A 40,501-nucleotide genomic window follows, 5' to 3' on the forward strand; every position below is an offset into this window, starting at 1 on the left:
ATGGGAGCTCTTTGGGTTTTTCTTTCGCGTTGGTGATTTCTTCCGAGACGCTCATTTTGCCTTCGGGCAGGGCCATCAAAATCATCGTCATTCCCGATTCGGTTTTAATCCGATGATAGGTTCGATACGAAGCATCACCAAAAAGTTTTTGAATGTCCGTCACTTTTTGATTGAGAAGATGGGAGAGACGGTCTTGCATAGAAACCCAAACAAAATTTAAAATTTAAAAATCAAAATGAAAAATGACAATTTCAAATTCAAAATTTTTAAATTTTGGTTTGTCATTTTGATTTTTGCATTTTGAATTTTGATTTTTTTCCTCCTATGGGGTTACTGTAAACTGTACATCGGCGTTGCTCGTCAACTCAAAAACGGTGACAAAGATACCACCGGCGCCGGCCGTGGCTCCGGATGGTACGGTGAATGTGATGGATTCAACAGCACCATTTGTGGGTGGATTCAAAAGTGCCCAACTAACCGCCTGAGTGGCGGCATTACCCACGCTGACAATATTGGCGGGGGCATTGATAGAAAATCCGATTCCGGAAATAGTAATGGCGTCTCCCGCTTTACCGCTGGTGGGTGCGACTGAAATGACAATGGGAGAAACGCCGGAAACAACGGAAGAGTCTGTGGAAAGACCGGCAGGTGAGTCCGCGCCACCACAACCACTTAAAAAAGGAACAATCAGAAAAATTCCCAACAAAACTCTCTTCATAATATCGGGGTGAACGACTCGCCACTTCGTGCCTCCTTCCCCCCGTACCCCTTTCATTCGCACCGGCAAAGCCGGATGCTCATTCACATAAGGAGGCGACCATAAAGAAAACTCAGATAGGTGTAAAGAAAGTAGCGGCTACATTCTGGTCAATTTTTAAATAGACTTTCGATTTATATTCGAATATAAAAAGGACATTCCCTATGTTAACCAAACGTCAAAAAGAAGTATTTGATTTTATTCAGAAATTTATCAGAAAACACGACTATCCCCCAAGTTTGGAAGAAGTGGCCGGTCATTTGGGTCTCTCGGCCGTTTCCACCATTCACTATCATATTGGAGAACTCGTGAAGAAGGGTCTCTTGGAAAAAGAGTGGAATGCCAATCGCTCTTTGCGCGTGGTGGGACATACAGGCACTTTGGCGGTGGTGGTTCCTCTGTTGGGAGTCATCGCCGCAGGCAAACCCATTGAAGCGGTGGAACAAGAAGAGACAATTGAACTTCCTCCCTCTCTGATGGGACGCAAAGATACCTACGTGTTGCGGGTGCGAGGGAATTCCATGATCGAAGAACATATTCGCGATGGCGATTATGTCGTGGTGGAAAAACGCAACAGCGCCAACGATGGAGAAACGGTGGTCGCCCTTCTTAATAACAGTGAAGTCACATTAAAGAAGTTTTATCGCGAAAAAAAAGGGATGATCCGCCTCCAACCGGCCAACCCCAACATGTCCCCCATTTATTGCCATGAAGAAGAATGTTTGGTGCAAGGCGTCGTGGTCGCAATTTTAAGGAAATTCAGATGAAAAACTTCTCTCCTTTCCAGTGCGAAAAAAAATTAAACATTCGCCCGCGCGCGGTAGCAGGAACCAAACCCGGCGAACATCTTTTTTTGCATGTTGATTTGGATGCCTTTTTTGCTTCTGTCGAACAGATTAAAAATCCGCGGTTGAAAGGGAAACCGGTTGTTGTCGGTGGCCGGAGTTCCAAACGGGGCGTTGCTGTGGCCGCTTCTTATGAAGCGAAACGTTGCGGTGTTACAACCGGTATGCCGTGGATGCAGGCAAAACAAAAATGCCCCAACGCCGTTTTTTTGCCGGCCGATTTTAGCGCCTACGCCGATTATTCCCGTCGCGTCCAAAATATTTTGGAGAAAATGGTTCCCATTGTGGCGCAGGCTTCCATTGATGAAGCCTATCTTGATTTGATTGATTGCCATCATCTCTACAAAACGCCGAGACAAGCGGCGGAAAAAATTCACGGCACGATCAAAAAAGAAACGGGTCTGAATGTTTCCATCGGTATTGCCTCTTCCCAGTCGGTGGCAAAGATGGCCTCCAAATTGGCAAAACCCTGTGGCATGATGGAAGTCCCGAAAGGCGCGGAGGTTTTTTTCCTCTCTCCCTTGCCCGTGGAGACAATGCCCGGCATCGGTCCCCAAATCGGAAATCGCCTGCGTCAGATGGGAATTTTTACACTGGGTCAACTGGCGGCCATGTCCCCGCAAATTCTCAGAGCGTCGTTTGGTATTTACGGACCTTATCTAAGGGCTAAAGCCCGAGGCGAAGATACTTGGAAACTTGAAGTGACTGAAGTGATCAAATCGCTCGGAAAAGAAAAAACTTTGGAGAAAAACACGAAGGATGGGTCTCTCCTTGAAAAAGAATTGTTGGTTTTGACGGCGGAAGTAGGACACGGGCTTCGCGCGCAGAATCTCTACGCCCGTTCTGTCGCCGTGAAGGTTCGTTACGCCGATTTCACCAGTGAATCCGCTTCCAAACAATTTGCCGAAGCCACCTGCTTCGACCGCATTCTATTTGAAGTGGCCAGAAATTTACTCAAACCTTTGATCGAAGGGAAACAGTCCATTCGCCTTATCGGTATCTCTGCACAAAATTTGGTCACCAAAACACCCCAGATGGATTTATTTAATTCCCAAACCAACGAACGTTGGGAACGCTTTTACAAAAGTGTCGATTGTGTTAGGCAATTGACCAGAAAGTAGCGGCTACATTCTGGTAAGCGCATTAAATGGTGAACCAAAATATAGCCGCTACTTTCTGGTATATGTTACAAGAAAAAATAAGAAACTTTCCGAAAAGTTGCGGCGTTTATTGGATGAAAGATGCCGCGGGTCATGTTTTGTATGTGGGGAAGGCAAAAAATCTTCGAAGCCGCGTTAAGTCTTATTTTAAGAAGGAATCAAAATCCCGTTTTCAGATCGATTTTTTGATGCGTCGCACAGCGGACATTGAATTTCTCGTCACCGACAATGAAAAAGAAGCCCTGCTTCTGGAAAATACGCTGATCAAAAAGCACAAACCCCGTTACAATTTTCTTCTCAAAGATGATAAAAGTTACGCGAGTCTCAAATTAACCCATCACCCTTTTCCCGCCCTGTTTATCACGCGGGATGTTGTCAAAGATGGCTCTCTTTATTTCGGTCCGTATTCTTCCGCGGGAGCTTTGCGTCAGACGGTTGATTGGTTGACCAAACATTTTCAACTCCGCACCTGTTCCGATCATGAATTTGCCAACCGTTCCCGACCCTGTTTGGAATTTCATATCGGACGTTGTACGGCCCCCTGTGTTGGAAAAGTATCCGCGGAAAAATATGCTTCACAAGTTGAAGAGACAAAACTTTTTTTAAGCGGTCAGAAAAAGGAACTCATTCAAAAATTGAAAAACAGAATGCTCCATGCGTCGGAAGGTCTTCGGTATGAAGAGGCGGCGCATATTCGTGATCTCATCGCTCACGCCAAAGAAACTTTGGAAAAGCAAAAGGTGGTGCATCACGGAGGGAAAAATTACGATTGTCTCGGATTCGCCACCACAAAAAAAGAATCCATCATTTGTATTCTCGTGGTGCGCGGCGGAACGCTCATAGATCGCCTTCGATTTGATTTGCCCCTGACCCCAACACTGTCTCCAATCCTCTCGCAATTTATTTTGCAATATTACGGTGCACTGCTCGATCTCCCTTCCCAAATCCTTCTGCCATGTAAACTGGAAGACCTTGCGAGTCTCGAAGAAATTCTGGAAGAAAAATCGGGACACGCTGTTTCTTTATCAATTCCGCGTCGTGGAGAAGCCGCCAAAATGACGGCTATGGCGATGCAAAATGCAAAACATTGGGCCGAATCAAAAATCAAAACGGAAGAGACGGTGATTGAGCGCCTGCAAGTTAAACTTTCTTTGCAACAAGTACCCCACATTATTGAATGCGTCGATATTTCGAATTTGCAGGGCGAACACGCGGTTGGTTCACTGGTTTGTTTCGCCGACGGCAAACCTTTTAAGAACCGTTATCGCAAATTCAAAATTCAGATCAACGAAGGTCCCAACGATTATGCCATGATGTATGAAGTTCTTTTGAGACGATTTCGGCGCGCCCTCGAATGGCCTGCACCGGATTTGTTACTCGTTGATGGCGGCAAAGGGCAACTCCAGATTGCTCTGAAAGCCTTGGCGGATTTAGGTCTGCATCAACAGGCCGTGGTAGCGATTGCAAAAGCAAAAGGGGAAGAGAAGACTGACAAGATTTTTATTCCCGGGCAAAAAAATCCGATTTCTTTTCATTCCAATGCACCGGAACTTCTTTATCTCATGCGCATCCGCGACGAAGCCCACCGTTTCGGAATTACCTATCATCGCTCCCTCCGCTCGAAAGCAATGTTCGCCACTTCTTCAAAAAATCCAAAAATTTGACGCTTTAATGATAATTTAGGTTTAAAAACACCCACCCCAGAGGCTTTCGCAGTCTTTCCGTCAAAAAAATAAAAAAATTAGCATAATAATTTCAATGAGTTAGAGTTTTTTATCGTTGAGAGGGTCACTTGGTATGTCTCTTGCAGAAATAGTCCTCAGGAGGGCCCAATGATAAAAGAAATCTCATCGATCAGCAGGTTGATTTTGGAAAGAGCGGCTACCGAAGGAACGCGGCTCTCCGAACATAAAAAGACAACCATATTAAGTTGCGGCGGTATGTATCTGGCGCGCTCCAGTCACATTCCTCCAATTATTTATCACGTTTTGAATTTGGCGAACGAAAAAGAGCCGATCAAAATTTATGTGGGTCGACGCGGGCCGGTGAATCAATTGCACCGGGCGCTGGTAAAAGAAGGCTTGAATTAAAAATTCCTTCCTCTCCTTATACTACAGTCAATTAACTTTTAGTATGTCATCCCCGCGAAAGCGGGGACCCAGAAAAGCTTATAAACACATGGATTCCTGCCTTCGCAGGAATGACAGATATCCCAATGAAAAGTTAATTTGCTATAGGGTGGCGTTATTTGGGTGACGCCGCCTATTCGCTCGCGCCGGCAAAGCCGGACGCTCGCTAAAGTTGGGGAGAGTGCCCAAAAACAACTCCCCCCAACACCCCCCATGGCCTGTTTATTTCCAGTTTTTTAGAATTAGATCGAAAGGGGGGGTGGCGATTCCTTTTTCGGTGATGATGGCGGCGACAAATTCGTGCGGAGTGCGGTCAAAGACCGGGTTGAAAACTTTGCTGTGGGATGGGGCAATTTGTTGATCTCTAATGTGAGTGACTTCAGTGATGTCTCTTTCTTCAATCGGAATTTCGAAGGCATCTTTTTTGGTGATGTCGATGGTTGACAACGGAGCGGCAACATAGAAGGGAATGTTGTGTTGTTTTGCGAGGACGGCCACGGAGTAGGTTCCTATTTTGTTGACGACATCGCCGTTGGCGGCAATCCGGTCGGCTCCCACAATCACGCAATCGATTTTTTTTTGTTGCATGACCGTTGCGGCGACATTGTCACAAATGATCGTGACATCGACGCCATGTTTCTGCAGTTCCCATGCGGTTAGTCTCGCTCCTTGAAGTGCGGGTCTTGTTTCATCGGAATAAACCCGAATTCTTTTTCCCTCTTCCTCGGCGGCGTAAATTACTCCGAGGGCGGTTCCAAAATCGGCGGTGGCGAGGGCTCCGGCATTGCAATGGGTAAGTACCGTCATCCCGTCTTTCAACAATTGTGCTCCATGCCTGCCCATGGTCCGGTTTGATTCGATATCTTCATAATAAATTTTGAGAGCTTCGTCTTTTAAACGTTTCTGAAGTTTTGCGATGGGGAGGTCTTTATTTTCCAGTGTGACTTTTTTCATCCGGTCAAGTGCCCAGAAAAGATTGACTGCGGTGGGACGCGTTTGAGCCAGTCGATTGATGATGTTTTCAATTCTTTTATAAAAATCATTAAAACTTTTGGAGGCGAGACCCAAAGATCCCAGTGCAACGCCAAACGCGGCGGTAACGCCGATTGCCGGAGCGCCGCGAATCACCATCGTTTCAATCGCGCGGGCAACACCCATGTAATCTTCATAGGTATTGTAAACCTCTTCCGCCGGCAAAAGCCGCTGATCCAGCATCACCACCTTGTCATTTTTCCATTCTATAGTTTTAAAATTATACATTGGGAGGTTCCTTCTCTAGAGCATATCTCATAAATTATTTTGCATGTTTGTCATTCTGAGCCCTTCGCTTTGTCATTCTGAGCGAAGCGAAGAATCTGCTCGGGCTCAGGGTAAACTCCGCGAAGAATCCATTTTGTTATCAAGTAGAGCCTTCACGGAGTTTACACTGAGTGAAGCGAATGTGTTCAGGATGACATCCATTTGTGAAATATGCTCTATTCAATCCAGCTTTTTTTTCAATAATTCATTTACCATTTTCGGATTTGCTTTTCCCTGCATTTCTTTCATTACGGCACCGACAAAAAACCCGAAAACATTGGTTTTACCTGATTTGTAGCGGGTCACATTTTCTTTTTCTCTGGCGAGAATTTTGTCAATGCACGCTTCGATGGGAGAGGTATCGCTAATTTGTTGCAAACCTTTGGCCGCCACAATTTTATCGGGATCTTCTCCGCTATCCATCATTTCCATAAAAATAGTTTTGGCGATGGCCCCGCTAATTGTTCCCTGATCGATCAGTTCCACCATCCGGGCCAATTGTTTGGGTTGAAGGCGAATCTGACTGATATCCTGTTCTCGCTGTTTTAGTTCGCGCAACAATTCCGCCATAATCCAGTTGCTCAATTTTTTGGGTGCATTGTAACAGGAGACGCACTCTTCAAAATAATTTGCCAGCGCTTTTTCAGCAGTCAAGACATTGGAATCATATTCCGGAATTTTGTATTGATCGACAAAACGTTTTGCTTTGGCGGTTGGCAATTCAGGAAGATCTGATTTAATTTTTTCGATCCAGAGTTGATCAACCACGAGCGGCAAAAGATCGGGGTCCGGAAAATAACGGTAGTCATGAGCCTCTTCTTTACTGCGGAGGGATTCGGTCTTTTGTTTTTCCTGATGCCAGAGTCTTGTTTCCTGCAACACTTTGCCGCCACTCTCCAACACTTCGGTCTGGCGTTTGATTTCGTAGTGAATGGCGTTTCCCAAAAATTTGAAGGAATTAAGATTTTTAATTTCGGCCCTTGTCCCTAATTCTTTTGTCCCTTTGGGTTTGATTGAAATGTTGGCGTCACAGCGCAGACTTCCTTCCTGCATATTGCCGTCGCAAATTTCCAGATAGACCAAAATGTTGCGTAATTTTTTCAAATATTCCGTCGCTTCGGTGGCAGAAAAAATATCAGGACCGCTCACAATTTCGATCAGTGGAGTACTGCAACGGTTGAGATCAACATGACTGACCTTGGGGCTACCCAAGTCATGCACCAATTTGCCGGCATCTTCTTCAATATGAATTCTTTGAATGGGAATGCGTTTTGTCTTGCCGTCAGTTTGAATATCCAGATAACCGTTTAGGCAAATTGGTTTTTCGTATTGGGAGATTTGGTAACCTTTGGGGAGATCGGGATAAAAATAATTTTTTCTCGCAAAAATACTTTTCTCCTGAATGGTGCAATTAAATCCCAAACCCGCCTTGATTGCCATCGTAACCGCCGTTTTATTTAAAACGGGAAGTGTTCCGGGTTGGCCCGTGCAAACGGGGCAAACATGGGTGTTGGGAGGGGAACCAAATTGCGTGGAACAGGCGCAAAAGAGTTTACTCTTTGTTAACAATTGCGCGTGAACTTCCAAACCGATGACGACGTCGTATTTCATAAGAAGCAAGAAGCAAGAAGCAGAGAGGCAGAGAAGCAGAGATTAAAAAATCTGCCACTTTTGGGCTAAGCTTGATAGCATTGCCCCTATTTCTGCATATTTCCCCGTTAATTTAGTGTATTTGTCCTCTTCAATATAATTAAACTTCATTCCAAATTCCAACCATATCTTCATTTCTTCACAGGAACCGAGGCAATCAACAAGATGGCGTTTGAATATTTTTTCGTGTCTTCTTTTAGCCCATCCTTCTGCCAAATTTGCAGGAATGGAACGAGAGGCCCTTCGCATTTGATCAACGAGAGAATAGCGTTCTTCTTCCGGGAATGTTGTCGTGATTTGATAGATTTCCAAGGCTAGATGAAATGATTGTTGATAGACATTGAGATCACGATAAGTCTTGATCGGTTTTTTTTCAAATTTTGTCACCTCTCTGCCTCTCTGTTTCTCTGCCTCTTCTCTGCTTCTCTGCATCTTTGCCTCTCTGCATCCCTGCCTCTCCGCCTCTCTGTCTCTCATAAAGAAGGTTCCCTCAAGTGCCAGTCGGTTGCTTGTTCATAGGCAAACCCAAATTGCAAAAGGCATGCCTCATCCAGATGTTTGCCAATCAATTGCATGCCGATAGGAAGACCCGCGTTGGAAAAACCGCAGGGAAGCGACAATGCCGGCAGTCCCGCCAGATTCGCGGGGATTGTGAAAATATCCGAAAGATACATTTTTAAGGGATCATCGGTTCTTTCTTTTAAGCGAAAAGCGGGAGTGGGTGCCGTGGGAGTTATGATGGCATCCACTTTTTGAAAAGCATTTAGAAAATCGTTTTTGATGCAGGTGCGTACTTTTTGCGCTTTTAAATAATAGGCGTCGTAATAACCGGTTGATAAAACATAAGTGCCGATGACAATTCTCAGTGTGACTTCCGCTCCAAAACCCTGCGTGCGCGATTTTTCGTAAAGATCGAGAAGGTCTTCGGGATCTTTGGCGCGCCTGCCATAGCGTACCCCATCGTAACGCGCGAGGTTGGCGCTCGCCTCGGCCGGCGCAATAATATAATAGGTGGGAACCGCATAGCGCGTGTGGGGGAGGCTAATCTCTTGAACCTCCGCGCCCAATTCCTCAAATTTTTTGGCGGCAAGTCGAACGGCATCGGCCACTTCAGAATCAATGCCGTCGATAAAATATTCTTTGGGGATTCCCAGTTTCAATCCTTTGATCGATTTTCCCAAATTTTTTGTGTAATCGGGAACCGGCTCGTTCAGAGATGTTGAATCTTTTGCGTCGAAACCGGAAACAGCATTCATCATCAACGCAGAGTCGGTGATATCTTTGGTCATGGGTCCCGCCTGATCCAGCGAGGAAGCAAACGCGATGATGCCATAGCGCGTGATTCTGCCGTAGGTCGGTTTGAGTCCCACAATATTGCAGAGACTGGCGGGTTGACGAATCGAACCACCGGTGTCGGTTCCCATCGTGGCCGCGCAAAGATCAGCCGCTGTGGCGGCCGCGGAACCGCCGCTGGAACCGCCCGGGATATATTCCAAATTCCACGGATTGTTGACGGGACCGAAGGAGGAGAACTCATTGGAAGAGCCCATCGCAAATTCATCCATATTCAATTTTCCAAGCAACACGGCACCCGCGTTTTTAAAAGCTTTGGAGGTGCTTCCATCAAAAGGGGGAATATAATTTTCAAGAATTTTGGAGGCGCAAGTTGTTTTGATTCCTTCGGTGATAAAAATATCTTTCAGAGCGATGGGGATACCATCGAGGGAACTGAGAATTTTTCCGTTGGTGCGTCTGGCGTCGGATTCTTTGGCTTGTTTCAAGGCCGCTTCTTCGCACAGGGTGATGTAACAATTAAGTTGGGAATTAAATTTGTGAATTCTTTTGAAATAGTTCTGCGTCAACTCAAGGGATGAAATTTCTTTTTTTGCCAATTTTTCGGAAAGCTCTTTAAGCTTCATCGATCACCTGCGGGACTTCAAAAAGATTATGATCATGTACCGGAGCGATATCAATTATTTTTTCCGGTTTCTCAAATTTTTGAACCTGATCTTCGCGAAAAGCATTCACAGTAAAGGTTGCGTGGGAGGTGGGTTCCATTTTGGTTGTGTCAATTTCTTTGAGTATTTCGATATATTCCAGAATATGTTCCGCTTTTTTTGTAAAACGATTGAGCTCTTCTTCCGGAAACTTGAGTCTCGCCAGATGCGCCATTTTTTCGATGGTTTTTTTCATTTTATATCGGGGGGAACGACTCGCCACTTCGTGGCTCCTTCCCCCCGCACCCCTTTCGCTCGGACCGGCAAAGCCGGATCCTCACTCACAATCATTTATATTCAAAAATGGACAAAAGCCGCGTGAGGACATTGTTGTCCTGTCCGCAAAGAGTTTCAAAGGCCTCTTTATTCAAAAAAACTCCGTCACAGTGAAAACATTTGTTGATGGAAATTCCCTTGAAAACGATTGTATCGAGTTCAAAACCGCAGTTGGCGCACCGCATCTGGTGCGTCTCTTTCAAGGTTTCAATTTCTTTTGTTTTTAATTCGGAGCGCTTTTTTTCGGCCAACTTTCGTTTCTTTTCGGCCTCCAATTTTGCAAAATATTCTTCTTCCGCTTCGTGAGGTTTTTGAATCATGCGACGCCCATAACATACGCCCCAAAAGATGACAAGATTAAGGTGCCGCAAAGGCTATTTTTGGAGGCCGCCGGCAAGGGCTTGATACAGCGACAGTTCGGCTTCGACACCGTCTTGATCTTTGCGGGGGAAGGTGCGCGGGTCGATTTGTCCGATGGGTTTGCCGTATACCGCTTCCAATTTCAGACGGAGTTTTTCAGCAATGGCAGGGACATATTGCGCCAGCCAATCCGGCAAAGGACCTTGCGATTTTACTAAAAGCTTCACGGCTTGTGCGCGTGTTGAAAAAGAGTAACGGAAATCTTTTGCACCGCCGGCATTAATCACATAATCAGCCCAGTGAGCTAAGGCCTGTTCTACCTCTTCAATCGAATCAAACGGGGCATAATTGGCTTTCGCTAAGGCTGAAGTTATATGGAGCACTAATTTTTCTTCCGTTGCTGGGAAAAGTTCATCAGCCCTTTTTAAGATATAGCTTATTTCGGATTTATTAAATTCTCCTTCTCCTCCCTCAGGAAAATTGATTTTAAGAAATGTTTCTGAGGTAACAATTATTTTGAATTGTGTCAGAAATTCAGCAGTCGATTTTTGAAACCAGCCAGGATCGATAATTTTTAGGACATTTTTGATGCCCCCGGCATTTTTAATCTCTTTGTTGAGCCAATCCAGATGGTCGAAATCAATTTCATTTCTATCGATATCTGTAGCATCGGGATGTTTGCGCAAAATAGACACCAGTGTGGTTTCTCCGCTTAAAAGATCCAATAATTTTTCAAAAGATTGCATAACGGAAGAGCTGAGATATTCTGTAGAGGGAGTCGATTCTTCGACAGGATTTCGAGATTTGGGATCAAAACCGACTTTTGCATCCAAATAAGTTTCCGAAGCAAGCCATGGTATTTTTTCCAGACTTCGGTTTGCGTTAAACACCGTTCTCTCAATGAGATGCTTTCCGGAATCTTGTCGTTCGCAATCAGCAAAAACTCCAACCTGACTGTCTGTGCAAAATGTTATGCCTTCTTCATATTTTGGGAGTTGTTTAAAATTAAAATAACCCCATTGGATGGCGTACAAGTCATAAGGAAGAGGTTTTGTTTCGGGTTGATTGATATAACTTCCCAGCAAGATGCGGGGAATAAAACCGCCGTAATCCATGACAGAAGAAAAAATTGGTTCTAGTTTGTCTGGCAATTTGCCCGATGATAAGTATTCGCGAATAATTTTTTCTTCAGTGTCTCCATCCCAAACATTATACAAACTGCCTGCAAAGTTGTGTCTAAGCCCCAATGTGTGTCCCACTTCATGTGAAATGACCCTTCTTAAAATATCTTTGGTCATAGTTTGAAGGCGCTCATCTGGAAGTTTTTCCAGAACATCCCGATATTGATAAAGCTCACCTGCAATATCCGAAAACTGAAGCTGGCAGAGGGGGGTCTCTTCGAAAAAATTTGCAGAAGTTTTTGGTGAGATAATCTTTGGGGCAATCTTTCTTTCAAATTTTGGAAGATTATGCAAAAGCACCGGCGTTGTCCAACCGCTTGCAATGAAAATCTGGGCATGCAAAATTTCGCCTGTACGTGGATCCATTTGTGCATCGGCGATGCCGCCGTCATAGTGATCTGTGTGCCATTGGATAATGTTATGTTCAAAATCGGGGGCGGTCATTCCTTCGGGTGCATCGGCAACTTGCAGAACTTCTTTCCCAAAAACTTTGTTCCAATACAAAACGCCTTCGCGGACTGTGTCTCGATATTCTTTGGGAATGGCGCTGGAAAGATAATAAATCACAGGTTTCGAAATGTCGAAACGGGTAATATATGTAAATGGAGTTCCAAAACTTTCTTCCACAATTGGGTTCGATTCAAAATAACCAAGATAGTTGAACCCTGGCGAATCAACGGGAATGTAATTCGAATTTTGCTTGTAGGGGCTAATATAATAAGTCATTTCAAAGGGAAGTAACGCGTCTAAATATCTTGCCGCAACGGTTTGTACAATGGTCATTGCACTAGCTCCAATTTTGGTGTCTCGGAGGTAGGAACTGTCTATGGAAAAAACAAAATTGGGTTCGATCGATTTTCCGTAGTCAGAAGAATACCAGTCACTATTAAGCAGAAGATTTTTCATCCCCTCATTAAAGTCGAAGGTAATAGATGTCTTTTCATTTTTTTTGATGGGGAAAGAAGCGAGCAGAAGGTGAGCAGGAATTTCTTTGCCGGGTTGATGACCTTGGGTGACATCCAGCATCAAAAGAGTGTTTTCTTGTTCCTGAAAACTGACAATATGACTTTTTGCATTTCGTGATTTTGGATTTTCAATTTGTGTGCCGTAATATTGCTGTTCCGCGAGAGATCCCTGCAATAAAAATTCCTGTCCCAAAGCGGACTTCTGAATCGTGATTAAATTACTCTTGGTTCCATCTTCCGAAGTGGGAACTCCGAAATAAGTGGAGATGGGTGTGGAGGTTGATGGATTGATTTCGTTGTTCCCCTTTTTGGAAGAACTGCCGCCGGAACAATGACTCAACAACAGAATTGCAAAGCCAAGGGATAATGCGCGAAGAGTCCGTGACATAAAATTCCTCCTTTTATTAAGTTCGCCTTAGTTATCGTCGGAACTTCAATTTAGTTGCTTAAAAAGTGCAAAAAAGTTAATTTTTTTCGCGATGACGGTCCTATTCATGACAGCACCCATTTTGACCCTTACGTTTGTCGCCATTTTTGGACTCTGTGTTGGGAGTTTTTTGAATGTGGTGATTTGCAGGCTTCCTCAGGAAAAATCGATTGTAAAGCCCCGCTCTTATTGCCCCCAATGTCAGCACCCGATTGCGTGGTATGAAAACATTCCCCTGCTCAGTTTTTTACTCCTGCGAGGAAAATGCCGCCACTGTCATAAAGCCATTTCATTTCAGTATGTTATCGTTGAGCTCCTTAGCGGCATTTTATCGGTCATGACTTTCCTTTATTTTCAAAATTGGCTTCTTTATTTCGCTTGGTTTTGTCTTTTTATAGCTCCTTTGCTTGCCATCATTTTTATCGACTTGGCCCACCGAATTATTCCCGATGCGATTTCTTTGCCCGGAATTGGGGCCGGCATTTTGGTCCACTATTTGGACAACTCCCCACTGTTCGGCAAACAGGCCCTTATGGAATCTGCGTTAGGAATTTTGATGGGGGGAGGCTTCTTATTTTTGGTGGCGTGGGGCTATGAAAAAATGAAGAAAAAAGAGGGGTTAGGTGGTGGCGATGTGAAATTGGCCGCCATGTTGGGTGCCTTTTTTGGTTGGCAACCTATTTTAATGATTTTACTTGTTGCTTCTGTTTTAGGGACAATTATTGGACTTATTGTCGTTTCTTGTAAGAAAAACTGGCAATATGCCCTCCCTTTTGGTCCTTTTTTAGCTTTTTCTGCCTATTTACAGCTCTTCTTCGGTTCCCAAATCCTCAATTGGTATCTTTCGTTACTTCATTAGGTGTCCGACACCTACGAAGGCGTTAAAACCACAATTTGTCATTCCTCGCTGTGCTTCGAATCCAATTTGTTATCAAGCAGATCCTTCACGGAGTTTACACTGAGCGCGAGCAGATTCTTCGCTCCGCTCAGAATGACAATGATGGCGAAGGGGTCAGGATGACAAGCGGGGTTTTTTAGATGTACCCTCAACAAGACTACCTATCTTTCCGATACTTGCATAATTAACATATAATTTAGTTTAATTATAGGTGATATAACATTAAATTTTAAAAATTTTTAAAAATACTTGACTATCCGGCCATTTTTACAGATTCTATCTGTAGGGGCAAGCAAAGCCCCCTCCAATGGCAAAGCCATTGGAGCCTCCCCTTCACGCTCGCTCTGCTCGCTGAGCAGAAATTTCTACGAGCGACGGGGGTTTTTGAATGCGATTCTATGAAAATGAATAACTTACGTGCTGTTCGCGAATCCCTTTTAATGAGTAAAGCCGAGTTGGCCAGAAAAGCCGGACTCTCGAGTTTGACCATTGACCGAATCGAAAAAGGGATGGAATGTCGGATGGATACCAAAAGAAAAATCCTGCTGGCTTTGGGTTTTGCCATCGCTGAAAAAGACAAAGTATTTCCCGGATGAAACATCTTATCCTGACCGGTTTTATGGGGGTGGGTAAATCAACAGTGGGCCCTCTTGTTGCCTCTCAACTTAAACTTCCATTTGTCGATTCAGATCAGCATTTTGAAAAAGAGTTTGGACTTCACTCGTCCTCCTACATTCGCCGTTTTGGAATCCGGGCTTTTAGAAAATGGGAAAAACAATTCTTAAGAAAAATTTTGAACAAGCAGACCCTTGTCTTGGCAACAGGGGGTGGAATGGTTTTACAAAAAATCAATGTGAACCGGATGAACAACGAGGGATATGTTGTTTGGATTGACGTCCCACTTCCTTTGCTTCTTGCACGCATCAAAAACACGGATTCAAGACCTCTACTACCAACTCCTTTGACTCTGAAACATTTAAGAGAAATTTTTCAGGAACGGAAAGATTTCTATAAAAAATGCCATTTGAAAGTCTCTTCCACTTTTGAGAAACCCGAAAAGATTGCAAATCAGATCTGTCAGCATTATAAGGAAGCGGTTACCCCCTTCAGTGAGCAAGGCGAACGTGAGGGGGAGGCTCCAACGGCTTTGCCGTTGGAGGGGGGCGACGCAAGCCCCTTTAAATAGAAACTGGAGCCATCATGCATCCTGATCTTCTGAACAACTCCCATTTTTTGCGCTACTACAATCTGTGGCAGGAGGATCCTGCTTCTATTGTCTTTGCGCCGATTGCCGAATATCTGCTTTCGTATGGTCTCGTAGATGAAGCACTGAAAGTTTGCCTCGCAGGTTTGCAATATCACCCCCAACTGGTGAGTGGTCATCTGATTTTGGCAAAAATCTATCTGCGGCAAAAAAAATGGGACGAGGTCAAAAAGGAAACCCAAATCGTTTTGAATTTGGTCCCCAATCATGAAAAAGCTATGGAGTTGCAAAATAGTTTAGAACAACCACCGCCACTACCACCCGTTCCAAAAAAAGTGGCAAGTTGGGAAACGGTCACCATGGCAAAAATTTACGCGGCACAAGGGCATGTTGCTCAGGCTACAGAAGTTTATCAGACTATTTTATCCAGAGAACCACACAATGAAGAGGCGAAAAGGGGTTTAAGTGAATTGCAATCTGACAATCGTTAACGGACCCAATCTCAACATGTTGGGAAAAAGAGAAGTGCATCACTACGGTGCGAAAACGTGGGATATGATTTGGACCGGTCTTGAAAAGTGGGGGATGAAGCACGACATTCCATTAAACTATTTTCAATCTAACAGTGAAGGTGCGTTGATCGATTATTTGCAGGAGACGACGACGAAAACATCCGGTGTTCTTTTTAATCCGGGTGCCTACTCCCACACGAGTATTGCTCTTAGAGATTGCGTGGCGGACATGTCCATTCCCGTGGTGGAGGTGCATCTCTCCAAGATTCACAAACGGGAAGCGTTTCGCGCCCATTCCTATATTGCAGAAGTGGCCGAAGCCTGTATAGTGGGCTTCGGCGAACAGGGCTATTTGCTTGGTTTGGAACTTTTAAAACATTTAACCCATGACGGTACTCAACAAAGATAAAATTCTGGATACGATCAAGGATTTCATCACTCAGGGAAAGTTTGATAAAGCAACCCGTGAGTATGAAAAACTTTTGGCCCTTGATCCGCAAGATATGCGGATCAAACTGCGGATTGCCGAACTTTACGCCAAGTGCCGCCAGATTCCGGAGGCCATCAAGTCCTACCGTGAAGTAGCCGAACATTACGCCGCGGATGGTTTCTATCTGAAGGCCGTGACTGTTTATAAAAATATTCTGCGTCTTAATCCATCGTTGATGGATATCAACAATGCTCTGGCCGATCTTTACGAAAAAATGGGACTCAATAAAGATGCTGTCCACCAGTTTGAAATTTTGGCTCAAACTTATGATCAAAAGGGACTCTTTCAGGATTCTCTCAAAATCCGGCAAAAATTGGTGGAGTTAGCGCCCAGCGATGCCGGACACCGCGTTCGTTTGGCGGAAGCGTATCAGCGGGAAGACAAAAAAGAAGAAGCGATCGAACAATACGAAGTTTTGGCGAAACAATTTCGGGAACAAAAAAAAGAAGCGCCGCGTCTTATCGAACTTTATGAACGCATTCTGCCGCATAGGCCAAAAAATAAAGAGATGCTCGCGGATCTTGTTAAAATTTATTATGACAAAAAAGATTTCAAAATGGCCCTTAAGTGGCTGGAGCAATCCAAACAACATGTTGCGAGTGATTCTTTTTTACTAGCCCTGCAGGCCGAAATGTATGGATCACTCAATCAACTGGAAACAGCGCGCTCAAAATATGAGGAATTGGCAGAACTTTATCAAGCCAATGGTGAAACGGAAAAGGCATTGGAAGCCTATGAGCAAATTCTGGTTTTGTTGCCTGAAGAAATAGAAAATATGCGTCCCATGATTGAAGCGGTTGAAGAGGGTTCCTTTGAGAGACTTCTCAAAAATGCCAATGAAAAACGCCAAAAGAAAGCCGAAGCCGTTCAGCGTGAAGAAGAAGCTAAAGAAAAAGAAAAAGAAGAAAAAGAAAAAGAGAGAGAACTGCAAAAAGCGGGTAAGGGGCAGGCAAAAACGCAGGCAAAAACACAAGCAAAGCCGCAATCTGCACAAGCCACACCCGTAATGACAACCGGGAAAAAATCAGAAGTTAAACCATCTGCCGGGCCTGTTGTCGGAAGCAAAGAACTGGCGCAGTGGCTAAAAGCCGCCAACAGTTCCTTGGCGTTGGTCAAAATGTATCAGGCGACGGGACTCGATAGCGAAGCCAAACAAGAAGAGAATATCGCCAAAGAAGCGCTGAAAAAGATTTTGGCGGTGGATAAAAATCACACCGAGGCGTTGGCTCTTCTCGCAGAGCTGGATAATCTTTCTTCCAAAAAATAATGAGGGAACTTCCCATTGAAATTTTTTCTCGCATTTTGGGAGGTGGCTTTTTCTTTGGTTATGTCGTTTATCACGTCCTCCAGAGAGTCAATAAATATCAGCAACTGCCGCAGGGCTTTACTTTTTCCAACTGGATGAATTGGTCTCTGATCATGGTGTTGTTTCTTCTTTTTGGGGTAAGTTATGTGATCCGAAGAACACCAATTGCGGCGGCTTCAAGACCGCGCGAGATTTTTTTGCCGCTCCTTTGCGCCATAATGCCTCTTGGAATCAACGAATCGGTTCGATGGATCAAACCCTACAATATAGGTGCGTGGAACGATATCGCCCCATTTTTTATTTTATTCGGCGACTGTCTCATGGTGCTGTCGATGGTTTATTTGAAAAATTCCTTCAGCATTTTAACCGAGGTAAGAAATTTTGTGCGGTCCGGTCCTTATCGATGGGTGCGGCATCCTCTTTATGTGGGCGAAATCACCGCCACAATCGGATTTTGCATTTTTCTTTTTTCGTGGGTCAATGTTTTTTTGACCCTTGCCTTTATTGTCTGCCTATGGCTCCGCGCCTCTTTCGAAGAAGCAAAAATCACCCCCATTTTTCCGGAATATGCAGAATACAAAAAGACAACAGGCATGTTTTTCCCGAAATTTTAAGTCCTTGGAATTTGGACCTTTATTTGTTAGTTAGCGCAAAATGAAAATCACCGGAATTAAGGGGATGAGCGATTTGTTGCCGCCGGAGTCGGAGAGTTGGCAGAAGGTGGAAGCTTTCGCCCGCAAGATTTTTGCCACGTATGGTTTCAAGGAAATTCGCACACCTGTTGTAGAACCCACCGAATTATTTGTCCGCAGTGTTGGCGAAACTTCCGCCATTGTCGAAAAAGAGATGTACACATTTGAAGACCGCAAAGGCATATCTTTAACACTTCGCCCGGAAGGAACCGCTCCCGTGGTGCGCGCTTACATCGAAGCGGGGCTTCATGCCAAAGAATCCATTGCCAAACTCAGTTATTTTGGGGCTATGTTTCGTTACGAACAGCCTCAGAAGGGACGCTCCCGTCAATTCTACCAAATCGGTGCCGAGCTAATCGGTGCGGAATCCCCATTAGCCGATGCCGAGCTTTTGATGATGCTCCAACAATTGTTTACAAGTCTGAAAATCGAAGACACCCGTCTTGAAATCAATTCCATCGGTTGTTTTGAATGTCGTCCAAGATATCTGGAAGCCTTGAATCAATTTCTGAAAGGGAAATCGCTCAAACTCTGCGAAGAATGCAAAAAGAGAATCGCGCGAAATCCTTTGCGCGTGCTGGACTGCAAAAAAGAGGCGTGCCGAAAAATGACGGAAGACATTCCTTTGATGAATGATTTTTGGTGCGAACCTTGTCATCAACATTATCGTGAAGTGCGCGGACTTTTGTTGGCAGGGCATGTGAAGTTTAAGGAAAACCCGCGCATTGTGCGCGGACTCGATTATTATTGTCGCACCGCTTTTGAAGTTTTGTGTGACCGCTTGGGTGCGCAGAATGCGGTGGCGGCGGGGGGGCGTTATGATGGTCTGGTCAAAGATTTGGGCGGTCCCGATATTCCCGGAGTTGGTTTTGCGATTGGAATGGAAAGGTTGATGCTTATTCAGCAATCAGCTGTCAGCGATCAGCGGTCAGCCGAAAAACTGATTTATTTTGCGTTACTTGGCAATGAGGCCCAGCAGAAATCATTGTCTCTGATTCAGGAATTGAGGGCCAAAGGATTGGTCGTAGAATGCTCTTATGGAGGTTCGCTCAAAAGTCAAATGCGGCGTGCCGATAAACTGGTGGCACAGCACGTTGTGATTCTTGGAGAAAATGAATTGGCTAAAGGGATTGCCGTTGTCAAAGAAATGACAACAGGCAAACAACAAGAAGTTTTGTTGGGACGATTGGTGGAGCAACTATCATGACGATTGAAAATTTATACTTTCCCACTTGATTAAGGTTTTCATGTCATCCCCGCGAAGGCGGGGATCCAGATGTACTTAAAATGACTGGATTCCTGCCTTCGCAGGAATGACAAACCTAACCTTAATTAAATGGGAAAGCATTTAGAAATTTTTAATTTTGGTTTGTCATTTTGATTTTTGCACTTTGAATTTTACATTTTTATGACAAATTTTGTAACTCAAAAAAAACGCACTCACAACTGTGGGGAGTTAAGCAAAAAACAGATTGGCAAAAAAGTGATGTTGATGGGGTGGTGTGATGTGCGACGCGATCATGGTGGGCTTATTTTTGTGGACTTGCGCGACCGCTGGGGAAAAACACAGATTGTGTTTGATCCTCAACTCTCTCCCAACACACAAAGTGTGGCAAAAGAAATTCGCTCGGAATTTGTTGTCGCGGTGGAAGGGGCGGTTCGTCATCGTCCAACAGGAATGGAAAATAAAAAAATTCCGACAGGTGAAATTGAAGTCGTTGTCAAAGAATGCGCGATTTTAAATAGCTCTCCAACACCTCCATTTGAAATTTCTTCCGACACCGATGTTGCTGAAGAGGTGAGACTTCGTTACCGCTTTCTGGATTTGCGTCGTCCGGTAATGCAGAGTTTCATGGAGCTTCGCCATCGCACAGCGCAGGTGGTACGCAATCATTTATCCAAAGAGGGTTTCATCGAAGTGGAAACACCGATGCTTACTCGCTCCACTCCTGAAGGAGCGAGAGATTATCTGGTTCCCTCCCGTGTCCATCCCGGCAGTTTCTACGCTTTGCCGCAATCACCGCAACTTTTTAAACAGATGTTGATGGTGGCGGGTCTCGATAAATATTTTCAGATTGTGAAATGTTTCCGGGACGAAGATTTGCGGGCCGACCGCCAGCCCGAATTCACTCAAGTTGATATCGAAGCCTCTTTTGTCAATCAGGGCAATGTTCTGGAAATACTGGAAGGATTGATGTCGACGATATTTAAGGAAATTTTAAAGGAAAAAATAAAAACCCCGCTCGATAAAATTGATTTTTTTCAGGCCATGAATGAATACGGTTCGGACAAACCAGATCGTCGTATTCCATGGAAGTTGGAAGACGTCTCAGATATTTTTAAAAATTCCAATTTCAAGATTTTTGCCGCAACCGTTGCATCTGGAAATGTGGTCAAGGCCCTCAAGGTGACACCCGCGGAAAAGCTGTCGCGCAAAGATTTTGAAACGCTGGAGCAGGAGGCCAAAGGACATGGGGCAAAAGGATTGGGATGGGCGAAACTAACTACTGAAGGATGGCCCCACCACCTGCGCGCAGACAACATGTCTGCTTCGCAGATAGCGCAAGTGGTGGGGTGGCAATCTCCAATCGCAAAGAATTTTTCCGAAGAAGAAAAAAAAGCGTTGATCAAACAACTCAAACTCAAAACAGGGGATGCCATTTTGTTCGTGGCTGACAAATGGAGTCTGGCCTGTCAGGTGTTGGGCAGTTTGCGCGTTTCATTGGGAAAAAAATTGAATGTCTTGGACGCTTCCCGAAACGATCTTTTTTGGGTGGTCGATTTTCCGCTCTTTGACTGGAGCGAAGAAGATAAAAGATTTGTCGCGGTCCATCATCCTTTTACCGCGCCTCATGTTGAAGATTTGGAGTGGCTTAAAAAAGATCCAAAGAAAGTGCGCTCACAAGGATATGATCTTGTTATGAATGGATATGAAGTGGGTGGTGGCTCCATCCGTATTCACAATCGTGATCTGCAATCGCGCATCTTTGAAATTTTGAATATCTCGGCGGAAGAGGCGAAACAACGTTTCGGTTTTTTACTTTCCGCTTTGGAATATGGAGCGCCCCCGCACGGAGGGTTTGCACTTGGTTTTGACAGACTCGTTATGTTGCTTTCCGGCTGTACAAATATTCGTGACGTGATCGCCTTCCCAAAAACAACCTCCGCAACATGCCTACTCACCGAAGCTCCATCTTTTGTAGATGAGGCCCAACTCAAAGAACTGCACATTATGGTCCATGGTCCGTAGTCCATAGTCCATAGTCCATGGTCCATGGTCCATGGTCCTTACGCCTGTGTATATTGTTTCATCGCGAGGGCATTGAGAATGTCTTCCTGAACAATTTTGTAGGTATCTTTGGCAAGCTTGCCCGTATTTTCCATGCGCTTCAAAAATTTATCCCCATCATTGCCGGCGAGATTAATTTTCTCACGCACATAAAGGGCATTTTGTCTGGTTTGAGCATCCAGTTTGCACCCCGTTCCCGTGGGGTCCTTCATATGAAGCGTCAAATCCCGCATGATGACACAACCTTTAAGATTATTTTGAATCTGATTGTGGGAGGGATGCGGTGTGATGTGATTTTTTGAAACAAATAAATGATGCAAAGAACCATTAATCTCAATGGGTCTGTTGTTGCTATTATGTTTGGCAACTTTATCTGCTGGTCCGATGATTACCTGATAATGCCCGTAGGCCGCATGTACATTAAAAACATGAACCTCATTGGGATTTAAATTTGGATCCAGTTTGACCCTCTCCATTAGTTTTTTAACGAACGATAGAACCTCGTGGTGTCTCATAAATATATTCCCTTTCCACAGAGTAGAGACTGCAAATAAGATGCCAGAAAATTTGCGAGACCACTTTTTGTAACGCCTTGTTTTTATTGTGTATTTTTTGATTGATTTTTGAGTGTGCAAGAAAAAACCGTCAAAAAAGACACTCCCCTGTCATGGTTTTGACGACCATGCGTGTAAGTGTCCGACACTTGTGGAAGGGGGAATAAAAAATCCCCCGCCAAGGACTGGCGGGGGGTTTGTAAAACAAGACGAAACGATAATTTACAACTTTGTATGATTCACCGTGCAGGTTCCGCTTAACCCCCCTCCCAGAGCACAAGTTCCTGTTAAGGTTGATCCAGACAGACCAAGCGTTGTGGATCCGCCGGATCCATCACACCGTATGGTTCCAGAAGCGCCAGCAGGGTTGCCAACAGTGCATGAACCGATGGAAAATGGAGTACTTGTTCCGCTGAATGTACATCCCCCACCAAACACCGTGTTGGTGGCGGGATTGGTGGGATCGTTGGCACCAAAGGCCGCAAAGGCTGTTCCGGATATTCCATCGACATTTAAAGAAAACACGCAAGTGGCACCTGCATTTTTCTTATAGAACCCCGCAAAGGAAGCACTTCCTGCGTTGACGAGACTGGCACATACACCGCTTGAACAAATTCCGGAACAACATTGTGTGTTGTTAGTGCAAGTAGCATTAAGCGTGGCACATTGTGCGAGTGGATCGACCCCGGATACAGTCGTGTTATAGGAACAGAATCCGCTCGTACAAACACCTGAAGCACATTGACCATTGGTTGTGCAGGGGGAACCAAAAACACAGTTTGACGAGCAGGTGGAGGAGATACAAAACATCCCATTCGTATTGCAGGACTGGCCGGTCGGACAATCTGAATTTGAAGAACAGCCAGTGGCCCCTGTAAAGGATGTCGGGTTTTGCACGTACGTGACAAACTGGTTGTCAAAGGCTGTCTGGCCCGCCGTTCCCGTATAGGCTTCCGGTCTGTCAAAAATTTTGCCGGCAAAAGCTCCCGGATTGGCTTTGAGCGCCGCGATTTCCGTGGCGGAATTAGCCGCTTTCAACTGATTGTAAAAAGCCTCGCCCATTGCGGCATATTTACTGGAGGCTACGGAATCAAAGCTGTCTTTCTGTGCATCCATCAACTTTTTAAGGGCTTCCCATTGACTGCTGGAGAAAGTATCTCCACTTCCGAGTTTTCCGGCAAATTGGCCCATAATGCGGGCGGCCCCAGTTTTTTTCATTGCGTCAAAAGCTGTTGGGTCGCCGTTATTAAAGGCGGTTGCGTTCTGAGCCAAGTATCCTTGAAACACCTCGGGATGAGTGATGCCATTAGCCAAATCGTCTTTGGTTTGTTTTGCGAAGTACTGTGCCGCCGCGGCCCATCCGGTATCTCCGGCTGTCTTGTATTTGGTGGCGGTGGTGCTGTCCTGAAAAGTTTTGGCGCAGGCGGGAATGAAACTTTGAATTTGTTGCATAGCTGTGCTCATATCCACACCGCTCAGTGTGGAATCAAGCCCCTTCCATGTGTTGACGATGCTTCCTCCCTGAAGTGCCGAATTGATGTCGGCGAAAGAAGGGGCGCCGTTGGCCATGGCCGCCCTGAAAGCCTTGCTTATTGCCTGCATGGCGCCTGCCGCATCGCTTGAACCTGCCGTCGTCGTGACATCAAAACTACTTTTGAAAGTTTTGAAAAGGGCAAGCGGATCAATTTCACCGCTGGCTATTTTTGCGGCAAGGGCTGACGGACTATCGGGTGTCGCGCTGGCAGAGGCTTGAAAATAGACCTGTTGCACGGCCAGTGTGGAATCCGTATTGACGGTCCCCGCGCTGGCTGTTTGTCCGGCCGCTTTTCCTGTGAGATCAACGAGACTTGTCACTTTTTTTGATCCAACGGTGGCTTCAAGAAGTACCTGACTGGTGGAATCCAAACTGGAGGGACTGACAACAAGACCGCTCAAACTTCCGTCACTGCCGATGATGCCGGTATCCAAAACAGTGCCATCCAGCTTTTTACAGGTTACGGTGCCGGTTGTGGCGGCAACATCGCCTATCGCTTTGGAGGTAATAATGCGTTTGCCCACTCCTCCCTTGGAGAGACTTGCACCAACACTAATGCTGGCGCTTGTTGTGGAAGGCACCGTGACAGTGCCGCTAATGCCAACACCCGTGCTAGTTCCGGCACCGGAAGTTGTGGATGGGTTGCCGGCCGTGCCGCAATAAGTGAGAAGCACTGGTCCCGCGAGGACTGCAATAAAACTGGACAAAATCTTTTTTACTTTCATACTACCTCCCTTTTTTCTTCTGGACCAAGGACTATGGACCATAGACAATGGACCAAAAAAGTTTTTATAATTTCTATTGATTGATGCCTCAACGGCGTGTCTTAAATAAAGCATTTCTGAAACAAATTTCAAGCATAGAATTTTAATGAACCCTCTTGCCCTTTATATTCACATCCCATTCTGTCTCGCGAAATGTCCTTATTGTGATTTTCATTCCATCGCGATGAAAAAAGGGGACGTTCCCCATTCGATTTACGCCAAAAATTTAATCCAGCAGTTAGAAAACGAGGTAAAACGGCTGGAATTGGAAAATCGTCCATTACTTTCCATTTTTTTCGGCGGAGGGACGCCTTCGCTGATGCCGCCTCAATTTTTTGAAAAAATTCTTAGCGAAATTTCCAAAGTTTTTGTTTTGGATTCCCGAACGGAAATTACTGTTGAAACAAATCCCAAAACGGCGACAAAGAGTGATTTTAAAAAATGGCTTGAGCTTGGGATCAACCGCGCCTCCATTGGTGTTCAGTCTTTTCAGGATCCCTTGTTAAAAAAACTTGGAAGAATTCATTCGGCGAAAGAAGCCAAGGACGCTTTGCAAAATTGTTTGTCCGCGGGTTTTGAAAATATCAACATGGATTTGATTTTTGGTATTCCCACACAAACTTTCAAAAATTTGGAGGCGGATTTGGAGACGGCCATGTCTTTTCAAATCCCTCACATTTCCGCTTATCAGTTAACCGTGGAACCCGCGACACCTTTGGCTGGACAGGTATCGCGAGGTGAAGTTGAAATGCCTCCCGAAGAAAATTTGGTGAAAATGATTTCCATGGTTGTTCGACTGCTCGAATGCGGCGGTTGGTGCCGTTATGAAATTTCTAATTTTGCAAAACCGGATTTCGAGTGTCGCCATAATCTCCAGTATTGGCGTTATGGGGATTATTTAGGGTTGGGTGAGGGCTCTGTTTCCTGTGTTGAAAAAAAGAGATGGCGAACGATGCGCAATTTTAAAAAGGAAGAAGAAGAAATAATCGATGACAAAACGGCGTGGAAAGAAAGATGGATGATGGGATTAAGACTTAAAGAAGGAGTGATTTTAACAGAGAACGAAGCACAACTTTGGGGGCCAAATCTTGTCCAATGGAGCGAAGAAGGCTGGATTCGCCGCTTTTCGAATCCGGATCGGGTGACACTGACTTCCAAAGGATTTCTTTTTTGTAATCAGATTGTGAGAGCTGTTTTTGATCTTATTGACAAAGAGAAAAAATATGATAGGTGCGCCTCGCATTCATCAAAATGACAACACCCAAACACCAACATCAGGCCGAATGGGGAAGCACCTTTTTCAAGGAAATGCAGGCCAATTTTGAACGCATCGCACACGCAATCAATCTCGATGAAAATATTGCTTTGCGGCTTCGTGTTCCGGAAAAAGCCCTCATCGTCAGCGTCCCTTTTAGAATGGATGACGGGCATGTGGAGTTGGTGACCGGTTATCGTGTTCAACATAATGATACTTTGGGTCCCTGCAAAGGCGGAATTCGCTACAATGCACATGTGAATCTGGGCGAGGTTTCCGCTCTTGCCATGATGATGACGTGGAAGAGCGCCATCATTGGTTTGCCTCTTGGCGGCGCCAAAGGGGGAGTGGCTATTGATCCAAATCCTCTCTCGCGCCAGGAATTGCAACGTCTGACTCGCCGCTTTACAATTGAAATTTTGAATTTTATCGGTCCCGAATCCGATATTCCCGCACCGGACATGGGAACCAATGAACAGGTGATGGCTTGGATCATGGATACCTACAGTCAACAAAAAGGGCACTCCATACCGGGTGTGGTGACCGGAAAACCAATTGATATCGGGGGTTCCCTTGGTCGCAAAGAAGCGCCGGGGCGCGGAGTTGTTTACACCATCATCAGCGCCGCCGAAAAAATGAAAATGAAACTGGATTCCAAAACGCGAATATCGGTTCAGGGATTCGGTCAGGTGGGAGGCGCGGCCGCTCGCAAGCTGGAAAAAATTGGCTGCAAAGTTATTGCGGTCAGTGATGCCTCCGGCGGAATTTATAATGCAAATGGTCTTCACTACGATTCTCTGACGGCCTATTTGAATCAGAATAAATTTTTGAAGGGTTATCCTGAAGGAGATTTTATCAGCAATGAAGATTTGCTGGAGGTTGATTGCGATATTTTGGTTCCGGCCGCCATTGAACGCGTGATTCACAAGGACAATGCCGGAAAGTTGAAGTGTAAGATTTTGGCGGAAGGAGCCAACGGTCCTACCACCAATGAAGCCGATCAAATCATTCGCGAACGCGATGATATTTTTGTCATTCCCGACATTCTTGCCAACGCGGGTGGTGTGGTAGTTTCCTACTTTGAATGGGTGCAGGATCTTCAAAATCTTTTCTGGAAAGAAAAAGAAATCAACCACCGTTTGTGGGAGATGATGTCGGATGCCTTTGAAAGAGTTTATCAAACGTCTCTTAAGGAAAAAGTTGACATGAGAACCGCGGCCCTGATGACAGCCATCCGTAAAGTCTCCACTTCCATGCTCACGCGCGGACTCTATCCTTGAAATATCTTGAAATATCAAAATTTAAAAATCAAAAATCAAAATGACATTTCAAAATTTAAAATTTTACATTGTCATTTTGCATTTTGCATTTGGATTTTAAATGTTCTCTCTCAATCCCCCTTATCCTCAATCCATCGTTGGTCTTGATTTATCCTCCGAGGCTTATTTCCTTGCGCGTTTTTTTGAAGCGTCAAGGGCAGGCCTTGCCTGCCCGCGAAGCAAACTCGCAGAGTTTGCGGAGTTTAATAGTCTTGGGAAAAGTTTTATTCGCGTCACTTCTGATTTAAAATCAGGCATCACTCTCAAACAAAATCTGGAATTTTTTTTGGGACCCCAAAATGCGCATTCGGTTCTCTGGTTTCCTCCTCACGACTCGCTTCCCTATACCGGACTTGTCTCCGGAACCGATACGATGGCTGAAAGAATGAAAACATTGTCGACTCTTCTTTCAAAAGAGCCGCATATTCTCGTGGTCCCATGGCCTGCATTATCAAGAAAAATGATTCCGCCTTCTGTTCTGCGCCATTATCAGAGGACACTTTTTTTGGTCGACGAGGTGCATAGAGAAGAGCTGGTCTCTTGGCTCATTGATGCGGGGTATACCGAGGAAGTTGTTGTGGAGTCTCCCGGTGATTTCGCTCTGCGCGGGGCCCTGATCGATATTTTCCCTCCGCAGGAGGAATATCCGTTCCGTTTGGAGTTTGAAGGAGATTATTTAATGGGAATTCGCCAATTTGATCCGGCAACTCAAACTTCATTAAAAATAAAGGACCGTGGACCGTGGACTATGGACCATGGACCAAAGACTAAGAACCGTGATTCGCGAGTTACACTTATCCCCGCTAATGAAATTGTTTTCAATGAAGCTTCTGTGAGTCATGCCGTCAAACAAATTAAAATGTGGAGTGATGCAGAGGATCTTCCGGCAACACTTCGAAGAGAGGTCGTGGAGCGGATTGAACAAAAACGGGGCTTCGCAGGGCTAGAAACTTTTCTTCCCACCTTTTATGAGAAATCGGCAACCCTTTTTGATTATCTTGATCCCGAAACCATTTTGTTTCTCCCGGACACGGATGAGTTGAAAGATATTTACAAAAAAAATCTGGAGGAGATGAAGGGGCTTCATCAAAACACAAAAAGTCTGGAAAAAATTGTGCCGCCCGAGGAGTTGTTAAACTCTTTTGAAAAGTTGGAGGAAGAAAGAAAAAAATATTCCACCATTTTTATCAATCCGCTTTTTACCGCTCAAGGAAAAGAGCCTCACCGAGTGCGTATAGAAAATTCTCTTCATCTCAAAAACCAATGGAGTTTTGACAAGCTTAAAGAGTGGCAGAAATTAAATTTTAAAATCCGTCTTGTCTGTCACACACCGATTCAAGCCGAACGATTACAGGATCTGCTTCGAAGCCATGGTATTTCAGGGATTCCGGTTGAAGTGGGTTCTTTATCTTACGGTTTTGAATGGCCCGATGAAGGACTTATTGTTTTGACGGAAGAGGAAATTTTTGGTCACAAAATGGTTCGTCGGACAAAATCGTCAAAAGAAAATCTTCCGTTTGTATCTTTTCAAGAGCTTAATGCCGGCGATGTTTTGGTTCATGAAGAACAGGGTGTTTGCCGTTATCAGGGACTCGTGCATTTGAAAATTCACAAAGAGGTTGGAGATTTTCTGCATCTTGAATTTTTCGGTGGGGATAAATTGTATCTTCCCATTTACCGACTCAACGCCGTGCAACGCTACATCGGCGGTTCCACGCCGCATCTGGATAAACTGGGAGGAGTGCGTTGGCAGCAGATTAAAAAGAAGGCGGGCATTCAGATCGAAAAAATCGCCTCGGAGTTGCTCAAAATTCATGCCCAGCGGGAATTGCATCCGGGTTTGAGTTTCCCGTCCCCGGATACTCTCGACGAAGAATTCGCCGCGCAATTTCCTTTCGATGAAACTCCCGATCAGGCAAAAGCCATCGCGGATGTATTGCGAGATATGCAAAATCCAAAACCCATGGACCGCCTGATTTGCGGCGATGTGGGCTATGGAAAAACGGAGGTGGCGATGCGGGCCACCTTCAAAGCGGTCAATGCCGGCAAACAAGTTGTCTTTTTGGTGCCGACAACTATTCTGGCGCTTCAACATTTTGAAACATTTCAGGAACGCTTTTCCAAATTTAGTGTTTCGGTAGAGATGCTTTCAAGATTTCGCTCCCGCGCGGAACAAAAACAAACGCTGAACAATCTGGCCGAAGGCAAAGTGGATATTGTTATCGGCACACACCGCCTTTTGGGAAAAGATGTGAAGATAAAAAATCTGGGGCTTTTGATTATTGATGAAGAGCATCGTTTTGGAGTCAAACATAAAGAAAGAATTAAGAATCTCCGTCCCACGGTGGATGTGGTGAATCTCTCCGCAACACCAATTCCCAGAACGCTTCACATGTCTCTAATCGGTCTCAAAGATTTGAGTATCATTCACACGCCGCCCGTGGATCGCCTTGCCATCCGCACCTTTGTGGCACGGTGGGATGATGCGGTGGTTCGTTACGCCGTGGAACAGGAACTCGCGCGTGGGGGACATGTCTTTTTTGTTCATAACCGTGTTGCCACCATTGAAGGGATGCGCAAAAGATTGTCGGGTCTTTTTCCCAACGCCTCCATTGCCGTGGCTCATGGTCAGATGGATGAAGAGGAACTTGAAAAGGTCATGATCTCCTTCCTACACCAAAAAACACAGATTCTCCTGACCACCACCATTATTGAATCGGGGATTGATGTGCCGACGGCAAACACCATGATTATCAATCGCGCCGATACGTTTGGGTTGGCGCAGTTGTATCAGCTGAGAGGGAGAGTGGGTCGCTCCGATGTTCAGGCATTCTGTTATCTTTTGGTCCCCGATGAAGAAATGGTGACGAAAAATGCAAGACAACGTCTCAATGCGCTGACCCGCTACACCGAGTTGGGTGCTGGTTTTCAGATTGCTTCGCATGATTTGGAAATTCGCGGATCGGGAAATCTTTTGGGGGCGGATCAATCCGGTTTCGTGGAAGAAATCGGCTATGAGCTTTATACAAAATTACTCGCAAGAACGATTCGAAAATTAAAGGGTGAAAAACTTGATGAGGAGATCGATCCTGAAATTCAACTCGGGAGTCCGGCATTTATTCCGGAAGAATATATCGCCGGTGCCTCTTTGAGAATGGAACTTTACAAACGCATATCGCATTTGGCGGATGAAGAAGCGATTCAATCTTTTCGACAAGAGCTTGTGGACCGCTTCGGCCCTTTTCCCGCGCCCGTGGAAAGTCTGCTTGAAGTTATTGCCCTCAAACAATTGGCGATTCAGCTCTCTCTGAAATCACTGAAATTCGATGGCGAGCGTTTTTCTCTGGTTTGGGATTCCTCCACTTCGGTTTCTCCCGCAAAACTGGTGGCGTTGGCTCAAAAAAATCCGGCACGATATCAATTAAAACCCTCGGGACTTTTTCTCGTGAAAGTCCCGTTGGAAGAAGCGAAAAAGGCATTGAGGGCGCTGGCTGAATAGACTATGGACCATGGACTATGGACAAAGGACCTGAAAATATGACTATGGACAATGGACAATGGACCGTGGACCTAAAAAAAATCCGTAATGAGTCCCTGTCTATAGTCCATAGTCCATGGTCTATAGTCCATGGTCCATTGTCTATAGTCCATGGTCCATGGTCCATGGTCCTTCTCCTTCTGCTTCTTTCCTGTTCCCCTTCCAAACCCTCTTCCCCCACATTGGCCTTGGTGAATGGTGAAAAAATGCCCTTGTCCGATTTTCAAAAGGCGCTTGATTGGGAACAGTGGAAATTTGGAACTGAAGTCAGTTTAAGCGATTCCCGCTCGCAACAGCTCAAAACAAAGGTGATGGATTCACTGCTCAAAGACCGGCTTCTTTTGCAGGAGGCAAAAAAAAGAAACATCACCGTTTCTGATTCGGAAGCTGAAAAAAGTGTGGAGAGTGTGCGCAAAAATTATCCCAATCAGGATGACTTTGAAAAACTCCTTCGTTCAAAAGAATTAACGGTGGAAGATTTTCGACAACAGAGAATTCAGGAATTAACCATCAAAAAATTGATGGAGGCGGTAACCAAAGAGCAATTGACCCTCACAGACGGCCGACTCAAAAGATATTATGAGGAATATCTGACCGAATTCCAGCATCCGGATCAGGTGAGGGCGCGTCAAATTGTGACCGACTCGGCAGAGAAAGCTGAAAGTGTACGAGCGATGATTACCAGTGGAACTTCCTTTGAAGAAGCGGCTAAAAAATATTCTTTAAGTCCTGACCGGAAAAAAGGCGGGAATTTGGGTTGGTTTGGAAAGGGAGAAATGCCTTTGGAATTTGAACAGGTTTGTTTTCATTTGAATAACCTCGATCTGAGTCCCGTGGTAAAGACACCTTATGGCTATCATCTTTTTGAGGTGTTGGAAAAGAGGGGGGCTGGACAGCTTCCATTTGATGAGGTAAGGGAGTCCATCCAAACGAAGATTATGGAAACAGAGGGCCGAACGGCATTTCAGAAATGGTATGAGCAGATTCGCTCTCAGGCCAAAATAGAGGTCCACACGGAATTGCTGGAGGAAAAGTGAGAAGAAGAGGGCAAATGATGACAGAAGTCAGAGTACAGAAGACAGCAAACAGATGTCAGAAAACAGAAGACAGAGGTCAGAAGCCCAGTTTTTCTGTCCTCTGTTTTTCTGTCCTCTGTCTTCTGACTTCTGACATCTGTCTCCTGCCTCTCTTCCCCTCCCCCCAACCTGCCCATGCAAAGGTCATTAACAAGGTGGTGGCTGTTGTTAATAATGATGTCATTACAGAGTATGATTTGGACAGGGCCATGGCATCGAAGGGTGTCGGTAAAAAATCACGCAGGCAGGTGCTGGAGGATTTGATTGACCAGACACTGCTCAAACAGGAAATGGAAAAGACCGACATCGAAGTAACCGATGATGATTTAGTGCGCGCGATTGCGGGTGTTTTGGATCGCAATAAAATCAACATTGAAATTTTACGTGCCGAGCTCGCGTCCAAAGAAATTCCTTTTGAAACTTATAAAGAACAGCTCAAACAGCAAATCAAACAGACCAAATTTATTCAGCAAAATGTGGGCTCCAATGTTTCCGTGCAAGATGCCGATGTAAGCGCCTACAAATTTGAACGGGCGGAGGTCGTTAATCCCAGTGGAACTGTTCATATTGGTTGGATTTTTTATTCCCTAGACGACGACCATTCCGAGAAAGAAATTAAAAAAGTATTTATTAAAGCGCGGAAAGTGGCTGACAAAGCCCGTCAGAAAGGCGCCGACTTTAAAAAGATTGCCAAAGAGACCGGCGATCTGGGTGAAAAAAGTCTCAGCGATCTACCTCCGGCGATTTCTTCCGAGGTGCGTCGAATGGAAATAGGAGAGGTGAGTGATCCCATTGTATCCCCGCAAGGAGTTTATGTAGTGAAGCTGTATGAAAAAGCACTTCAAAATGTTTCGGAAAAAGAAAAAGTGGATGACATGCAGATTCGGCAGACAATTTACAATAATCGCATGGAACAGGAAATTCACAATTACGCTTTGAAACTCAGAAGGAAGGCCTTCATTGATGTCCGGGAATAGGAAGAATGGACCATGGACAATGGACTATGGACAATAGACTTGTCATTGGAATTACAACCGGCGATCCCAAAGGGATTGGTCCGGAAGTTGTTTCCAAGGCGTTAAGCGATCCCGAAATTCAATCGCTGGCACAATTCAAAATTTACGGCCCCACTATTTCCGATCCCCGATTGCCCGACATCCATTCTGCGCAAACAGCCATCAGTTCTTTGGAAGCGGCGTTGATCGATGCGCTCAATAAAAAAATCGATGCGTTGGTGACGGCTCCGGTGAACAAGGCGCGTCTTCGTTTGGTGGATAAAAATTTTATCGGACACACCGAATTTTTTGCCACTCGTGTGAATGCAAATGTTTGCATGATGTTTGTGGCGAAAAATTTGCGTGTCTCTTTGGTAACACGGCATTTGCCTCTCTCTCAAGTAGCGATGCGTCTCAACGCGGTTGAAATTTTGCAGACGATTCGTCTGACTTATGAGGGACTTCAGCAATATTTTCATATTCTATCACCCTATCTGGCCGTGGCGGGGTTAAATCCGCACGCTGGTGAAGGGGGGATGTTGGGGGATGAAGAAACGAGAATAATCCATCCCGCTCTGATGCAAGCCAGAAAAGAGGGGATACATGTGGATGGTCCCATTTCCCCCGACACCCTTTTTTGGGAAGCTTCGCAAAGTAAATGGGACGGAGTGATTGCGATGTATCACGATCAGGGGTTGATTCCGGTTAAAACGCTGGCTTTCAAAGAGGCGGTGCAAATTACCTTGGGACTTCCGTTCTTGAGAGTTTCCGTTGATCACGGAACAGCGGAAAATATTGTGGGAACTGGGAAAGCCGACGCCACCAATCTCAAATCAGCCATTCGTTTGGCATGTCGGTTGAAAGATTAGTATTGTCATTCCTGCGAAAGCAGAAATCTAGAAAATCTGAAAAACACTGGATCCCTGCCTTCGCAGGGATGACAATAACATTGAAGTAGATTGATTTAGCGGGGCGGACGGGGATCGAACCCGTGACCTCCGACGTGACAGGCCGGCGTTCTAACCAGCTGAACTACCGCCCCACTCAACCAACCCGGGCTTCTTACACCATGTTTTTCTTTATTTTGTCAACCAAAGGAGTTCTTAAGACGATTAAAGATAAAGCGAACACCATAAGCAAAATATATCCGATGATATTGTTGCTTTCACTCCCCTTCACCAACGAACAACCTCCTGAAATTTTGTAACCCATCGGGGTCCCTGCATCTGTTTCTCCTGTGACGGCAACGGCCACTTCCCCCGGAATTTCCGCCACACCTCCCACCACAGCGACGGCTTTGCTCAGTTGAAAGCTGTTACAACCCGAGGCATTCCCGGGGTCGCTGGCGCAAACAACCATCGTGAGCGGTTCTTTCCCAACACCACTGTCAGCCGCTTTTGCCGCAGATAAAGAGTGAGCCGTTGACACGGCAGGAGGGAGAGCATTGAGCGTTATGTTTGCCGCGCCGGACTGGCAGGAACCTTTTTTGGTGAAGAGAACCTGCTTTTCTTCAATCTTGTCGACCCAGCAAGAGATATCATTGCCGCTTGCATCTTTGAAAGATTTGACCGAATTTTTCAGAGCATCGTGCGCCACATCGGAAGCCTCAAATTTGACGTACCCATTGGTTCCGTCCCATACAGAATCTTTCGGTTCCAATTTCGGTTTTTCGTTGATGTTGAAAAAGAAGGAAAGCGCAAAGCCCGCGGCTCTGGGATTATCGGCTATGGAGGTGTCGAACACTTCAAAAATTGCGGCCAGATCAGTGCCACCATAGTTTTTGCGCGTCAGAGGAACAAGATATTTTGGATGGCACAAACGCAACATCGGATCATTGAGTATGTTGTTCTGGCTGGAATCGGCCGTGAGATTTTCTTCCTCCAAAACGGCGACTGCAGGATTGTTGTTGGCATCCAGTGTGATTTGTTCCCCCATAATACCGCAGTCTTTGTCTCCATAAACGTTCCAAGCATTATCGTCCGGCGCGAAACGCGCATCGGTCGTTTCCCTTATATCTACAAAGAAACCGTGAACACGATCGTGCCGTTCAACGCGGGATTGCGCGTGATCTTCTTTCATTTCCTGCACCTCACCGGATTCCGTGATGAAAATTTTATTACCGCTGACTTCGGAAGCAGGAAGGTCTCTCTTGATTTTGTCTTTGCTGATGATGACACCGGGTATTTCAGAAATGTCTCGCGCCACGGGATTCCATCCGGACGCGTCTTTGCTGACTTCTATGAGTTTCTTGAATAAATTATTTCCATCTTTTATCACCAAGATCGCGTAAAATTTACCTTCCTTGTCGGAAGCGACCAATCGAAAATAGGTTACCTTTTCTTGGGCCGACAATTTTTGCAATGTTACGAAAGAACATTGGAAATGATCTTCCTCGGCGGTTTTGTTGCAAATGTCGAGACCCGCAACATTGGCGGACTCACTGCCACACTCAACTCCACCGACAAGATAAGAGGTGTTGCCGAAGGCGAATCCCTTGAAGGTGTCTATCTTGGAGACGTCACAGTATTCTCCTTGCCAAATTCTTGTGGGGTTTCCCGCCTCATCCGTTGGAAAGCAGATTGGCGCCGGGAGTATGGTGGCGGGCTGGAGAATTTGATTGATATCCGCGTAATAACAATATTCACGTTCGGATACTCCAACCAGCGCGTTTTTTCCGCTAATCTGTGTAACGGCAATTTTCTCAAGAGGACCTCGGGATAAATTACGATATTGGATTTTGCTTCCCAAATCTGTGCAATTAGTGCCCAGCTCTCCCATGGCTTTGGGAGGAACTAGCGCCAGCAGGCCTTTGCCCACATCGTTCGCGCCAGTTACAATCAAAAATTGTTTTTCAAAATCTCCGGAATAAAAGAGAGCCGAACCATTAACGCTGTCAAAGGAATTCAAAAGAACCGTGCAGGTTCTGTTGTCCGAATCGGGATCGTCTGCCCTCTTGGCAACGTCGAAAATTTTGGAACTTGCCGCTGATCCTTCCGGCAAAACAATCGCCTTAATGATACACTCCGGTTTCTCAACGAGAGCCCAGCCTGTAGCACCGCATTGAAGAGTATGACATTCGTCGCCTTTTAGTTTGGTGAGTTTGTCGACAAGCGCCCATTGGCCAGCACGGCAAATTATACTTTGGCAGGCACTGGGAATAGGTTTTCCTCCAATTTCCGTTTCAGGAGAACATTGTCCTTGGGCGTTGCAAGTTCCCGCTACATGACAGGTATCCGACGCCTCTGGACAAAGAATGGGTTTGAAACCTGTGCAAACGCCGCTTTGGCAAGTATCAACGGTGGTGCAGAAATTTCCATCGTCACAGCGAGTATTGTCGGCAACATTGACGGCGGTACAACTGCCCCAAGCGCCACTTGCCGAACAGATCTGTTGTCCCTTTTTGCAGTCGTTAGTGTTGCCCTGAAGCACACAATTCTGCGTGGCACCGGGTGCGCAATTAACAAGATTACCGTCGAGACAGAATCCGTCACCTGTGGGAGCAGGTCCATTGGCAAGGTTGGTATGGTAACATCCCGCAAGAAATTTAACAGAGCACCCGTCTCTGGTGCAGGGGTTGAAATCATCACAGTTACGCGGGGCTCCGGTACAAACTCCAGACCGGCAGGCGTCACCGATGGTGCAGACATCTTCATCATTGCACACGGAACCATTTGCTTTGAAAGTGGTGGCACTGCAAACTGAGTTGCATCCAACTGTGCCCACTCCGCGGCAATCTCCGGTTCCGAAATAACAAGGTTGTCCATAATTGGCTGGATCGGATTGACCGCAAACACCGCAAATGTTTTTGGTGGAGGCGGCGCTACAGGCACCCCATGCATTGTTGATGCCGCAAGTTTGGGTGCCGGTACAGCCATTTGCGTTTGAGCAGGGTTGGGAATCACCGCTGAGGCACGCAACAGAAGTTCCACGGCAAACACCATCGGTGCAAACATCATTTGTTGTAAGTCTAACAGCGTCATCGCATGCAGTACCGTTAGGAACCGGTGTTTCTTGGCAACTCCCATCTTCTTTGCAAACGCCATGCTCCATGCAAACGTTGCTCGTACTGCAAGTAATGGCTCGTCTATAATCCCACCCAATAGTAGTACTTGCGACACAGGCCCCCCATGCATCCCCGCTTGTATTGCAAGTTTGATAACCGGAAGAACAGGCCGAGTTTACATTGGCACCAGAAAGGGTGCATGTTTTTAGTTCGTTAGGAGTGCAAAGAGAGGTTACCGTGACTGTTTTTGTTTGAGAAAAAGCATTAGTTATTGGGAGACCATTTTTGACTAAAGTTGCTTGGAGTCCTATCGTATGGTTTCCGACGGTTGAAAAACTACAGGTAATGATGTTGGGTGTTGTGGACGTAGATCGATAAATTTTGTGGGTGTCATCTGAATAAAGCGTATCATCGCATTTTGGATAGATATAAGTCCAAACGCCATTCGGCACTGTCCCATTGTTCAAATTATTATATACTTCGCATTGGAAAGTAGCTTTACCGCTTGCAGGATCTATTGCTTGTATGGTCGGAGTGCATGCGCCGATGGCTGGAGGAATGACAACTTCGGTACGGCATTCCCAATCACAACCGTCCCCGCTGGTATTATTCCTGTCATCGCATGTTTCTCCGCTATTATAATCCACAGTACCATTTCCACAACAGTAGGGCCGGATGTCTCTTACACAGAAATGGCTGATGCACATTCCTGTGGTTTGTTCACAAATTCCCGGGGGAGTCGATGGCGTGCAGACAGAACCATTGATGGCACAATAATCATCTGCAACAACTACCGCGGCTTTGACGGGCGTAGAAAAAAGCAGAATTCCTAAGAAACTGCCCAAGAAGAAAAGCCTTACAAATAATTTAATAGAAGTGTCCATAGACGAAGCTTTGTAAGTGCAATCGCTATGCCAGAATGCGTGTTTTTAAGTGATTGAAATTACTTGTGAAAAATGGCGGACAAAACAAAAAAAGGGTGTTTTATAACCCCCTTATCTTTCCTGCTCTCATTTTGATAAGGGCAGATAAACTTAAGAGTGCGAGGAAAATTTTACCCAGTTTTTCTTTTAGAGAACCCGTTTCATTTTTATTCAGAGAACAGCCGCCCGAAATTTTGTAACCTTGCGGTGTTGATTCCTCGCCGCCTTGTGCAACGGTTACACCTTCTTCCTGTGTTTGCGCCGCGGGTGTGATGGGAGGAATGACCGCGGCTTTGCTCAACTGGAATGTCTGGCAGGCTGAAGCATCGCCCGGATCTTTTGCGCAGACTTCACCTTGAACAGGCCATGCCACACCTTTCGCCGCGTCAGCCTCTTTGCCGGTGACAACCAACCCCTTTGCCGCCACATTGACCGTTACATCCTGAACGGGCGGCAAGCCCCTGTTGGTAAGGGTTGCTTCATTGCAGTCGGACGCGTCAATCCAGTGATCCAGAATGACCCCATTCGCGTCTTTCAAATGAGTGGCACAGTTAAGTTTGTCTTCCATAATGTCGCTCGCCTCAATGGAAACCTTGCCCGTCTTGCCGTCGAACTGAGGTTCGATTTTTACCTCGGGCTTCTCATTAATATTATAGAAGACGACCAGACGCGTTCCGAGTGGTTTGGAATCTTTAGCATCAACAACTTTGCAGAAAGCGGCCAAATCTTTTCCGCCGAAATCTTTTCGCGATAAGGACAAAAGATAAGAGAAATGGGTGCATTGCCAGACGTCGTCATTGTGGAAATTGTTGAGCGTGGAGTCGGCGGTATAGATTTCCTTGGGAAGTGCCGTCATCTGAATCTGACCCTTTTCGTCAAGGTTTGTTTCGTAGGCCTTCAAAGTCTGTTCTCCGCCAACAACAACCGTCCACGCATTTTTGGGCTGGAACCACGCGTCTATGGCTTGTGCTTTGTCTTTCAAAGGATTGAAGGCGTCATCATTATGAACTTTGCCGGCGTCTTTTTTGCCTTTCGCTCCGCTTGCTTCCTCCGCCAGTTCCTCGATGGTTCCGCTAGTACCGATCCACAGAGCTTTTGGCGCTTCTTCAGGTTTTTCAAAACGGACGTGTTTTTGCCAATCCTGATTCAACGCAAGTAAAACGGGTTCTTTGGATGTGATCAGAGGCAAACAGTTCCACGCATTGCCTGTCTGTCCGCATTCATAAATTTCTGTTACGGCGTCTTTATCGTTTTCATTTTTAGCGGTGACAAAAATGCGAAGACTTGAGTTGTTCTCATCTGCGCTCTCTATTTTAACAGAACTGATTTCCGTTTTGTCCGTCAGTTCTTTTGGCAGAGCGACAAAGGTAAGTTTGAAGCCATTTTCCGCGGTTATGTCGGGAGTTAGGAGATCAATACCCAACTTGTGATCGAGATATTCAGCAACGGCGGCGAGTGTGCCGGACATTTGTTTTATTCCATAAATCTTGATTCTTGCAGAATCTTTGAAAAGAGTTTTCGGTTCAAAATTCGTTTTTTCATTTGCCACATTTTGGAACCATGCTTCGGCATTTTTGAAATAGAAATAATCCTTGTCGGAAGCCGCCATGAGCGCATCTGGGAAAGTCGCGAGGAATTTCAGAGGCTCCGAAGTCACAGGATAGCTGTTGACATCAAACTTGCAGTCGGGGGCCATGGCCTTTGAGGCAATGGTGGCAAGCGCGGAAGAGTCATTATTGTTACAGATGAAGATCAGCCGCTGATTGGCGTAATCATTGGGGGAGACAAGCGTCGCAGAACCGACATCACCGCATGGCAGAGAGATGGAGCAAGTTTTGCTGAGATCAAAAATCTCGGAGGACGATGGCGCAACTGTAATGGCCTTGGTTTTTTCAGGCGGCACGATCCCTAAGCAATCTTTTTTGCAAGCGCCAACCACCGTGTCGCTGTTATCACTGCCGTTGTCGCAAGCTTCGCCATCATCAACCACGCTATTGCCGCAGACGGGGGGTTTACCAATTTTCGTTGCGATGATCTGACAGCTCACGCATTTCTGATTTTCCGTCAATGCCGTGACGCCGGGCTCGCAGGTTTCGTTTTGTCCGGAGTCGTTTGGTGTTTGAATAATGCCGTCGCCGCACCGAGTTTTATCAACCAGCCTGCAGTCGACACATTTTTTGTTGGAATCGGCAGACGAGCCGTCGCATTGTTCCTCTGCCTCTTGGGTGCCATTACCGCAAACCGCTTTTGCGACTCTTTGGCAATTGGCACAATCCTCCGTTGCCGAATTAAAGGAAGCGGCGACGTCTGTTTCACAGGCTTCTCCTGTTTCAAGAACATTGTCACCACAAGAGGGAGGTGTGGGGCCGTTACAGATCAAGTTGCAATGGTTTGGCTTGCCGTTAAGCAAAGTTCCATCATCGCAAGTTTCTGGTGTCTCGATTTTGCCATTGCCGCAAACGGGAGGTGGTGGGTCGCATTGGTCTGGCACGCCGTTGTTATTAGTATCGGCGTAAACAAAGGGGAGGCATTCCAGATTGCTGGAGATGCACTGCATGTTGCCATTAACGTCGCACCCGCTGATTGTTTTTTTGCAAGTAACACCGGTTGGTTTTTCCGGATTGGAGCAGACACCGGTTTGAGTATTACAAATTCCAATATCATGACAACCGTCTTGGACACTACAAACTACTGGGGAACCGCTACAAACTCCAGCATTACAGGCATCAGCTTTTGTGCAGAGATTGTGATCGTCGCAGAAAGTGCCATCAACTTTGGATGTTGCGGCTTCGCAATAAGTGTTTTTGTTATCATCAGTACATTTATATAGCCCCACCTGCATGCAGTCATTGGCAGAAGCCGGGCAAGTACTACCCGGAGGATTAATCAAAACCGGGCCACCGCAAAGGCCGCAGGTGTTTTTAGAAAATTGGTTTTTATAAATCCATTGATTGTTTTCACAAACAATGCTGACAGGGTCATCGCAAGCACCCGGGGGTGGTTTCGGAATCGAAGTAACAACCCAACCTTTGGCGATGTCACAAGTAGAGCTAACGGAAGTGCATTGATCGCCCGCAGGTTTCACGACAGGATCAAAAGCCCA

General features: G+C 45.7%; 32 protein-coding genes and 1 tRNA gene. 19 read left to right on the plus strand and 14 right to left on the minus strand.

Translation table 11 applies throughout. The features are described 5' to 3' along the window. Together HY877_03240 and HY877_03245 are read right to left on the minus strand one after the other, a co-directional pair. The coding region (locus HY877_03240) for a hypothetical protein (GenBank protein MBI5299293.1) at window positions 1–199 on the minus strand (199 nt) is incomplete at its 3' end. Window positions 200–322: 123 nt separating this feature from the next. Further along, complete coding sequence (locus HY877_03245) at window positions 323–805, minus strand: IPT/TIG domain-containing protein (protein MBI5299294.1); 483 nt, start codon at window positions 803–805, stop codon at window positions 323–325. Window positions 806–921: 116 nt separating this feature from the next. Here HY877_03245 and lexA point away from each other — a divergent pair, with 116 nt between their 5' ends. From lexA to HY877_03265, 4 genes are all read left to right on the plus strand, one after another. After that, window positions 922–1,524, plus strand: coding sequence for a transcriptional repressor LexA (gene lexA / locus HY877_03250; GenBank protein ID MBI5299295.1), 603 nt, complete (start codon window positions 922–924; stop codon window positions 1,522–1,524). Next, on the plus strand, window positions 1,521–2,723 hold the full coding sequence (gene dinB, locus HY877_03255) for a DNA polymerase IV (GenBank protein MBI5299296.1): 1,203 nt from the start codon (window positions 1,521–1,523) through the stop codon (window positions 2,721–2,723). Before lexA ends, dinB begins: the two co-directional genes overlap by 4 nt. A 26-nt stretch (window positions 2,724–2,749) precedes the next feature. Beyond that, window positions 2,750–4,426 carry an excinuclease ABC subunit UvrC gene (gene uvrC, locus HY877_03260; protein ID MBI5299297.1) on the plus strand — a complete coding sequence of 559 codons (1,677 nt, stop codon included), beginning with the start codon at window positions 2,750–2,752 and terminating at the stop codon, window positions 4,424–4,426. A gap of 168 nt (window positions 4,427–4,594) precedes the next feature. After that, window positions 4,595–4,852 carry a hypothetical protein gene (locus tag HY877_03265; GenBank protein ID MBI5299298.1) on the plus strand — a complete coding sequence of 86 codons (258 nt, stop codon included), beginning with the start codon at window positions 4,595–4,597 and terminating at the stop codon, window positions 4,850–4,852. Between the two features lie 261 nt (window positions 4,853–5,113). On the opposite strand, the gene mtnA is transcribed toward HY877_03265, so the two are convergent. The 7 genes from mtnA to HY877_03300 form a co-directional block, all read right to left on the minus strand. Beyond that, window positions 5,114–6,151: an S-methyl-5-thioribose-1-phosphate isomerase gene (gene mtnA, locus HY877_03270; GenBank protein MBI5299299.1), complete on the minus strand. Its 1,038-nt coding sequence runs from the start codon at window positions 6,149–6,151 to the stop codon at window positions 5,114–5,116. A 219-nt stretch (window positions 6,152–6,370) separates the two neighbouring features. Further along, window positions 6,371–7,801: an Asp-tRNA(Asn)/Glu-tRNA(Gln) amidotransferase subunit GatB gene (gene gatB, locus HY877_03275; protein MBI5299300.1), complete on the minus strand. Its 1,431-nt coding sequence runs from the start codon at window positions 7,799–7,801 to the stop codon at window positions 6,371–6,373. A gap of 42 nt (window positions 7,802–7,843) precedes the next feature. Beyond that, window positions 7,844–8,317, minus strand: a complete 474-nt coding sequence (locus tag HY877_03280; protein MBI5299301.1) for a four helix bundle protein — start codon at window positions 8,315–8,317, stop codon at window positions 7,844–7,846. Next, window positions 8,314–9,759, minus strand: coding sequence for an Asp-tRNA(Asn)/Glu-tRNA(Gln) amidotransferase subunit GatA (gene gatA, locus HY877_03285; protein MBI5299302.1), 1,446 nt, complete (start codon window positions 9,757–9,759; stop codon window positions 8,314–8,316). The genes HY877_03280 and gatA overlap by 4 nt, the downstream gene beginning before the upstream one ends. Continuing rightward, the gene (gene gatC, locus HY877_03290; protein ID MBI5299303.1) at window positions 9,749–10,060 is read right to left on the minus strand and encodes an Asp-tRNA(Asn)/Glu-tRNA(Gln) amidotransferase subunit GatC; all 312 of its coding nucleotides are present in this window, start codon (window positions 10,058–10,060) and stop codon (window positions 9,749–9,751) included. The genes gatA and gatC overlap by 11 nt, the downstream gene beginning before the upstream one ends. Window positions 10,061–10,124: 64 nt before the next feature. Beyond that, a complete protein-coding gene (locus tag HY877_03295; protein ID MBI5299304.1) occupies window positions 10,125–10,433 on the minus strand; it encodes a zf-TFIIB domain-containing protein in 309 nt (102 codons plus the stop codon). Between the two features lie 54 nt (window positions 10,434–10,487). Beyond that, window positions 10,488–13,007, minus strand: a complete 2,520-nt coding sequence (locus HY877_03300) for a zinc-dependent metalloprotease (GenBank protein MBI5299305.1) — start codon at window positions 13,005–13,007, stop codon at window positions 10,488–10,490. Between the two features lie 106 nt (window positions 13,008–13,113). Between HY877_03300 and HY877_03305 the strand changes: the two genes are divergently transcribed. From HY877_03305 to aspS, 9 genes are all read left to right on the plus strand, one after another. Continuing rightward, complete coding sequence (locus HY877_03305) at window positions 13,114–13,905, plus strand: prepilin peptidase (protein ID MBI5299306.1); 792 nt, start codon at window positions 13,114–13,116, stop codon at window positions 13,903–13,905. A gap of 437 nt (window positions 13,906–14,342) precedes the next feature. Beyond that, window positions 14,343–14,540, plus strand: coding sequence for a helix-turn-helix domain-containing protein (locus HY877_03310; GenBank protein ID MBI5299307.1), 198 nt, complete (start codon window positions 14,343–14,345; stop codon window positions 14,538–14,540). Beyond that, a complete protein-coding gene (locus HY877_03315) occupies window positions 14,537–15,130 on the plus strand; it encodes a shikimate kinase (GenBank protein MBI5299308.1) in 594 nt (197 codons plus the stop codon). The genes HY877_03310 and HY877_03315 overlap by 4 nt, the downstream gene beginning before the upstream one ends. Before the next feature lie 14 nt (window positions 15,131–15,144). Then, entirely contained in the window at window positions 15,145–15,639 is a 495-nt protein-coding gene (locus tag HY877_03320; GenBank protein MBI5299309.1) for a hypothetical protein, read from the plus strand. A 16-nt stretch (window positions 15,640–15,655) separates the two neighbouring features. After that, a complete protein-coding gene (locus HY877_03325; protein MBI5299310.1) occupies window positions 15,656–16,069 on the plus strand; it encodes a 3-dehydroquinate dehydratase in 414 nt (137 codons plus the stop codon). Then, complete coding sequence (locus tag HY877_03330) at window positions 16,047–17,417, plus strand: tetratricopeptide repeat protein (protein ID MBI5299311.1); 1,371 nt, start codon at window positions 16,047–16,049, stop codon at window positions 17,415–17,417. Before HY877_03325 ends, HY877_03330 begins: the two co-directional genes overlap by 23 nt. Further along, complete coding sequence (locus HY877_03335) at window positions 17,417–18,070, plus strand: hypothetical protein (GenBank protein ID MBI5299312.1); 654 nt, start codon at window positions 17,417–17,419, stop codon at window positions 18,068–18,070. The genes HY877_03330 and HY877_03335 overlap by 1 nt, the downstream gene beginning before the upstream one ends. A 40-nt stretch (window positions 18,071–18,110) precedes the next feature. After that, the gene (locus tag HY877_03340) at window positions 18,111–19,355 is read left to right on the plus strand and encodes a histidine--tRNA ligase (GenBank protein MBI5299313.1); all 1,245 of its coding nucleotides are present in this window, start codon (window positions 18,111–18,113) and stop codon (window positions 19,353–19,355) included. A 201-nt stretch (window positions 19,356–19,556) separates the two neighbouring features. Next, window positions 19,557–21,398: an aspartate--tRNA ligase gene (gene aspS / locus HY877_03345; GenBank protein ID MBI5299314.1), complete on the plus strand. Its 1,842-nt coding sequence runs from the start codon at window positions 19,557–19,559 to the stop codon at window positions 21,396–21,398. A gap of 38 nt (window positions 21,399–21,436) precedes the next feature. Here aspS and HY877_03350 read toward each other — a convergent pair whose 3' ends face one another. Beyond that, the gene (locus HY877_03350; GenBank protein ID MBI5299315.1) at window positions 21,437–21,952 is read right to left on the minus strand and encodes a hypothetical protein; all 516 of its coding nucleotides are present in this window, start codon (window positions 21,950–21,952) and stop codon (window positions 21,437–21,439) included. A 261-nt stretch (window positions 21,953–22,213) separates the two neighbouring features. Beyond that, window positions 22,214–24,250, minus strand: a complete 2,037-nt coding sequence (locus tag HY877_03355) for a hypothetical protein (protein MBI5299316.1) — start codon at window positions 24,248–24,250, stop codon at window positions 22,214–22,216. Between the two features lie 145 nt (window positions 24,251–24,395). Between HY877_03355 and hemW the strand changes: the two genes are divergently transcribed. The 6 genes from hemW (at window position 24,396) to pdxA (ending at window position 33,341) form a co-directional block, all read left to right on the plus strand. After that, window positions 24,396–25,544: a radical SAM family heme chaperone HemW gene (hemW, locus tag HY877_03360; GenBank protein ID MBI5299317.1), complete on the plus strand. Its 1,149-nt coding sequence runs from the start codon at window positions 24,396–24,398 to the stop codon at window positions 25,542–25,544. A gap of 53 nt (window positions 25,545–25,597) precedes the next feature. Continuing rightward, window positions 25,598–26,824: a Glu/Leu/Phe/Val dehydrogenase gene (locus HY877_03365; GenBank protein MBI5299318.1), complete on the plus strand. Its 1,227-nt coding sequence runs from the start codon at window positions 25,598–25,600 to the stop codon at window positions 26,822–26,824. Window positions 26,825–26,924: 100 nt separating this feature from the next. Further along, window positions 26,925–30,362, plus strand: coding sequence for a transcription-repair coupling factor (mfd, locus tag HY877_03370; protein ID MBI5299319.1), 3,438 nt, complete (start codon window positions 26,925–26,927; stop codon window positions 30,360–30,362). A gap of 17 nt (window positions 30,363–30,379) precedes the next feature. Next, a complete protein-coding gene (locus HY877_03375; protein MBI5299320.1) occupies window positions 30,380–31,438 on the plus strand; it encodes a peptidylprolyl isomerase in 1,059 nt (352 codons plus the stop codon). Window positions 31,439–31,452: 14 nt separating this feature from the next. Further along, entirely contained in the window at window positions 31,453–32,454 is a 1,002-nt protein-coding gene (locus HY877_03380; protein ID MBI5299321.1) for a SurA N-terminal domain-containing protein, read from the plus strand. A gap of 26 nt (window positions 32,455–32,480) precedes the next feature. Next, entirely contained in the window at window positions 32,481–33,341 is an 861-nt protein-coding gene (gene pdxA / locus HY877_03385; protein MBI5299322.1) for a 4-hydroxythreonine-4-phosphate dehydrogenase PdxA, read from the plus strand. A 99-nt stretch (window positions 33,342–33,440) separates the two neighbouring features. Here pdxA and HY877_03390 read toward each other — a convergent pair. From HY877_03390 to HY877_03400, 3 genes are all read right to left on the minus strand, one after another. Next, a tRNA-Asp gene (locus tag HY877_03390) sits at window positions 33,441–33,514 on the minus strand. Between the two features lie 20 nt (window positions 33,515–33,534). Continuing rightward, window positions 33,535–37,359: a hypothetical protein gene (locus HY877_03395; GenBank protein ID MBI5299323.1), complete on the minus strand. Its 3,825-nt coding sequence runs from the start codon at window positions 37,357–37,359 to the stop codon at window positions 33,535–33,537. 100 nt (window positions 37,360–37,459) lie between these two features. Beyond that, the gene (locus tag HY877_03400; protein ID MBI5299324.1) at window positions 37,460–40,483 is read right to left on the minus strand and encodes a hypothetical protein; all 3,024 of its coding nucleotides are present in this window, start codon (window positions 40,481–40,483) and stop codon (window positions 37,460–37,462) included. Window positions 40,484–40,501 lie beyond the last annotated feature (18 nt).

It is taken from the genome of Deltaproteobacteria bacterium (assembly GCA_016213065.1).
GTDB lineage: Bacteria > UBA10199 > UBA10199 > SPLOWO2-01-44-7 > SPLOWO2-01-44-7 > JACRBV01.

Bases quoted from the DNA above. Each gene is read 5' to 3' on its own strand.
- lexA (MBI5299295.1), top strand. From the start codon at position 922: ATGTTAACCAAACGTCAAAAAGAAGTATTTGATTTTATTCAGAAATTT.
- dinB (MBI5299296.1), top strand. From the start codon at position 1,521: ATGAAAAACTTCTCTCCTTTCCAGTGCGAAAAAAAATTAAACATTCGC.
- uvrC (MBI5299297.1), top strand. From the start codon at position 2,750: ATGGTGAACCAAAATATAGCCGCTACTTTCTGGTATATGTTACAAGAA.
- HY877_03265 (MBI5299298.1), top strand. From the start codon at position 4,595: ATGATAAAAGAAATCTCATCGATCAGCAGGTTGATTTTGGAAAGAGCG.
- mtnA (MBI5299299.1), bottom strand. From the start codon at position 6,151: ATGTATAATTTTAAAACTATAGAATGGAAAAATGACAAGGTGGTGATG.
- gatB (MBI5299300.1), bottom strand. From the start codon at position 7,801: ATGAAATACGACGTCGTCATCGGTTTGGAAGTTCACGCGCAATTGTTA.
- HY877_03280 (MBI5299301.1), bottom strand. From the start codon at position 8,317: ATGAGAGACAGAGAGGCGGAGAGGCAGGGATGCAGAGAGGCAAAGATG.
- gatA (MBI5299302.1), bottom strand. From the start codon at position 9,759: ATGAAGCTTAAAGAGCTTTCCGAAAAATTGGCAAAAAAAGAAATTTCA.
- HY877_03295 (MBI5299304.1), bottom strand. From the start codon at position 10,433: ATGATTCAAAAACCTCACGAAGCGGAAGAAGAATATTTTGCAAAATTG.
- HY877_03300 (MBI5299305.1), bottom strand. From the start codon at position 13,007: ATGTCACGGACTCTTCGCGCATTATCCCTTGGCTTTGCAATTCTGTTG.
- HY877_03305 (MBI5299306.1), top strand. From the start codon at position 13,114: ATGACAGCACCCATTTTGACCCTTACGTTTGTCGCCATTTTTGGACTC.
- HY877_03310 (MBI5299307.1), top strand. From the start codon at position 14,343: ATGAAAATGAATAACTTACGTGCTGTTCGCGAATCCCTTTTAATGAGT.
- HY877_03315 (MBI5299308.1), top strand. From the start codon at position 14,537: ATGAAACATCTTATCCTGACCGGTTTTATGGGGGTGGGTAAATCAACA.
- HY877_03320 (MBI5299309.1), top strand. From the start codon at position 15,145: ATGCATCCTGATCTTCTGAACAACTCCCATTTTTTGCGCTACTACAAT.
- HY877_03325 (MBI5299310.1), top strand. From the start codon at position 15,656: ATGTTGGGAAAAAGAGAAGTGCATCACTACGGTGCGAAAACGTGGGAT.
- HY877_03330 (MBI5299311.1), top strand. From the start codon at position 16,047: ATGACGGTACTCAACAAAGATAAAATTCTGGATACGATCAAGGATTTC.
- HY877_03335 (MBI5299312.1), top strand. From the start codon at position 17,417: ATGAGGGAACTTCCCATTGAAATTTTTTCTCGCATTTTGGGAGGTGGC.
- HY877_03340 (MBI5299313.1), top strand. From the start codon at position 18,111: ATGAAAATCACCGGAATTAAGGGGATGAGCGATTTGTTGCCGCCGGAG.
- aspS (MBI5299314.1), top strand. From the start codon at position 19,557: ATGACAAATTTTGTAACTCAAAAAAAACGCACTCACAACTGTGGGGAG.
- HY877_03350 (MBI5299315.1), bottom strand. From the start codon at position 21,952: ATGAGACACCACGAGGTTCTATCGTTCGTTAAAAAACTAATGGAGAGG.
- HY877_03355 (MBI5299316.1), bottom strand. From the start codon at position 24,250: ATGAAAGTAAAAAAGATTTTGTCCAGTTTTATTGCAGTCCTCGCGGGA.
- hemW (MBI5299317.1), top strand. From the start codon at position 24,396: ATGAACCCTCTTGCCCTTTATATTCACATCCCATTCTGTCTCGCGAAA.
- HY877_03365 (MBI5299318.1), top strand. From the start codon at position 25,598: ATGCAGGCCAATTTTGAACGCATCGCACACGCAATCAATCTCGATGAA.
- mfd (MBI5299319.1), top strand. From the start codon at position 26,925: ATGTTCTCTCTCAATCCCCCTTATCCTCAATCCATCGTTGGTCTTGAT.
- HY877_03375 (MBI5299320.1), top strand. From the start codon at position 30,380: ATGGACAAAGGACCTGAAAATATGACTATGGACAATGGACAATGGACC.
- HY877_03380 (MBI5299321.1), top strand. From the start codon at position 31,453: ATGATGACAGAAGTCAGAGTACAGAAGACAGCAAACAGATGTCAGAAA.
- pdxA (MBI5299322.1), top strand. From the start codon at position 32,481: ATGGACAATAGACTTGTCATTGGAATTACAACCGGCGATCCCAAAGGG.
- HY877_03395 (MBI5299323.1), bottom strand. From the start codon at position 37,359: ATGGACACTTCTATTAAATTATTTGTAAGGCTTTTCTTCTTGGGCAGT.